55 protein-coding genes, 1 pseudogene and 1 riboswitch (1 of these 57 only partly in view) are annotated in these 54,843 nt (G+C 72.5%); of the genes and pseudogenes, 23 read left to right on the top strand and 33 right to left on the bottom strand.

All coding sequences use genetic code 11. The features are described from left to right. Positions 1-903, top strand: the end of a protein-coding gene (locus JOL79_RS29850) for an AfsR/SARP family transcriptional regulator (RefSeq protein ID WP_307848809.1). 2,238 nt of this gene lie to the left of the window's left edge; 903 of the gene's 3,141 nt are visible here — the last part of the coding sequence; its start codon lies off the left edge, out of view; the stop codon is at positions 901-903. On the opposite strand, the gene JOL79_RS29845 is transcribed toward JOL79_RS29850, so the two are convergent. The 3 genes from JOL79_RS29845 to JOL79_RS29835 all read right to left on the bottom strand — a co-directional run bounded on the left by JOL79_RS29845 (position 887) and on the right by JOL79_RS29835 (position 3,183). After that, positions 887-1,636, bottom strand: coding sequence for an ABC transporter permease (locus JOL79_RS29845; RefSeq protein WP_210159249.1), 750 nt, complete (start codon positions 1,634-1,636; stop codon positions 887-889). The two genes, JOL79_RS29850 and JOL79_RS29845, sit on opposite strands and share 17 nt — an antisense overlap. Beyond that, complete coding sequence (locus JOL79_RS29840; RefSeq protein WP_210159248.1) at positions 1,633-2,577, bottom strand: ATP-binding cassette domain-containing protein; 945 nt, start codon at positions 2,575-2,577, stop codon at positions 1,633-1,635. The genes JOL79_RS29845 and JOL79_RS29840 overlap by 4 nt, the downstream gene beginning before the upstream one ends. Positions 2,578-2,661: 84 nt before the next feature. After that, on the bottom strand, positions 2,662-3,183 hold the full coding sequence (locus JOL79_RS29835; RefSeq protein ID WP_210159247.1) for a TetR/AcrR family transcriptional regulator: 522 nt from the start codon (positions 3,181-3,183) through the stop codon (positions 2,662-2,664). A gap of 80 nt (positions 3,184-3,263) precedes the next feature. Between JOL79_RS29835 and JOL79_RS29830 the strand changes: the two genes are divergently transcribed. The 3 genes and pseudogenes from JOL79_RS29830 (at position 3,264) to JOL79_RS29820 (ending at position 5,326) form a co-directional block, all read left to right on the top strand. Then, complete coding sequence (locus JOL79_RS29830) at positions 3,264-4,061, top strand: NAD(P)H-binding protein (RefSeq protein ID WP_210159246.1); 798 nt, start codon at positions 3,264-3,266, stop codon at positions 4,059-4,061. Between the two features lie 98 nt (positions 4,062-4,159). Then, positions 4,160-4,498 (top strand): annotated as a pseudogene (locus tag JOL79_RS29825) (VOC family protein); the annotation flags it as partial. A gap of 288 nt (positions 4,499-4,786) precedes the next feature. Then, on the top strand, positions 4,787-5,326 hold the full coding sequence (locus tag JOL79_RS29820) for a DUF1062 domain-containing protein (protein WP_307848808.1): 540 nt from the start codon (positions 4,787-4,789) through the stop codon (positions 5,324-5,326). Positions 5,327-5,377: 51 nt separating this feature from the next. Here JOL79_RS29820 and JOL79_RS29815 read toward each other — a convergent pair whose 3' ends face one another. Genes JOL79_RS29815 through JOL79_RS29790 form a run of 6 tightly spaced genes read right to left on the bottom strand, consistent with a single transcriptional unit; the run spans position 5,378 to position 12,029 of the window. Beyond that, positions 5,378-5,992, bottom strand: a complete 615-nt coding sequence (locus tag JOL79_RS29815) for an HAD family hydrolase (RefSeq protein WP_210159244.1) — start codon at positions 5,990-5,992, stop codon at positions 5,378-5,380. Continuing rightward, positions 5,982-7,316, bottom strand: coding sequence for a sugar porter family MFS transporter (locus JOL79_RS29810; RefSeq protein ID WP_210159243.1), 1,335 nt, complete (start codon positions 7,314-7,316; stop codon positions 5,982-5,984). Before JOL79_RS29810 ends, JOL79_RS29815 begins: the two co-directional genes overlap by 11 nt. After that, on the bottom strand, positions 7,313-8,401 hold the full coding sequence (locus JOL79_RS29805) for a Gfo/Idh/MocA family protein (RefSeq protein ID WP_210159242.1): 1,089 nt from the start codon (positions 8,399-8,401) through the stop codon (positions 7,313-7,315). The genes JOL79_RS29810 and JOL79_RS29805 overlap by 4 nt, the downstream gene beginning before the upstream one ends. Then, complete coding sequence (locus tag JOL79_RS29800) at positions 8,398-9,927, bottom strand: GMC family oxidoreductase (RefSeq protein WP_307848807.1); 1,530 nt, start codon at positions 9,925-9,927, stop codon at positions 8,398-8,400. Before JOL79_RS29800 ends, JOL79_RS29805 begins: the two co-directional genes overlap by 4 nt. A 27-nt stretch (positions 9,928-9,954) precedes the next feature. Next, complete coding sequence (locus JOL79_RS29795; protein WP_210159241.1) at positions 9,955-10,719, bottom strand: SDR family NAD(P)-dependent oxidoreductase; 765 nt, start codon at positions 10,717-10,719, stop codon at positions 9,955-9,957. Next, complete coding sequence (locus JOL79_RS29790; protein WP_230985721.1) at positions 10,716-12,029, bottom strand: sedoheptulose 7-phosphate cyclase; 1,314 nt, start codon at positions 12,027-12,029, stop codon at positions 10,716-10,718. Before JOL79_RS29790 ends, JOL79_RS29795 begins: the two co-directional genes overlap by 4 nt. 644 nt (positions 12,030-12,673) lie before the next feature. On the opposite strand from JOL79_RS29790, the gene JOL79_RS29785 reads away from it, so the two are divergent. Further along, on the top strand, positions 12,674-13,933 hold the full coding sequence (locus tag JOL79_RS29785) for an APC family permease (RefSeq protein ID WP_210159240.1): 1,260 nt from the start codon (positions 12,674-12,676) through the stop codon (positions 13,931-13,933). Positions 13,934-13,986: 53 nt separating this feature from the next. Next, entirely contained in the window at positions 13,987-14,454 is a 468-nt protein-coding gene (locus tag JOL79_RS29780; protein WP_210159239.1) for an SRPBCC domain-containing protein, read from the top strand. Between the two features lie 22 nt (positions 14,455-14,476). On the opposite strand, the gene JOL79_RS34660 is transcribed toward JOL79_RS29780, so the two are convergent. From JOL79_RS34660 to ccmA, 4 genes are all read right to left on the bottom strand, one after another. Continuing rightward, positions 14,477-15,574: an SRPBCC domain-containing protein gene (locus tag JOL79_RS34660; RefSeq protein WP_230985720.1), complete on the bottom strand. Its 1,098-nt coding sequence runs from the start codon at positions 15,572-15,574 to the stop codon at positions 14,477-14,479. Then, the gene (locus tag JOL79_RS29765) at positions 15,571-15,915 is read right to left on the bottom strand and encodes an ArsR/SmtB family transcription factor (RefSeq protein ID WP_210159238.1); all 345 of its coding nucleotides are present in this window, start codon (positions 15,913-15,915) and stop codon (positions 15,571-15,573) included. Before JOL79_RS29765 ends, JOL79_RS34660 begins: the two co-directional genes overlap by 4 nt. 138 nt (positions 15,916-16,053) lie before the next feature. Further along, entirely contained in the window at positions 16,054-17,556 is a 1,503-nt protein-coding gene (locus JOL79_RS29760) for a DUF6297 family protein (RefSeq protein WP_210159237.1), read from the bottom strand. Next, positions 17,553-18,191, bottom strand: a complete 639-nt coding sequence (gene ccmA / locus JOL79_RS29755; protein ID WP_230985719.1) for a heme ABC exporter ATP-binding protein CcmA — start codon at positions 18,189-18,191, stop codon at positions 17,553-17,555. The genes JOL79_RS29760 and ccmA overlap by 4 nt, the downstream gene beginning before the upstream one ends. Before the next feature lie 132 nt (positions 18,192-18,323). On the opposite strand from ccmA, the gene JOL79_RS29750 reads away from it, so the two are divergent. After that, entirely contained in the window at positions 18,324-18,974 is a 651-nt protein-coding gene (locus JOL79_RS29750; RefSeq protein ID WP_210159236.1) for an SRPBCC family protein, read from the top strand. Positions 18,975-19,026: 52 nt separating this feature from the next. On the opposite strand, the gene JOL79_RS29745 is transcribed toward JOL79_RS29750, so the two are convergent. The 6 genes from JOL79_RS29745 to JOL79_RS29720 all read right to left on the bottom strand — a co-directional run bounded on the left by JOL79_RS29745 (position 19,027) and on the right by JOL79_RS29720 (position 24,141). Continuing rightward, positions 19,027-19,725: an alpha/beta fold hydrolase gene (locus tag JOL79_RS29745; protein WP_210159235.1), complete on the bottom strand. Its 699-nt coding sequence runs from the start codon at positions 19,723-19,725 to the stop codon at positions 19,027-19,029. 92 nt (positions 19,726-19,817) lie between these two features. Beyond that, positions 19,818-20,171 carry an ArsR/SmtB family transcription factor gene (locus tag JOL79_RS29740; protein WP_210159234.1) on the bottom strand — a complete coding sequence of 118 codons (354 nt, stop codon included), beginning with the start codon at positions 20,169-20,171 and terminating at the stop codon, positions 19,818-19,820. A gap of 47 nt (positions 20,172-20,218) precedes the next feature. After that, a complete protein-coding gene (locus JOL79_RS29735) occupies positions 20,219-21,478 on the bottom strand; it encodes an RNA polymerase sigma factor (RefSeq protein ID WP_210159233.1) in 1,260 nt (419 codons plus the stop codon). A gap of 42 nt (positions 21,479-21,520) precedes the next feature. Continuing rightward, the gene (locus JOL79_RS29730) at positions 21,521-22,279 is read right to left on the bottom strand and encodes a MerR family transcriptional regulator (RefSeq protein WP_210159232.1); all 759 of its coding nucleotides are present in this window, start codon (positions 22,277-22,279) and stop codon (positions 21,521-21,523) included. Positions 22,280-22,282: 3 nt separating this feature from the next. Continuing rightward, positions 22,283-23,173: a DUF2268 domain-containing putative Zn-dependent protease gene (locus JOL79_RS29725; protein WP_210159231.1), complete on the bottom strand. Its 891-nt coding sequence runs from the start codon at positions 23,171-23,173 to the stop codon at positions 22,283-22,285. A gap of 89 nt (positions 23,174-23,262) precedes the next feature. Further along, positions 23,263-24,141, bottom strand: coding sequence for an alpha/beta fold hydrolase (locus JOL79_RS29720; RefSeq protein ID WP_210159230.1), 879 nt, complete (start codon positions 24,139-24,141; stop codon positions 23,263-23,265). 115 nt (positions 24,142-24,256) lie between these two features. Here JOL79_RS29720 and JOL79_RS29715 point away from each other — a divergent pair, with 115 nt between their 5' ends. The 3 genes from JOL79_RS29715 to JOL79_RS29705 all read left to right on the top strand — a co-directional run bounded on the left by JOL79_RS29715 (position 24,257) and on the right by JOL79_RS29705 (position 29,012). After that, positions 24,257-26,227 carry an AfsR/SARP family transcriptional regulator gene (locus JOL79_RS29715; protein WP_210159229.1) on the top strand — a complete coding sequence of 657 codons (1,971 nt, stop codon included), beginning with the start codon at positions 24,257-24,259 and terminating at the stop codon, positions 26,225-26,227. A gap of 274 nt (positions 26,228-26,501) precedes the next feature. Next, a complete protein-coding gene (locus JOL79_RS29710; protein WP_210159228.1) occupies positions 26,502-27,251 on the top strand; it encodes an SRPBCC family protein in 750 nt (249 codons plus the stop codon). Between the two features lie 141 nt (positions 27,252-27,392). Further along, positions 27,393-29,012 (top strand): MFS transporter, encoded by a 1,620-nt coding sequence (locus JOL79_RS29705; protein WP_210159227.1) that lies wholly within the window; start codon positions 27,393-27,395, stop codon positions 29,010-29,012. A gap of 120 nt (positions 29,013-29,132) precedes the next feature. Here JOL79_RS29705 and JOL79_RS29700 read toward each other — a convergent pair whose 3' ends face one another. From JOL79_RS29700 to JOL79_RS29690, 3 genes are all read right to left on the bottom strand, one after another. Next, positions 29,133-29,801, bottom strand: coding sequence for a CHAP domain-containing protein (locus JOL79_RS29700; RefSeq protein WP_210159226.1), 669 nt, complete (start codon positions 29,799-29,801; stop codon positions 29,133-29,135). A 14-nt stretch (positions 29,802-29,815) separates the two neighbouring features. Then, positions 29,816-29,950: riboswitch (cyclic di-AMP (ydaO/yuaA leader) on the bottom strand. 194 nt (positions 29,951-30,144) lie between these two features. Continuing rightward, positions 30,145-31,350, bottom strand: coding sequence for a sensor histidine kinase (locus tag JOL79_RS29695; RefSeq protein WP_210159299.1), 1,206 nt, complete (start codon positions 31,348-31,350; stop codon positions 30,145-30,147). Next, positions 31,347-32,000 carry a response regulator transcription factor gene (locus JOL79_RS29690; RefSeq protein ID WP_210159225.1) on the bottom strand — a complete coding sequence of 218 codons (654 nt, stop codon included), beginning with the start codon at positions 31,998-32,000 and terminating at the stop codon, positions 31,347-31,349. The genes JOL79_RS29695 and JOL79_RS29690 overlap by 4 nt, the downstream gene beginning before the upstream one ends. 139 nt (positions 32,001-32,139) lie before the next feature. On the opposite strand from JOL79_RS29690, the gene JOL79_RS29685 reads away from it, so the two are divergent. Genes JOL79_RS29685 through JOL79_RS29670 form a run of 4 tightly spaced genes read left to right on the top strand, consistent with a single transcriptional unit; the run spans position 32,140 to position 35,805 of the window. Next, on the top strand, positions 32,140-32,679 hold the full coding sequence (locus tag JOL79_RS29685; protein WP_210159224.1) for a hypothetical protein: 540 nt from the start codon (positions 32,140-32,142) through the stop codon (positions 32,677-32,679). After that, positions 32,676-33,776, top strand: coding sequence for a peptidoglycan-binding protein (locus tag JOL79_RS29680; protein ID WP_307848806.1), 1,101 nt, complete (start codon positions 32,676-32,678; stop codon positions 33,774-33,776). Before JOL79_RS29685 ends, JOL79_RS29680 begins: the two co-directional genes overlap by 4 nt. Then, positions 33,773-34,582, top strand: a complete 810-nt coding sequence (locus JOL79_RS29675; RefSeq protein WP_210159223.1) for an ABC transporter ATP-binding protein — start codon at positions 33,773-33,775, stop codon at positions 34,580-34,582. The genes JOL79_RS29680 and JOL79_RS29675 overlap by 4 nt, the downstream gene beginning before the upstream one ends. Positions 34,583-34,596: 14 nt before the next feature. Then, the gene (locus JOL79_RS29670; RefSeq protein WP_210159290.1) at positions 34,597-35,805 is read left to right on the top strand and encodes an ABC transporter permease; all 1,209 of its coding nucleotides are present in this window, start codon (positions 34,597-34,599) and stop codon (positions 35,803-35,805) included. A gap of 46 nt (positions 35,806-35,851) precedes the next feature. Here JOL79_RS29670 and JOL79_RS29665 read toward each other — a convergent pair whose 3' ends face one another. Continuing rightward, positions 35,852-37,204 (bottom strand): serine hydrolase domain-containing protein, encoded by a 1,353-nt coding sequence (locus JOL79_RS29665; RefSeq protein WP_210159222.1) that lies wholly within the window; start codon positions 37,202-37,204, stop codon positions 35,852-35,854. A 136-nt stretch (positions 37,205-37,340) separates the two neighbouring features. Between JOL79_RS29665 and recD2 the strand changes: the two genes are divergently transcribed. After that, complete coding sequence (gene recD2, locus JOL79_RS29660) at positions 37,341-39,593, top strand: SF1B family DNA helicase RecD2 (protein ID WP_210159221.1); 2,253 nt, start codon at positions 37,341-37,343, stop codon at positions 39,591-39,593. 46 nt (positions 39,594-39,639) lie between these two features. Here the strand turns inward: recD2 and JOL79_RS29655 are convergent, their stop codons facing one another. Next, complete coding sequence (locus JOL79_RS29655) at positions 39,640-40,032, bottom strand: VOC family protein (protein WP_210159220.1); 393 nt, start codon at positions 40,030-40,032, stop codon at positions 39,640-39,642. Between the two features lie 275 nt (positions 40,033-40,307). Here JOL79_RS29655 and JOL79_RS29650 point away from each other — a divergent pair, with 275 nt between their 5' ends. Continuing rightward, complete coding sequence (locus JOL79_RS29650) at positions 40,308-41,486, top strand: L,D-transpeptidase (RefSeq protein WP_210159219.1); 1,179 nt, start codon at positions 40,308-40,310, stop codon at positions 41,484-41,486. A 103-nt stretch (positions 41,487-41,589) separates the two neighbouring features. Here the strand turns inward: JOL79_RS29650 and JOL79_RS29645 are convergent, their stop codons facing one another. Continuing rightward, on the bottom strand, positions 41,590-41,769 hold the full coding sequence (locus JOL79_RS29645; protein WP_210159289.1) for a hypothetical protein: 180 nt from the start codon (positions 41,767-41,769) through the stop codon (positions 41,590-41,592). Positions 41,770-41,931: 162 nt separating this feature from the next. On the opposite strand from JOL79_RS29645, the gene JOL79_RS29640 reads away from it, so the two are divergent. Continuing rightward, entirely contained in the window at positions 41,932-42,567 is a 636-nt protein-coding gene (locus JOL79_RS29640; RefSeq protein ID WP_210159218.1) for an ArsR/SmtB family transcription factor, read from the top strand. Positions 42,568-42,606: 39 nt separating this feature from the next. Here JOL79_RS29640 and JOL79_RS29635 read toward each other — a convergent pair whose 3' ends face one another. Beyond that, on the bottom strand, positions 42,607-43,347 hold the full coding sequence (locus tag JOL79_RS29635) for a phytanoyl-CoA dioxygenase family protein (RefSeq protein ID WP_210159217.1): 741 nt from the start codon (positions 43,345-43,347) through the stop codon (positions 42,607-42,609). An 86-nt stretch (positions 43,348-43,433) separates the two neighbouring features. Continuing rightward, positions 43,434-44,483 (bottom strand): radical SAM protein, encoded by a 1,050-nt coding sequence (locus tag JOL79_RS29630; protein ID WP_230985718.1) that lies wholly within the window; start codon positions 44,481-44,483, stop codon positions 43,434-43,436. Between the two features lie 89 nt (positions 44,484-44,572). On the opposite strand from JOL79_RS29630, the gene JOL79_RS29625 reads away from it, so the two are divergent. From JOL79_RS29625 to JOL79_RS29615, 3 genes are all read left to right on the top strand, one after another. Further along, positions 44,573-44,896 (top strand): DMT family transporter, encoded by a 324-nt coding sequence (locus JOL79_RS29625; RefSeq protein ID WP_210159216.1) that lies wholly within the window; start codon positions 44,573-44,575, stop codon positions 44,894-44,896. Positions 44,897-45,032: 136 nt separating this feature from the next. Continuing rightward, positions 45,033-45,656 (top strand): TetR/AcrR family transcriptional regulator, encoded by a 624-nt coding sequence (locus JOL79_RS29620; protein WP_210159215.1) that lies wholly within the window; start codon positions 45,033-45,035, stop codon positions 45,654-45,656. Continuing rightward, on the top strand, positions 45,653-45,979 hold the full coding sequence (locus JOL79_RS29615) for a DUF952 domain-containing protein (RefSeq protein WP_210159214.1): 327 nt from the start codon (positions 45,653-45,655) through the stop codon (positions 45,977-45,979). Before JOL79_RS29620 ends, JOL79_RS29615 begins: the two co-directional genes overlap by 4 nt. Before the next feature lie 14 nt (positions 45,980-45,993). Here JOL79_RS29615 and JOL79_RS29610 read toward each other — a convergent pair whose 3' ends face one another. Beyond that, positions 45,994-46,983: an SDR family NAD(P)-dependent oxidoreductase gene (locus JOL79_RS29610; RefSeq protein WP_210159213.1), complete on the bottom strand. Its 990-nt coding sequence runs from the start codon at positions 46,981-46,983 to the stop codon at positions 45,994-45,996. 25 nt (positions 46,984-47,008) lie between these two features. After that, positions 47,009-48,037, bottom strand: coding sequence for an aldo/keto reductase (locus JOL79_RS29605; protein WP_210159212.1), 1,029 nt, complete (start codon positions 48,035-48,037; stop codon positions 47,009-47,011). A gap of 335 nt (positions 48,038-48,372) precedes the next feature. Between JOL79_RS29605 and JOL79_RS29600 the strand changes: the two genes are divergently transcribed. Next, entirely contained in the window at positions 48,373-49,230 is an 858-nt protein-coding gene (locus JOL79_RS29600) for a putative protein N(5)-glutamine methyltransferase (protein WP_210159211.1), read from the top strand. Positions 49,231-49,245: 15 nt separating this feature from the next. Here JOL79_RS29600 and JOL79_RS29595 read toward each other — a convergent pair whose 3' ends face one another. After that, the gene (locus tag JOL79_RS29595) at positions 49,246-49,572 is read right to left on the bottom strand and encodes an ArsR/SmtB family transcription factor (RefSeq protein ID WP_210159210.1); all 327 of its coding nucleotides are present in this window, start codon (positions 49,570-49,572) and stop codon (positions 49,246-49,248) included. 88 nt (positions 49,573-49,660) lie between these two features. On the opposite strand from JOL79_RS29595, the gene JOL79_RS29590 reads away from it, so the two are divergent. Next, a complete protein-coding gene (locus JOL79_RS29590) occupies positions 49,661-50,662 on the top strand; it encodes a zinc-dependent alcohol dehydrogenase family protein (RefSeq protein ID WP_210159209.1) in 1,002 nt (333 codons plus the stop codon). Positions 50,663-50,785: 123 nt separating this feature from the next. Here the strand turns inward: JOL79_RS29590 and JOL79_RS29585 are convergent, their stop codons facing one another. Together JOL79_RS29585 and JOL79_RS29580 are read right to left on the bottom strand one after the other, a co-directional pair. Then, positions 50,786-51,901 carry a DUF4037 domain-containing protein gene (locus tag JOL79_RS29585; RefSeq protein WP_210159208.1) on the bottom strand — a complete coding sequence of 372 codons (1,116 nt, stop codon included), beginning with the start codon at positions 51,899-51,901 and terminating at the stop codon, positions 50,786-50,788. A gap of 60 nt (positions 51,902-51,961) precedes the next feature. Continuing rightward, the gene (locus JOL79_RS29580; protein WP_210159207.1) at positions 51,962-52,966 is read right to left on the bottom strand and encodes an SDR family NAD(P)-dependent oxidoreductase; all 1,005 of its coding nucleotides are present in this window, start codon (positions 52,964-52,966) and stop codon (positions 51,962-51,964) included. 86 nt (positions 52,967-53,052) lie between these two features. Here JOL79_RS29580 and JOL79_RS35680 point away from each other — a divergent pair, with 86 nt between their 5' ends. Continuing rightward, the gene (locus tag JOL79_RS35680; RefSeq protein ID WP_210159206.1) at positions 53,053-53,979 is read left to right on the top strand and encodes an AraC family transcriptional regulator; all 927 of its coding nucleotides are present in this window, start codon (positions 53,053-53,055) and stop codon (positions 53,977-53,979) included. Between the two features lie 23 nt (positions 53,980-54,002). Here JOL79_RS35680 and JOL79_RS29570 read toward each other — a convergent pair whose 3' ends face one another. Beyond that, a complete protein-coding gene (locus JOL79_RS29570; protein ID WP_210159205.1) occupies positions 54,003-54,809 on the bottom strand; it encodes a helix-turn-helix domain-containing protein in 807 nt (268 codons plus the stop codon). Positions 54,810-54,843 lie beyond the last annotated feature (34 nt).

The raw sequence follows: 54,843 nt of genomic DNA, 5'->3' as shown, positions 1-54,843 counted from the left end.
CGTATGCTGCGCGAGCCGGTGGATTTCCTGCCCGCGTTCGAGCCGCTCATCGCGGGCGACGATCCGTGGGTGCGCGCGCAGGCCAGGCTCACGCGGGGCCGGCTGCGGCTCACGCACGGCGGCGACGAGACCGACGTGGACGGCGACGCCGAGATCGCCCTCGCCGAGTTCCGCACGCTGGGTGACCGGTGGGGCACCTCGCTGGCGCTGACCTTCGTGGCCGATCGGCTCGCCATGCGCGGCGAGTTCGCACGCGCGTGTGAGCACTACGAAGAGGCGGTCGTGGCGCTGACAGAGGTGGGCGCGACCGAGGACGTGGTCGGTCTGCGCGCGCGGCAGGCTCAGCTCTACTGGCTGCTCGGCGATGAGCGGTCCAGCACGTCCGCCATGGCCGAGGCGCAGCGGTACGCGGGCGGAATCACCTGGCCCGGCACGCTCGCCGAGCTTGAGCTGTCGAAGGCGGAGCTGGCGCGCTGGCGCGGCGAGCCGGAAACGGCCCGCCGCCACCTGGCCACGCTGCTGGACAGCGCGGAACTGGCCGGCTTCACCCGCGCCAGGGCCATGGACCTCTACGGCTACCTCACCGAGGATCTCGACGAGGCCCGCGCGTATCGGAGCGAGGCGCTCCGCGCGGTGACGGAACACGGGTATCCACCGGCGATCGCCGGAGTGCTGATCGGAATCGCGGATCTCGCGCTACGCCAGGGGGAGTACGAGCAGGCGGCGCGACTGCTCGCAGCCGGCGACGGCGTGCGCGGCACACCGGACCGTTCGCAGCCGGACGCTTCCAGCATCGCGGCGGAAACGCGGAATCGCCTCGGTGAAACCCTGTTCACCGAGGCGACCCGTGACGGCCGGAAGCGCGACTGGCGCGAGCTGGCCGAGATCACGCTCGCTTCGTGAACGAGGCCCGCGCCCACAGATAACCGACCAGCGTGAGCCCGACACACCAGGCGATCGCCGTGATGGCCGAGCCCGCCGACGGCGCGCCGGTCAGCAGCCCGCGCAGGGTTTCGATGATCGAGGTGAACGGCTGGTACTCCGCGAACTGCCGCGCACCCGGCCCCATTGTGCCGGCCGGCACGAACGCGCTGCTCAGAAAGGGAAGGAGCATCAGCGGAACAGCGGCGAGGCCCGCGCTTTCCGGCGTCTTCGCCGCGAGACCGAACGCGACGGTCAGCCAGCCGATCGCCAGGACCGTCAGCACCACGATGCCGATCACGCCGAGCCACTCCAGGAAACTCGCCGCCGGCCGGAATCCCATGAGGAACGCGACCCCGGTGACGATCGCGATGGCCACCAGGCTCCGCAGCATCGTCGCGATCACATGCGCGTTCAGCACCGCGGCCCGGGACACGTCCATGACGCGGAGCCGATTGATGAATCCGGTCGTCATATCGGAGTTCACCGCGATCGCGGTGGCGCCGACGCCATAGCAGATCGTCGTGAGCATCAACCCCGGCGTCGCGTAGTCGGCGTAGTCGACGCCCACGCTGAACGCGCCGCCGAACACGTAGACCATCAGGAACATCAGGAAGACCGGCATGATGACGCCGTTGAACAGCGCCACCGGATTACGCATCGTGTGCCGGAAGTTGCGCCGCAGCATGGTCGCGGAATCTGCGATGACGTTCATCGTGCGTCGATCTCCTTGTTGCCGTGGCCGGTGAGGGCGAGGAAGACGTCATCCAGGTCCGGTGTGTGCACCGACAGTTCCTCGACGTCGACGGAATGCTCGTCGAGCCGGGCCAGCAGCGCACGCAACGACCTCACCCCGCCGTCGCCGGGCACCCGCAGCGTCAGGTTGTCGTCGTCCCTCGTGGCTTCGGGCAGGATCCGCCCCGCCACGTCGAGCTCGTACCGGTCGGCGAACCGCAGCCGGATGTGACTGCCGGGCACCCGGCGCTTGAGTTCCGCCGGGGTGCCCTCGGCGACCAGCCGGCCCTGATCGAGTACGGCGACACGGTCGGCGAGCTGGTCGGCCTCCTCCAGATACTGTGTGGTGAGGAAGATCGTCCTGCCGTCCGCGACCAGTTCGCGGATGATCTCCCACATGGTGCGGCGGCTGCGCGGATCAAGCCCCGTCGTGGGCTCGTCCAGAAAAATGATCTGCGGCTCGCCCGCCAGCGTCATGGCGAGGTCCAGCTTGCGGCGCATGCCGCCGGAGTAGGAGGCCGCCGGTTCGCGCGCGGCTTCGACCAGGTCGAACCGGTCGAGCAACCGGGCGGCGACTCGTCTGCCCTCCGCCTTGGGCAGATGGAGCAGATCCGCCATCATCAGCAGGTTCTCCTCGCCGGTGAGCAGGTCGTCCACCGAGGCGAACTGCCCGGTGACCCCGATCGCCGCGCGCACCGCCCTGGTCTCCGTGGCCACGTCGTGCCCGGCGACGACGGCTTTTCCGGCGTCAGGGGTCAGCAGCGTGGTCAGCACGTTCACCGTCGTGGTCTTTCCGGCGCCGTTGGGCCCGAGCAGGGCGAAGATCGTGCCGGTCCGGACATCCAGGTCGACGCCGTCGAGCACGACCTTGTCCTTGTATGCCTTCCGCAACCCCGAGGCCGCGATCGCTGAGCCGTTCATGACGTTCACGATCGCGGACCGCTCTGATACCGGGCCGTCGCCGTGCTGACGCGGCCGCTGACACGGGCACCGCGTCGCCTCTGATCACGGCAGAGGCCAGCGCCGGTCGAAGCCGTCGAGAATGAGGGGGAGGAACCGCTCCGGGACGACGCCCGGGTGGCAGGCGAACACGTTCAGCAGCTCCATGACGTCGCCGGTGCCGACGTCCGAGCGCATCGCACCGTCCGCCTGCGCCTGCCGTACCAGCTCGTCGAGGCGCCGCACCAGCGCCTGCCTGGCCTGCGGCGCGGAGGTCCCGGCGAGCGCGGTGGCGATCGCGCCGCGGCTCGTCTCCACGCTGTGGGCGACGAAGGCGCGAATGGCGGCCCACGCGTCAGGCTCGGCCGCGACGGCGCCGTCGAGGGCGTCCATGAGCTCGTGAACGTACTGCTCCGCCAGGGCGGCGAGCAGCGTGCCGCGGTCGGGGAAGCGGCGGTAGAGCGTGCCTACGCCGACGCCGGCCCGGCGGGCGATCAGCTCCATCGGCGCGTCCGTGCCGCGCTCGGCCACCGCGTCGCGTGCCGCCTCCAGGATCTTGTCCCGATTACGGCGGGCATCGGCTCGCATCGAACCCCCTCTCAACCGGAAGGTCAGTTTCCGCTTAGTATAACCGGAAGTCGACATTCCACTTCTGAGAGGACCTCGCGATGATTGTGGTGACAGGCGCGACCGGCACGATCGGGCGGGCGCTGATCAAGGAACTCGGCGGTGTGACGCGAGCCGTGGTGCGGCGCGCGGAACAGGGCGAGGAACTGGGATGCGAATATGTGGTCGGCGACCTGGAGCAGCCGGAGACCATCGCGCTCGCGCCTGGTGACAGGCTCTTTCTCAACAGCGCGCTGTGGCCGGGTTTCGTGCGGGCGCATCGGGCGGTCATCGATCGGGCGGCGGCCGCGGGTGTGGCGCAGGTGATGACCGTGTCCGTGCGCGGCGTGACATCGAGCAGCCTGCTCGGGTTCGGCATGCACGGGCAGGTCGACGAGCATCTCAAGGCGTCGGGAGTGCCGTGGTCGATCCTGGCGCCCGTCGGCTTCATGCAGAATCTCGCGGGCGACGTCGACGAGGAGGGGCGGATCTTCGGCTCGTACGGCACGGGCAGGGTCGGCTACATTGACGCGCGCGACATCGCGGCGGTCGCGGCCGCACTGCTCACGCGTCCCGTCGGAGCCGACGCCACGTACGAGCTCACCGGGCCGGTGGCGCCCACGCATGACGAGATCGCCGCCGAGCTCACCCGAGCGCTCGGCCGGACCGTGCGTTACGTGGACCTTTCGGTCGAGGAAGCCGCCGTTCATCTGGAGAAGCGCGGCATGCCCGGCGAAGCGGCCCGCGACCTGGCTCTGCTCATGTCGCAGATCGGAGATGGGCGCTGGGGGAGCACGACCACCACCGTGGCCGACATCCTGGGCCGCCAACCGCGTTCGCTGCGGGAGTTCCTCGGCTAGGGCGGCGGACATCCGCGGGCCCCGCCGCCTGCCTGCGGCTCCTTGATCCGCGCGGGCATAGGCTCGGCGGCATGGCGACGAGGCCGGTGCGGATACACATGAAAGCCGGGGACGACTCCGCAGTCGGCCGGTTCTGGGCGGGGGCGCTCGGCTGGGGAATCTCCAGCGAGGGACCCGATGTGACCAACCTCGAGCCCGAAGGCTTCGTCTATCCCGCCCCCGCCGCCGTCCGCATCGACGTCGTCCGCGACCCGCAGCCCAAAACGGTGAAGAACCGCGTGCACGTCGACCTCGCCATCACCTCCGTGGCCCACCAGGGCGATCTCGTCGCACGCCTCCAGGGCCTCGGCGCGACGCCCGCCGACCTGGGCCAGGGCGACGTCCCGTGGACCGTACTGGCTGACCCGGAGGGCAACGAGTTCTGCGTCTTCACCCCGCTCTGACGCGGAACCTCCGGCCGGAAAACCGGTTGAGCCTTCTTACGGCGTTCCCGTAGGTTGCCCGCAGCCCCGTCGCAGTGAAGACAGTCGCAGTGAAGACAGAGGACAGAACCGCGTGACCCCGCCTGCTCTTTAGACCTGACACCTTCTTCCGCTCACCTGTAGCCGACGCTCTCGTCGGTTCTGCCGGGCTGCCCTCGCGCTCCCGGTCATACAGCGTTTGAGGTCGCGCGCAATCGGCCTCGTGTCAGGTCTAGAGAGATCATGTCTTCACAACCTCATATCGTGCTGTCCTGGGTCGTTCGCCGGACCAGGCTGCCTCTGCTGTCGTTGCGGTGCGTGGACTGCGGGTCCGAGTCGGCCACCACCGGCGAGGGCAGGTTCCGCGTCAACGCCAACGGCAAGCTGCTGGACGTGTGGCTTCTCGTCCGCTGCGTGTCCTGCGATCGGACGAGCAAGCTCACCGTGCACGAGCGGGCGCCGGTCAGATCCTTGGATCCGGCCGAGCTCCACGGCTACCGCGTCAACGATCCGGAACTGGTGGCGTCCAGGCTGCTGGATCCGCTGCTCGCCCGGCGCAACCGCTTCGCCCTTGACTGGACGGGGGCCTGGCGGCTGGACACCCCGCCGGCGCGGCTCGACGAGGCGTGGCCGGTGCAGGTGGACGTCCTCTTCGAGGATCCGGTACCGGTGCGCCCGGATCGGCTCATCGCGCATGGGCTCGGCCTCAGCAGGAACGAGGTACTGCGCCGGATCAAGGGCGACATTCCGCTACGCCGTACGACGAACGCCGGATTCACCTTCACGGTGATGGCCGGGGACTAGCGGAGATGTGGCCACGGCCCGCGCGACTTCCTCAAGACGGCGAATGGGTCGTCAGGCGTGCGGGCCGCTCCGCCGGCGGGTGAAGGGCCGGACGTCGATGACCGCCATGCCCGCCGCGTGCGCCGCGGCGATGCCCTCGTCGCTGTCCTCGTACACGGTGCAGCGGTCCGGGGGGACGCCGAGCAGCGTCGCCGCGCGCAGGAAGATGTCGGGGGCGGGCTTGCCCCGCTCGACGTCGTCGCGCGTGACCAGAGTGCCGAACCGGTGGCGGATCGGCAGGTGGCGGAGCGTCGTCTCGATCACTTTCCGGGCGCCGCCGGAGGCCACAGCCATGGGCAGCCGCCCGTGGAAGGACGAGACCACGGCCCCGATCTCCGGATGGACCCGGATCTCGTGCGCCGTACGCAGAAACCGTTCGTCGCGATCCGCCACGATCTCCGCGATCGACCGCCGGAGCCCGATCCCGCGTTCGCGCGCCAGCACGCCGACCATCTCGGCCGAGGAGAGGCCGGTGCGCGCGTCGAACCACTCCTGGTCCAGCCGCACGCCCTCCTCGGCGAGCGCTCCCGCCATCGCGAGATAGTTCGCCGGTTGCGTGTCGACCAGCGTTCCGTCCCAGTCGAAGAGCAGGGCGCCGGCGTCTCCGGGATGGAGTTCAGGCAACACGGTCCTCACGGTCCTCCGCCTTCCCACGTGGGTGATCGCCCATCTCCGCCAGGGTACGGCCTCGTGTCTCCGGCATCGCCTTCCACAGCGCGGCCGCGGAGACGGCGGTGACGGCCGCGTAGACGACGAAGGCGCCGCCGAGGGACAGCCGCTGCACCAGGGGGAGGAACGTGGTCGCCACCAGAAAGTCGGCCGCCCAGTGCACGGCGGTCGCCAGACTCATCAGGGTCCCTCGCACGGATCGGGGATAGATCTCCGCCGTGTAGACCCAGAAGACCGGGGCGGGCCCGATCGACCCGGCGGTGATGAACACGCAGAGCAGGACGGCGGTCGCCGCCGGCCCGCCGCCGAGGGACTGGACGGCGGCGATCGCCGCGGCCGTGACCGCCATCAGCCCCAGGCCGCCGATCATGAGCGTACGGCGGCCGGATCTGTCGAGCAGCACGATGGTCACCGCGGTGGCGACCACGTTGCACGTCCCCACCAGGACGGCGCCGAGATAGCCGCCCGAGGGGGTCAGGCCGCCGGCGCCGAGAATCGTGGGCGCGTAGTAGATGGCGGTGTTGAGGCCGGTGAAGTGCACCAGCGCCGCGATCGCCAGGCCGAGGACCAGCGCGCGCAGCCCGCTTTCCGCGCGGGCCGCCCGCAGGCCCCGCCTGGCGGGCGACACCCGGGGGACGGTCTCGTGCGGGGGAAGGCCGAGACGCCGGGCCGCCCGCGCCGCCCTCTCTGCCCTGCCGGTCCCGTAGAGCCAGTCGGGCGACTCCGGCACCAGGAACGTGCCGGCCAGCAGCACCACGGCCGGCACGCAGCCCAGCGCGAACATCCATCGCCATGCGCCGGCCGGGCCCAGCAGGTACGCCGTGAGGTACGACACCAGCAGCCCGATGGCGATCATCAGCTGGTTGAGCGTCACCAGGGCGCCCCGGTTGGCCGGGGGCGAGATCTCCGCGATGTACAGCGGCACGGCGAACGACGTCGCGCCCAGCGCGAGCCCGACGAGGAGCCTCCCCGCGACCAGCGAGCCCGCCCCCGTGGCCAGGGCCGAGACGCCGCTGCCCGCGGCGTACAGGGCCGTGGCCGTCGCGATCACCGGGAGGCGGCCGAAGCGGTCGGCGAGGCGTCCGCTCATGGGCGCGGTGAGCGCCGCGCCGAGCAACGCCGCCGAGACCGCGATGCCCTGGACCCACGCGGACAGCCCGTACTCCGCCGCGGTCAGCGGCAGGGCCCCGGCGATCACCCCGGTGCCGTAGCCGAACAGCAGCCCGCCCACCGACGCGAGGAGCACCGCGAGGAGGAGGCTCCCCGAGCGGACCGCCGTCACGGCGCCTCCGCCGTGGTCGCGGGTGCCACCGCGCTGCGCGCGGTGCCCTGTTCCGGGTCGGCGGTGGACACGGCGGCCCCGTCCAGGGCGGCCGACGCGGCCAGGGACTCGCCCACCCGCGCCGTCCACCGCGAGTGGGCCGGCGGAACGGGGACCGGCCCGCCGGCGGCCACGGCACGGGCGAACCCGGCGACCTGCAGCTGGTAGTGATCGGCCGCCGCCACACGCTCCTCCGTGACTCCGCCGCCGGTCGTGACGGTGACGACGCCGTCCTCCGCGCCCATGGCCCAGGCGTTCCGCACGCCGATGGTGCCGTGGGTGCCCTGCAGTTCGTACCAGGCGCGGGGCCCGTAGTCGATGCTGTAGTCGATCACCGCGCCGCGGCCGTCCCCGAAGTCCATCAACCCCACCGCGCTCGTCTCCACATCCGCGCCGGGCCGGGACGTGAAGCGCCCCTGGACCCGTTCGGGCGCCCGTCCGAAGAACAGCGACGGGACGTCCATCGCGTAGCAGCCAACGTCCCAGGTCGCGCCGCCGCCCAGCGAGCGCTCCAGGCGGATGTTCCCGCTGCCGTCGGCGATGGCGAAGGCGAACGACGCCCGGACGACGCGCAGGTCGCCGATCGTGCCCGCGGCCAGCAGTTCGGCCGCGCGTCGCTGCTGGGTGTGGAAGCGGTACATGAACGCCTCCATCGCCAGGCGGCCGGCCTCGCGCGCGGCCTGCTCGATCCGGACGCAGTCCTTCTCGGTCATCGCCATCGGCTTTTCGACCAGCACGTGCTTGCCCGCGGCCAGCGCCCGCAGGGTCCACTCGACGTGGTCGGTGTTGGGCAGGGCGATGTAGACCACGTCGACGTCGCCGTCGGCGACCAGCGACGCGTAGTCGCGGTGGGCGGCGGCGCCGTACCGCCTGGCGGTCGCCGCCGCCACGTCGGCGCCGCCCGGACGGCTGGCCACCGCGGCCAGGGCGCAGCCCGGGGTGCGGGCGATGGCCGGCATCAGCAGGCCGCTGATGTACGCGGTCGCGCCGAGCACGCCCCAGCGCAGGGGGCCCGGGCGGCGTCCGGTTGCGCCGGTGTGGTTCATCCGTGGTCCTCCCGCATGAACTCCGCCGCGCGCAGGCCGATCGCGGCCACGGCGGCGTGGACGTTGCCGGTGATCATGCTGGGGATGACCGAGGCGTCCGCGATCCGCAGGCCGGTCACCCCGCGTACCCGCAGGCGGGGGTCCACCACCGCCTCCTCGTCGGTCTCCCGGCCCAGCCGGCAGGTGCCGACGGGGTGGAACTGGGTCTCGGCGTTGTCACGGACGTACTCCTCCAGTCGCCAGCGGCTGGTTCCGGCGACGGGCGGCGGCCCGCACGTGAGGTCGCCCAGCGGGTCGGTGCCCGCGATGTCGAGGGCGATCCGCACCCCCTCCACAAGGATCTCCAGGTCGTTCGGGTCCGACAGGTACGCCGGGTCGATCCGGGGGTGGGCGGCCGGGTCGGCGGTGTTCAGGGTGAGCCGTCCGCGGCTGCGCGGCCGGGTGATCGCCGGGCCGATCGTGAACCCGCGCCCCAGGTGGGAGGCGTTGTTCAGGTTCTTCATCGGGGCGAAGGAGAGCTGCACGTCCGGCGCCGGCGAGCCGGGCAGCAGGGTGATGAATCCCCCCGCCTCGCCGAGGTTCGACCGGTCGTCGACGGGATGCCCGGTCGTGGTGTCGTAGGCGAGGGAGACCTGCAGGTGGTCGTGGAGGTTGCGGCCGACGCCGGGCAGGTGGACGGCCACGGGCACCCCTACGCCGGCCAGCTCGGCGGCGGGTCCGACGCCGCTCAGCATGAGCAGATGCGGGGTCGAGACGGTGCCGGCGCACAGGAGGATCTCCGCGTCCGCGGTGATCGTGCGCGACTCGCCGCCGTGCCGTACCAGCACCCCCGTCGCCCGGCCGCGCTCGACGACGACGTTCAGCACGGTGGCGTCCGGCAGCACGGTCAGGTTCGCCCGGCCGAGAGCCGGGCGCAGGTGCGTGTACGCCGTGTTGGCGCGTCGCGCCGGAGCGCCGGGGCGGTCCCCGGTGCGCGTCGTGCGGTACAGGCCCACCCCCTCCTGAGTGCCCCTGTTGAAGTCGAGATTGGCGGGCAGCCCGTACTTCTGGGCCGCCGTGACGAACGCGTCCGCGAACGGATGCGGCCGCGGGTTGGCGGCGACCGGGATGCGGGCGGGCTCGTCCGGCCCGCCGGCGGCCTCCGTTTCGTCGAAGATCTCGTCGAACAGCGGCAGCATGCGGTCCGCCGTCCACAGGTCGCCGCCCCAGCGGGCCCAGGCGTCGAAGTCGGACGCCGCGCCCAGGATGTGGACCATCGCGTTGATCGCGCCGGAGCCGCCCACCACGCGGCCACGGGGCCACGCGAGCCTCCGCCCGTGGAGCTCCGCCTGGGGCGCGGTCCGGTAGCCCCAGTCGAGGTCGCCGCCGAGCAACTGCGGCCAGGCGACCGGCCGGGCGATCCGCGGATCGTCGTCGGCGGGACCGGCCTCGATGAGGAGAACGCTGCGGCCGGGGTCCGCGCTCAGCCGCGCGGCGGCGACGCATCCGGCGGCCCCCGCACCGACCACGATGTAGTCGTATTTCACCAGTCACTCCTTGGTAGCCGGCAGGGATCAGGTGGCGAGGAAACCTCCGTCCACGCCGATCACCTGCCCGTTGACGTACGACGACGTGTCGGACAGCAGCCACAGCGCCACCTCGGCCACCTCCGGCGGGGTGCCGATCCGTCCCGAGGGGATCAGCGCGCGCCAGGCGGTGGCTCCGCCGACGGCGGCCTCGGAGGCGGCCAGCATCTCCGTCTCGATCGGTCCGGGGGCGACGGCGTTGACGCGCACCCCGTCGCGCGCGTGTTCCATGGCCGCCACGCGGGTGAGCGCGACCGCCGCGTGCTTGGACGCGACGTACGCTCCGACGCCGGGGAAGACGGCCCGCAGCCCGTGCACGGAGATGGTGTTGACGACGCTGCCCGACCCCTGCGCGGACATCAGCCGCAGCTCCTCCCGCAGGCACAGCCACAGCCCGCGGGTGTTGACGGCGAAGGCCCGGTCGAACTCCTCGGCCGACAGGCCGGTGAGGGTTCCGTCCCCCGAGGAACCCGCGTTGTTGAACGCGCAGTCCACCCGCCCGTAGGCCGTCACGGCCCGCCGGAAGAGGTTCGCCACCTGGGCCGGGTCGGTGACGTCGCAGGGCACGAACAGTGCTTCGCCGCCGTCCGCCCGGATCTTCTCGGCGGCCTCGTGGCCCCGGTCCCGCCCGCGGGCGGCGAGGACCACGCGCATGCCGGCGGCGGCGAACACCTCCGCGGCGGCGCGGCCGATCCCGGCGCTGCCGCCGGTGACGACGACCGTCCTGCCTGCCTGCCCGGCGGGACGGCTCATCGGGCCGCGCTCACCGGGTCGGTGTCCAGCATCGTCTCCATGACGGCGGCCGCGGCGGCGATCTCGGCGTCGCCGACGTCGTTGAGGAAGCACACCCGGCCGATGCCGGTGAGGATCGGCAGGTTCTGCTGTCCGTCGCGATGCCGGACCGTGTCGGCCAGCGCCTCCCGGAGGAGATCCGCGTCGCAGAAGAGCGGATGCGACGGCCGGAGGGTGAGCCGGCGGGTGACGGCCACGATGCGGTCCAGGTCGGCCGGGTCGAGCAGCCCGCGCCGGACGGCGAGGACGGCGGAGAACACGCAGTCGAGCGTCACGGCCTCGCCGTGGAGAAGCTCGGGCAGGGCCCGCATCTCCACCAGCGGGGAGAACGAATGGCCGTAGTCGACCGAGCGCCTGAGGTTCTTCTCCCACAGGTTGGGTTCGAGCTCCTCCGCCATGCCCGCGATGGCCCGGCCGATCACCTCGCTCGCGACCGCGCCGAGCGTGCCGTCCGGATCCTGGAACCTGGTCTCGATCAGGTCGGCTCCGTGCCGCTCCAGCAGCGCGAACAGGCGCGGATCCTTGATGAGCGCCATCTTCAGGATCTCGCCCATGCCGTTGCGCAGCTGGTGGCGCGGCACGGTCGCCAGGAACATGCGATCGATGAGGGTGCGGGGCGGCGGGCTGTAGGTGCCCAGGCGGTTGCGGTAGCCCTCGTAGTTGATGCCGGTCTTGGCCGCCACGCTGACGTCCACCTGGGCCAGGAGGGTGGTGGTCACGCGGACGTAGGGGATGCCGCGCCGGTAGAGGCTCGCGGCGAGTCCCACCACATCGGTCAGCACGCCGCCGCCGATGGCGATGGGAGGGCTGCTCAGCCGGTTCGTCCCGACGTCGTTGAGCCTGCTCACGATCTTGAGGACGTTCTCGATGGACTTGCTCTCCTCCAGTCCCGGCAGCGTGAGGTACTCCACGGGGACGGAGTTGGCGTCGAAGTAGGCGCGGACGCGATCTCCGTACAGTTCGTCGATCGAGTGGTCCAGGACCACGAGACGGGTGGCCGTGCTCCTGCCGCCGCCCGGGAGGGTGAGCAGCTCGGGGTTGGCCGGGTCGAGCAGCCCCTGTGTCTCGACGATCTCGTAGGAGACCGGCAGCTGGGTGCGGATGGTCCAGCGGCTCGTGCCGGAGGCGTGCCCGGTCTTGGGCCTGACCCCGTTCTTCGCGCGGGCGACCCGCGGGGTGACGACCGCGCGGTGACGACGCGCCTCCGGCGCGGGAATCGGCCGGGTGATCGCCCTGCCGCCCGTCTCGGGCTCGTTCTGCTGTTGCGCCATGATGTTCTTCCTCCGGGTGAATTTCGATTCATTTGCCCTTACCGCGAGCATGAATCGCATATCTTCGAACCGTCAAGAAGATAAGATCGAATGGGTGTGTGACGATAATCACCGAGCCGCACAGAATTCATTGCCGGTCGCCACATAAGAATGCGAAAGATATTTCACACGGCCGTAATCGATGCGCCACGGATCCGGAACATCGGGCTACGGCAATGGCATACGACGTCAAATTAACTCCGATAACCGTGCGTCACCGAAGTGGCATATCCCCTGCGCGTGGCGGTGTCCTGTCATCGTGGTCGGGTCACCGCCGGTGCCGGAGCACCGTCCGGGCGCCACCCTTATGTGACTACTTCGACATGTTTTACCGCGGGACCGCCGGCCGGGCGGGCAGCGGGATAAGCATGGCCATCGGCGACGGCGGCATCACATCTCGCGCGCCAAGAACCGGAAAGCCCGGAACGCGGCGAGCCGTCTCGCCGGGAATAACCGCATTCCAGGCGCCGGGGTGCCCCTGGATCCGGCGGTCTGGAGAAAGGACAAATAACCTCGCGCTCGGGTGGACCGAACCCGGCACGCCACCGCATGCCGGCCCGAAGTATCGTGACCCCGACATCGGGTCCGTACCGCTGGGGGTCGTCATGGCGGGCACGTCTGCACGTGCCGGGGAGGGGCGGCTGGAGCGCCGCCTGGGCCTGGCCGACGCCGTGGTCATCGGGCTGGGATCGATGATCGGCGCGGGCGTCTTCGCCGCCCTGGCTCCCGCGGCGGCCGCGGCCGGTCCGGGGCTGCTGCTCGGGCTGGCGCTGGCGGCCGCGGTCGCGTACTGCAACGCGACCTCGTCGGCCCGGCTGGCCGCCCGCTACCCCGACTCGGGCGGCACGTACGTCTACGGCCGTGAGCGGCTGGGGCCGTTCTGGGGATACCTGGCGGGCTGGGGATTCGTGGTCGGCAAGACCGCCTCATGTGCCGCGATGGCGCTCACGGTCGGCTCCTACGTGTGGCCCGAGCACGCCCACGCGGTCGCGGTGGGCGCCGTGGTGGCGCTGACCGCGGTCGACTACGCGGGGATGCGCAAGACCATGTGGCTGACCCGCGTGATCGTGGCCGTGGTGCTGGCCGTGCTGGCGGCGGTGGTGGCCGCCTGCCTCACGGCCTCGGGCGGCGCAGCGGCCGCCCGGCTCGACGTCTCCTCCGGCGCCACCGCGGCCGGTGTGCTCCAGGCGGCGGGCCTGCTGTTCTTCGCCTTCGCCGGGTACGCCCGGGTGGCCACGCTGGGGGAGGAGGTGCGGGATCCGGCCCGGACGATTCCCCGGGCGATCCCGCTCGCGCTCGGCCTCGTCCTCGTCGTGTACGCGGTGGTCGCGGTGGCGGCGCTGAGCGTGCTCGGGGACGCGGGGCTGGCCGGGGCGACCGCGCCGCTGGCCGACGCCGTCCGCGCCGCCGGCCTGCCCGCCCTCGCGCCGCTGGTACGCGTGGGAGCCGCGGTGGCCGCGCTCGGCTCGCTGCTGGCGCTGATCCTCGGAGTGTCCCGCACCACGCTGGCCATGGCTCGCGACCGGCACCTGCCGGGTGTCCTGGCCACCGTCCATCCCCGGTTCGGGGTGCCGCACCGCGCCGAGCTGGCGGTCGGCGCGGTCGTGGCGGTCCTGGCGGGCTTCGCCGACCTGCGCGGCGCGATCGGCTTCTCCTCCTTCGGAGTGCTGGTCTACTACGCCATCGCCAACGCCAGCGCCTGGACCCTCACGCCCGCCGAGGGCCGCCCGCCCCGGCCCGTGCCCGTCGTCGGCCTGGCCGGATGCCTCGTCCTGGCGTTGGCTCTGCCGGGTGCCTCGGTGGTCTCCGGGGTGGCGGTGCTGGCCGTCGGCGCGGCCGTCTACGGGGTGCGACGTGCCCGGTGAATCCGCCGGCCCGATACTGTGATCGGTCGATCTCGCCAACCCGGGAGGCAGATATGACGCCGAGGGTCGAACAGGACATCCTGATCGACGCGCCCGTCGACGTGGTCTGGCGGGCGGTGACCGAGCCCGACCAGATCGTCAGATGGTTCAGCGACGACGCCGACCTGAAGCCCCTGCCCGGCTACGAGGGCGCGCTGACGTTCCGCAACCAGGATGCCGGGCAGACCCTCACCGTGCACGTCTCCGTCCAGTCGGTGGCCCCGGCGCGCTCCTTCTCCTACCGCTGGCTCCACCCCCAGGGCGTCGCGGCAGGCGAGGGAAACTCGGTGCTCGTCGAGTTCACCCTCACGCACGGGGAGGGCGGTACCCGGCTGCGGGTCGTCGAGACCGGGCTGGAGCACATGGGGTGGTCACCCGGCCAGGAAGAGGACTACGCCAGCGAGCACAACGAGGGCTGGGTCGTCTACCTGCGGTGTCTGCGCGACCATCTCGGCCGGCAGCCGCTACGCGGCGCGCGATGAGCGGGACGGAGCAGACCGTTCCTCACTTGATCACACGGTAGGTCAGGTGCTCGGCGGCCGGGGTGGACACGGAGCCGAGCGGCTCCAACCGCAGCGATTCCGGCATGCCCTGGGGGAACAGCGGCGTGCCGCCGCCGAGGATGATCGGGGCGAGGTGGATCCTGAGAATGTCCACCAGGCCGGCACGCAGGAACTCGTACGCGGTCGCGCCGCCTCCCATGATCACGACGTCTTTGCCGCCGGCGGCGGCGCGCGCCCTGTCCACGGCACTGCCGAGGCCGTCGGTGACGAAGTGGAACCGGTCGCCCAGCCGTACCTTCTCGGGCCGTGAGTGGGTGACGACGAAGACGGGCGGGGCGGCGATCTGGTCCTGGTCGTGTCCGTAGCCCACCTCGTCGCTCCATCCGTTCGGCCCGTCGACGATGTCGAAGGTGCGCCGGCCCATGATGACGGCCCCGGTGTCGGTGAAGGACCTGCGGAGGATCTCCGCGTCGCGCGGCGTGCGTTCGTCCGTCACCCAGGCGTGCAGCGGCTCGCCGCCCACTCCCAGGCCGTGTTCGAGGTCGGCGCCCGGTGCGGTGACGTAGCCGTCCAGCGACATCGAGATGTCGACGACGACCCGGCTCGCCTCCGGGCGGCTCCCGGCCGTTCCGTGGGCCAGCTCGTCGAGCCGGTCCATCGAGTCGATGACGCCGCGTTCCATCCCGCTGGCGATCATGGCGTCACGTGCCTCGACGGTCGGGAACACCGAACGCGTCCGCAGCCGGGTACGTCCGCCGAGGTCCTCGAACGTCGCGTGATCGAGGCTGACGACATCGGGCGTGCCCTCGTACTCGAAGGTCTGGATGATCCGCTCGCCGGGGGTGACGGCGTGGAAGACGCCGCGGAAGGCGTGCTCGTTGCCCTCGGTGTCCCGGTGCACGTAGCGGTACGCCCCGCCCGGGCGCGCGTCGTACTCGATGATGCGCATCTCCATTTCGCGCGGGCCGAGCCAGCGGGTGACCAGCTCGGGGTCGGTGTACGCGCGGAAGAGCAGAGCGGGGGTCGCGTCGAAGTCGCGGACGATCTCGATGAACGGGCTGCCGGGCTGGGCCGTGATGGTGGTCGGGTTCTCGATCATTTTTCCTGCTCCTTCATCTCGTCGAGCACGTCGTCGAGGCGCCGGAACTGTCCCTCGCGTGTCAGGCGATAGGTGTCGATCCAGCTCGTCAGCTCCTCGAGCGCCGCGGAGTTCAGATGACACGGGCGGCGCTGGCCGTCACGGCTCCGCGTGATCAGCCCGGCCGCCTCCAGCACCTGGATGTGCCGTGAGACGGCCTGCTTGGTGATCGGGAACGGCTCGGCGAGCTCGTTCACCGTCGCCTCACCCCGCGACAGCCGGGCGATCAGCGCACGCCGGATCGGGTCGCCGAGCGCGGCGAACGCCCGGTCCAGGCGCTCGTCCACGTCATCAATCGTCATCTTTATCAACCAAACTCTTTATCAACCGATACATTGATAATAGGGGCAGGGATGTCGCCGCGGCAAGGGGTGGAGCGCATGACCACGGCGACGGGTCCGCACCGCGCGAGCGGTCCGGGTGGTTCGCCCGCGCGAAGGTCAGCGGGCGGGCCGCCGGCGCACGAAGCCGATGAGCACCGCGAGACCGGCCACCGCCTGCGTGGCGACGTGAGAGGCCAGGGACGCGGGCGGGGCGCCCAGCGCCGCCAGCGCGGGGAGGCAGCCGACGAGCACCAGGTCGAGCCCGGTGAGGGCCCACAGCAGGAGCCCGATCGGGAGCGGCGGGCTGCCGGGTATCTCCACCATCGGCATGCTGTGGTCGATGGGCGCCCGCCGGGCCATCCGCAGCGCCCCCGCCGACAGGGCCGGCGCCGTCGCCACACCGAGCGCCCACCACAGCCCCGAGGGCAGCAGACCGGCCACCGCGAGCCCCGACAGAGCGAGCACCAGCCATGACGCGGCCAGCGCGGTCGGCAGCAGCGTCCGCGCGGCCATGACCGCCCTCGGACCGACCGCGAGCAGTCTGGCCAGGGAGGGGTCGTCGCCGTCGCGGCGCGCTCCCGTTGTGGCCGTCGCCGCCGCGCCCAGCGCGCCGCCGAACAGCGCGACGACCGGCAGCGCCGACAGCCCGCCGGTCGCCTGCGCGGCGAGGGCCGGCAACGCGGCGCAGCAGTACAGCAGGGCGAGCCTGCCGGGACGCCGGCTCAGGCGGCGCCACTCCTGCCAGGCCGGCGCCGCGGCCCGCCACCGCCCGGCCAGGCGGGGCCACGGCCGGGACCGCAGCGTCCGCCCGCGCCAGTGGTTGTCCTCGGCGATCCAGCTCAGCGCCCCCGGGTCCATGGCGACGGCCGCGCTCGCGACCCGTCCCGCCTTCTCCGAGGAGGCCAGGACCCCGCGTGCGGGGAGACGGTCCAGCGCCGCCCAGGCCTGCCGTACGAGCAGGGCGGCCGCCGCGGCGGCGAGCCCGGCCACGGCCGTGACCACGCTCGCGGGCGCGGCGGCGACTGCGACGAGGACCTGGCGGCCCGGGCCGCCGCCCAGCACCGTGGACAGCAACGCGGCCAGCACGGCCGCCAGCACACAACCCGCGACGAGCACCTGCAGCCGGGTGTCCCAGGTCTGCGACGCCTGCGCGAGCACGGCCGTGGCCGCACCCGCCACGCTCACGGTCACGCCGATCACCAGGGCCGGCATCAGGTGCGGGCCGAGGCTCCCGGTCGATCCGAGCACGGCGAGTCCCGCGACGCCGAGCACGCCCCCGGCCACTACGGCGGTCACGAGCAGGATCAGCGCGCTGCGCAGCACGACCGAACGGCGGGGGAGCGGCGAGAGCACGAGCCAGGCCGCGTCGGCCGCCGGAAGCGCGATCGGCCCGACGGCGCGGGCCAGGGCCAGGAGACCGGCGTACGCCGCCGCGATCAGGGCGAGCCCGGCCCCGATCCTGGCGGGGTCGGCGGTGCGGGCCAGGCCGCCCAGCACGGTGGCGACCGGCTGTCCGAGCAGCACGAGGCCGAGGACCAGGCTGAATCCGGTGACGTAGCGGTCAGACCAGCTCGCCGGTCGCCCGCGGTGGGAGCGCAGGTAGGCGCGCGCGGGATTCACCGCTCTCCCTCCAGCCTGATCACCGTGGCCCCGGTGGCCTCGGGCAGCCGAAGGTCGTGGGTGGCCATGACGATCGCGCCGCCTTCGGCGGTGTAGCCGTTGAGTATGTCCGCCAGCCGTTCCCGGAACGTCACGTCGAGCCCGCGCTCCGGCTCGTCGAGGAGCAGCAGCCGGCTCGGCCGCAGCAGCGTCATGGCGAGCGACAGCCGCTGCCGCTGCCCGGTCGACAGCGACAGGGGCGCAAGGTCGGCGCGCTCGGTGAGCTCGAACGCGGCGAGCGCCTCGTCCACCGTCATCCGCACCTCCCGGTGGACCGCCGTCATCAGCTCCAGATGCTCGCGCGTGCTGAGCCCCGGATACCAGACGGGCTCGTCGCCGGTGCGCGCGACGTCTTGCCAGAAGTCCGTCGTGTCGGCGGGCGGACCGTCCAGGACCTCGATCCGGCCGGCCCGCGCCGGCTGGAGGCCGGCCAGGCAGCGCAGCAGGGTGGACTTGCCGGTGCCGTTGTCTCCGACGACCGCGACGACCTCTCCCGGCGCGGCGGTGAGGCCGATCCCGGACAGGATGGTCCTGCCACCCAGCTCCACCTCGACATCGCGGGCGGCGACGATCGCGTTCGGCATCGCGTTCGACATGGCCCGAACCTAACGTACGGCGCCGGCAGCCGCACCGGCCGTTGATGGGGAAGCCGTCGTTTACATAAGTGACTAGTGATATTTTCCTTTGCGGCCGGGATGCCGGCCTGAACTCCCAGGAAGGAGCCACACGTGATCGAGATCGACGAGCAGATCAACGCGGTACGCCGGACGGTGGGCACGCGGGTCCTGGAGGCGGGGGAGGCCCGCGTGATCACCGTGAGCCAGGCCTACGACACCCCGCTGGCGGACCTCTGGGACGCGTGCACCAGCGCCGAGCGCATCTCCCGCTGGTTCCTGCCGGTCTCCGGCGACCTGCGGGTCGGCGGACACTACAGCCTGGAGGGCAACGCGAGCGGCACGGTCGAGCGCTGTGACCCGCCGCGGAGCTTCGCCGCGACATGGGAGATGGGCGACCAGGTCAGCTGGATCGAGGTCCGGCTGACCGAGGAGGGCGAGGGCAGGGCGCGTTTCGAGTTGGAGCACGTCGCGCACGTGGACGACAAGTTGTGGCCCGAGTTCGGCCCCGGAGCGGTCGGGATCGGCTGGGACATGGCCGTGCTCGGCCTGGCGCTGCACCTGTCGAGCGGTGTGAGCATGGACCCCGCGGAGGGCGCCGCCTGGGCGGCCTCCGACGAGGGAAGGCGGTTCATGACGCTCAGCAGTGACAAGTGGGCCGAGGCGAGCATCGCGGCGGGCACCGACCCCGCCGAGGCGCGGGCCGCCGCCCAACGTGTCCTCGCCGCCTACACCGCCTTCCCCGAGCCGCCTCCGGCGAGCTGATGGTGAGCCGACGGTGAGCCGACGGTGAGCTGACCTGGGCGGCCGGACGCGATCAGAGCCCGTGCTCCGCCCGGTACCGGTCCAGCCGGGCGGCCAGCTCGACGGGCCGGCTGAGGGCGAGCAGGTGACCGCCCGGCATCTCGTCCACGGGGATGCCCAGGCGTTCGCGGACGACCTCGCGCTGGAAAGCGAGCGGGAAGAACCGGTCGTCGCGGCCCTGCAGGAAGCGAGTCGGCACGTCGGGCCACTCGGGCAGCGGCCAGGGCTGCCCGAAGGGGGTCCCCGACTGGGCCGTCCCTCCCTGCGCCATCGCCTCGGCCGTGATCTCGGGCGGGACGTCGTGGAAGAAGTCGACGAGGAGGTCGACCTCCTCGGTCGGCGTGCGGCCCTCGCGCACGGCCTGCCCGGCCCTGGCCTCGGCGTGGCCGGTGGCCGCCCACCACTCGCCCGCCGTCTCGCCGGGGAGAGGCACCATCGCGTTGAGCATGACCAGCAGCCCGACCGGCACCCGCGCGCACGCGAGCGGCGCGCTGAATCCGCCCATCGACTGCGCGACCACGATCACCGCGCCTTCGACGCCCTCGGCCGCCGAGACCACGGCGTCGGCGTACTCCGTCAGCCCGGCGCGGTCGTCGCCCGTGGGCAGGTCCACCGCGATCGCGTCATGGCCGAGCGCGGCGAGCTCGGGGATGAGCCGATGCCACACCCACACGCCACCCCCCGCCCCGGGTACGAGCACATACGTCGCCATGTCGGGCCCCTGTCCTCAGGTGATTCCGGATGTTCTTCCGTCAGCCTGCCATCGCACACTGACATCGGCGCGCGTCCCGCCGGCGGTCGCGTTCAGGCCCCGTCGCCGGACCCCTCGGCGGCGCGGCGGGCGCGCCGGCCGCGGGCGAGCTCGGTGCCGAGCGCGTCGAGGCGCTGGGTCCAGAACCCGCGGAAGGCGTCGAGCCAGGTGTCGATCTCCTGCAGCGGCACCGGGTTGACCGCGTACAGGCGGCGGGTGCCCTCGGCCCGGACCGTGGCGAAGCCGCTCTCGCGCAGCACCCGCAGGTGCTGCGACACGCCGGGCTGGGAGATGCCGAACTCCTCCTGGACGACGGCGCCGATCTCTCCGGCCGAGCGCTCCTCGCCCGCGAGGAGTTCGAGGATCCGGCGGCGGACCGGATCTCCGAGGACGTCGAAGGCGTGCATGTCGGGCTCCAGGACGGGATGTACAACCGGATCCTAGTGCCGCGGATTCACCGGGGGCGGCCCTCGGGAGCGAGCCGGGCGGCACGGCTCTCCAGATATCGCCGTTCGGGCAGGCTGGTGGTCCGGCGCGCGGCCCTCAGGTAGCACTCCCGGGCCGCCTCGTGGTCGCCCGTCATCTCCAGCAGGTGACCTCGTACGGCGTCGAACCGGTGGTGCCGCGCGAGCCGGTCGTCGCCCTCCAGCGCCGCGAGCATCTCCAGACCGGCGGACGGCCCCCTGACCATGCCGGCCGCGACCGCGTGGTTCAGCGTCACCATCGGGTTGGGCGAGACGCGCCCGAGCAGCTCGTACAGGGCGGCGATCTGCGGCCAGTCGGTGTCCTCCGCCCGCGTCGCCTCGGCGTGGACGGCCGCGACGGCGGCCTGGAGCTGGTACGGCCCGAGCGGCGCGGCGGACAGGGTGCGGGTGAGCAGCTCGACGCCCTCCCGGATCTGCTCCCGGTCCCAGCGGTCGCGGTCCTGCTCCGCCAGCGGCACCAGCGCGCCGTCCGGGCCGGTTCTGGCGGCACGCCGGGCGTCGGTGAGCAGCATCAGCGCGAGCAGGCCGGCGACCTCGCCGTCCTCGGGAAGCAGCCGGTGGACGGCCCGGACCAGCCGGATCGCCTCCGCGGACAGCTCCGGTCGATGAAGGTCCGGGCCCGACGTCGTGGTGTATCCCTCGTTGAAGATCAGGTACAGCACGTGCAGCACCACCCGCAGCCGGTCGTCCCGTTCGGGCTCGGGCGGCGGGGCGAACGGGATGCCGGTGGTCTTGATCCGCTGCTTGGCGCGACTGATGCGCTGGGCCATCGTCGTCTCCGGCACGAGGAAGGCGGCCGCGATCTCGGCCGTGGTGAGCCCGCCGACGGCCCGCAGCGTCAGCGACACCTGGGACGGCGCGGTCAGCGCGGGGTGGCAGCACATGAACAGCAGGGTCAGGGTGTCGTCCCGCTCGGCGGTGCGCTCCTCGCCGGGCCCGGGCGCCACCAGCGCGTCGTACGGCGCGAGCGAGGCCATGGTCGCCTCGCGCCGCCTGCGGGCCTCGTCGCTGCGCCACTGGTCGATGAGGCGGCGGGCGGCGACCGTGGTGAGCCACCCGTGGGGGTTGGCCGGCACGCCCTCCTGCGGCCATTGGACGGAGGCGGCCAGCAGGGCCTCCTGCACGGCGTCCTCGCAGGCGTCGAAGTGCCCGTACCGGCGGATCAGCGCGCCGAGCGCGCGCGGCGCGAGCTCGCGCAGCAGGTCCTCTACGCGTGCGTCGTCCGCCATTGCGCCTCCTCCGTGCTCCGCCAACCTAGTCCGTGACACCGGCTACATCCGGGTCCGCGCGTACGCCTTCAGCGCGTCGCGCACGAATGTCGCCCCCGCGGCGTCGTCGTACATGCCGGCGAAGCGGGGGTCGTCGACGTACATGTCCCCCAGGCCCTTCACCATCTCGATCGAGCGCTCCCGGTCGCCCTCGGCCGTGGGGGTACCCGGGATCTGGCTCAGCCACCGGACGTGCCGGGCAGCCAGTGACTGAGCGTGTTCCGATGTCGGAGAGGTCCCGGCCTTCGCTGCGGCGACCCATGCGGCGACGAGGTCTTCGGTGGCCTGCTTCCAGGCCCGCTGCTGGTCAAGGGTCTTGCCGTGCCACCAGTCGTTGCTCACCCGGAACGCGCGCTCGCCCCAGCGTGAGATCACCTCGTCCTTGTAACGGTCGTTGAACCCCGCCAACATGACGTCCATCCGCGGCTCCGCCCCCGCCTCCAGGGCCTCCAGTGTGTGACGCACGGACCGGATCTGCCGTTCGACGCGGTCCCGCTCCTCTTCCAGTGCGGCGATGTGGGCGCGGAGCCCGTCGCACGTGTCCACCTCGTCGTCCAGGACCTCGGCGATGGCGGGCAGGCCCATGCCGAGCCGGCGCATGAGCAGAATCCGCTGGAGCCGGGCGACCGCGGTGGGGTTGTAGTAGCGGTACCCGTTCGCGCCGACCCGGGACGGGGCCAAGAGCCCGATGCGGTCGTAGTGACGCAGAGTGCGGCTGGTGACACCGGCCCTCGTCGCGAGTTCTTGGATCGTCCACTCCATCGTTCAGTGTCGCCCGCGGCGGAGCGTGGTCGCGATGATCTCCGAGCTTTGTGCGTGCAGGGCCTGCGCCGCCGTCTGCCCGGTCGCCGCCAGGTAGGTGTCGACCAGCCGGTTGCCCGCGGCGTACCCGGCGCCCATCGGCAGCCCCACCGGGGTGAGGCCGAAGCGCTCGGCGCTGGGGTCGCCGTGCACCCAGGCGGTGAAGTTCCGCATGCCTGTCACGTCGAGCCCGGTGAGCACCTTGCCGAAGATCTCGTCGTCGTGCAGGTGCGGCACGCCGATGCGGGTGGGGCCGAGCTCGTCGCCGTAGAGCTGGCGGGCGAAGGCGTCGGCCAGGCCCTCGGAGACGATGTGATCGCCGACCGTGACGGTCATGGGGTTCCACACGACCCCGCCCGGGCCGAACCGCAGGTTGTGATGGAGTTCGTGCACGGCGGTGGCCTCCAGGCGCTCCACGTTCTCGGGAAAGGGCCAGAACGTGATCACAATGTGGCCCGAGATGCCGCCGAATCCGGTCACTCCTTGGCAGGGACCCATGAAGTGCTCGTCACCCGGATCGCCGAGCACGAACAGCACGGTGATGTCCGGGGCCGCCAGCCCCGGCGTCGCCTCCAGAAGTACGGCGGAAGCGTCATCGAGGGCCCGTCGCATCCGGTCCCAGGCTCCGGCCGCCGCCAGGGTGTCGAGCGCGTCGAGGCAACGCTCCTCATCGCGGTCGACGGGGAATCCCGACGCCTGGAGGTGCATGGCCACCAGGTCCACCTCGCCGGGGTGGTGGCGGTACATGCCCCTGGTGGGCTCCAGCATCGAACGCAGCAGGTCGACGCGGTCCGCCACCGGAGCCAGCAGGATCGCCCGTATCGCCGAGCAGGTGTCAAGAACAGTGATCGACATGGCGCCGATGCTAGGAGTTGACGCAGCGTCAGGGTCAAACGAGCGGCGCTTCTCGCCGATGCACGGCCGCCTGCGGGAATGACCGGACGTCACCGCGCGAGCAGTGCCCGCAGTTCCGCCGCGACCCCGGCGGGCGCCTCCTCCGCCATGAAGTGACCCCAGCCGACGGTGCGGTGACTCAGGTCGGGAGCCCAGGCACGCCACAGGGCCGCGGCGTCGAAGCCGAGCGCGGCGCCCCAGTCCTGCTGGAGCACGGTGACCGGCATGCGCAGCCGGTTGCCCGCGTCCCGGTCGGCGCGGTCGTGGTCGACGTCCACGCCGGCCGACGCCCGGTAGTCGGCGACGATCGAGGGCACGGCCGCCCGGCAGGCGTCCAGGTAGGCTCGCCGGACGTCGGCGGGGATCACCCCCGGGCCGGTGGCCCAGACGTCCAGGAAGTGGCCGAAGAACGCGTCGGCGGCCGCGCTGATCATCCGTTCGGGCAGGCCGGGCGGCTGCGCCATCAGGTAGAGGTGGAAGCCGACGGCGGCGGAGGTGCCGTGCATCGCCTCCCACATGTCCAGGGTGGGCAGCACGTCGAGGGAGGCCAGGTGCGTGACCACCCCGGGGTGGTCGAGCGCGGCGCGGAAGGCGACCAGGGCGCCCCTGTCGTGCCCGGCCAGGGCGAACCGGTCGTGCCCCAGTCGCCTGGCCAGGCCCACGACGTCCGCCGCCATGGTGCGCTTGGCGTAGGCGGTGCCGTCGGGGTCCGCGGGCTTGTCGCTGCCCCCGTACCCTCGCAGGTCGGGGCAGATGACGGTGTGGTCCCGGGCGAGGTCCGCGGCGACGTGCCGCCACATGAGATGGGTCTGCGGGAAGCCGTGCAGCAGCACGATCGGACTGCCCGATCCCGCGACGGCGGTGTTCAGGGACACGCCGTCCGCGACGGCGACGCGCCGGTAGTCGAATCCCGTGATGACAGGGGACATGGCCCCGCCCCTTCCAGTCGGCTGATGAGACGTCCCAAGCCTTCCGCGGCCGGATGAGCATCCGGTCAGCGCGCTACCGTGACCAGGGACGACGTCGCGGGAAGGGGGAGCGGGGGTGGACTTCGGCGTGCTGGGGCCGGTGACGGCCTGGAACGGCCGAGGCGACGAGGTCGCCCTGAAGGGCCCCCGGCACCGGGCCGTGCTGGCCCGGCTGATCATCGCCCGCCGCCGCGTCGTCCCGGTCGGGCGCCTGGTGGAGGACCTCTGGACCGATCCCCCGGCCGGAGCCGTGGGCGCGGTGCGCACCTTCGTGGCCGCGCTTCGCCGGGCCCTGGAGCCGGAGCGCCCACCCCGGACGCCGCCCCGGTTGCTGGTGACTGTGGGCCCCGGGTACGCCCTGCGTGCCGAGCCCGGTTCGGTCGACGCCTGGCGGTTCGAGCAGGCGATGGCCGCCGCGGCGGCGCTGCCGCCCCGCGACGCGCTCGCCCGGCTGACCGGCGCCCTGAGCTGGTGGCGCGGACCGGCGTACGCCGGGTTCGCCGGTGAGGACTGGGCCACGGCCGACCGCTCCCGGCTCACCGAGCTGCGGCTGCACGCCGTCGAGCGCGTCGCGGAGGCCCGCCTCGCCCTGGGCGCGGCCGCCGAGGCGGTGCCCGATCTGGACGCGCACGTGACCGAGCATCCCTGGCGGGAGGACGCCTGGCGTCTGCTGGCACTCGCGCTGTACCGCACCGGTCGCCAGGGCGACGCCCTCGAGGTGCTCCGCCGGGCGCGCCGGCTCCTGGCCGAGCACCTGGGGTTGGATCCCGGTCCCGGGCTCCGCCGGCTGGAGGACGACATCCTCCACCACGCCGACCGGCTGGTCCCCGAACCCGGTCCTGCCGGGGCGGCGGACCTGGTCTGGGCGCAGGCGGCCGCCGCCTACGACCGTACGGTGCCGCCCGGTGCCAGAGCCCGGCTGGAGTCGACCGTCGACCTGCTGAGGAACCTCGCGGTAACCGGAGGCGCCGGGCTGGAGACGACCCGGCGTCACCGCGTGGCGGCCATCGCGGCGGCCGAGGAACTGGGCGATCCTGACCTGACCGCCCGTGTGATCGGCGCCTTCGACGTTCCGGCGATCTGGACCCGTTCCGACGACCCGGACCAGGCCGCCCTGATCGTGGCCGCCGCCGAACGCGCTCTGGCGGCGCTTCCGGCCTCCGGGCACGGCGCGGCCCGGGCCCGCCTGCTGGCGACCGTCGCCCTGGAGTCGCGGGGCACCGGGACGCCGCGCGGTCGCGAGGCCGCCCGCCAGGCCGAGGAACTCGCCCGGGGCCTGGACGACCCGGCCCTGCTGGCGTTCGCGCTCAACGGTCGCTTCATGCAGACATTCCAGCGGGCGGGGCTGGCGGTTCGGCGCGACGCCATCGGCGCGGAACTGGTCGACGTGGCCGCCCGGCACGGCCTGACCACCTTCGAAGTGCTCGGGCACCTCGTCCGCGTCCAGGCGCGCGGCGCGCTCGCGGACTTCTCCGTGGCCGACGTCCACGCCGAGGCGGCCGACCGTCTCGCCGCCCGGCACGAGCTGCCCCTGGTGGGGGTGTTCACCGGCTGGTATCGGGCGTTGCGGCTCGACGTGTCAGGGCGGGCGCCGGTCGGCGAGGTGGAGGCGGCCTACCGCGAGGCGGCCGGCCGGCTGGAGGGCGCGGGCATGCCAGGGCTGGAGCGGGGGCTGCTGCCGCTCGCGCTGCTGTGCCTCCGCCTCCGCCACGGAACGCCTGCCCCCGGCGGCGACATCGACTGGGGACCGTACGAGCCCTGGGCACGGCCGGTCGTCCTGCTCGCCGAGGGCCGCCGCGGCGAGGCGGCGGCAGCGGTGCGCGCCGTTCCCGGCCCGCCCCGCGACCTGCTGTTCGAGGCCCTGTGGTGCCTGACCGCGCGCGCCGCCGTGGAAGTGGGCGACCGGGCGGTGATGGAACGCGCCCGCGCCGAGCTGGCCCCCGCGTCGGGAGAGCTCGCCGGGGCGGGCAGCGGCCTGCTCACCCTCGGCCCGGTCTCCGATCACCTGACCATGCTCACCCGCAGCCTCGGCACCCCGCCCCGGTGACCCGGTGCCCCGGTGACCCGGTGAGACCGCGGACCCGGCCTCCGCACTCCTGACAACCGCCCCGGCCCGTCATGCCCGCACCCACGCGGCGGGAGCCCGCCCGTACCGACAATTTTTTTCTTCTTGACAACTCATATCGTCGGCTGGCACGGTGGAGCCACCCCGAAGGGCGACGCGCCGAGCGGAACCCGGGGCGGAACCGACAGCGACACACCCGCTGACCGGCACGCGTAGACCGGCAGCTTCAACCGATAGACCGACGAGGAGCACTCCGATGCCGCATCCGTTCGAGATCCGCGAAGAGATCGAAGTGACCGCCACGCCCGAGCAGGTGTGGGAGGCCGTCGCCACGGGCCCGGGCATCGACTCGTGGTTCATGGGGCGCACCGAGGTCGAGCCGGGCGTCGGGGGCTCCGCCCGCATGACGCTGATGGGATTCACCAGCGAGGCGACCGTCACCGCCTGGGAGCCCGGCCGCCACTTCGCGTACAACAGCGAGGGCCCCGACGGCACGTCGATGGCGTTCGACTACCGCATCGAGAGCCGCGACTCCGGCCGCACCGTCGTCCGCCTGGTGCACAGCGGTTTCCTCGGCGACGACTGGGAGGCCGAGTACGACGCGCTCCGCAAGGGCGACCCGGTCTACCTGCTGAAGCTCGCCGCCTACCTGGCCGGCTTCCCCAACCGCGTGGCCGAGTGCAGCGTGTTCACCCCGGGCCCGCAGGTGGCCGACGCGGGCCTGCTGTGGGCGGCACTCGGCGTCGGCGACCCCGCCGGGCCCGACCCGGTCACGGCCGGCACGCGCGTGCGGCTGGCCGTCGACGGTCTCGACGCCGAGGAGGGCGAGGTCGTGTTCGCCCACGCGCCCAACGCCGTGGGCGTACGGGTGGGCGACGCGCTGTGCACCTTCTCCCACGGGCACCAGGGCATGGTCGTGATCGAGCACCACGACTTCGCCAAGGACGCCGAGGAGGAGCGGATCGCGCGGGCCTGGCAGTCGTGGCTCGACCGCTCGTTCGCCTGACAGGTGACCGGTAGCGCCGATCTCCATACCACCGGCGACACCGCCGAGGGCACCGGCGGCGACACCGATCCGGCGGCCCGGCGGCCCCCACGCGGGCCGCCCCTCATCCGACACACGTTCCGACCTCGAAGGGTCTTTCCCATGGACACCACGACCGCACCCGGACCGGCCCGCGCCGGCCGCCGCGAGTGGATCGGGCTGGCGGTGCTCGCCCTGCCCACCCTGCTGCTCTCACTCGACCTCAGCGTGCTCTATCTCGCCCTCCCGAATCTCAGCGCGGATCTCGGGGCGAGCTCCACCGAGCAGCTATGGATCCTGGACATCTACTCGTTCGTGCTGGCCGGGTTCCTCGTGACGATGGGCACGCTGGGCGACAGGATCGGCCGACGCAGGCTGCTGCTGATCGGCGCCGCCGGGTTCGGGGTGGCGTCCGTGCTGGCGGCCTACTCCTCCACCCCGCTCATGCTGATCGCGAGCCGGGCCCTGCTGGGAGTGGCCGGCGCCACGTTGATGCCGTCCACCATGGCCCTGATCAGGAACATGTTCCACGATCCCAAGCAGATGGGCCAGGCGATCGGCCTGTGGTTCAGCTGCTTCATGGGTGGGGTGACCCTCGGCCCGCTCGTCGGCGGGGTCCTTCTCGAGCACTTCTGGTGGGGCTCGGCCTTCCTGCTCGGCGTGCCGTTCATGGTGCTGCTCCTCGTGGCGGGCCCGCTGCTGCTGCCGGAGAACCGCGACCCGCAGGGCGGCCGGCTCGACCTGGTCAGCGTCGGCCTGTCGATGGCCGCGATCCTGCCCGTCATCTACGGCCTCAAGGAGCTGGCCCGGGGCGGCGCGGCCCCGGTGCCCGTGCTCGCCCTGGCGGCCGGCGTCGTCGTGGCCGTGCTGTTCGTCCGCCGTCAGCGCGGCCTCGCCCACCCGCTGCTCGACCTCAGCCTGTTCTCCAACCGAATGCTCAGCACGCCGCTGGCGATCGGCCTGGTCGCGGGTGTCGTGATGGCCGGCAGCACCCTGATGTCGACGCTCTACCTGCAGACGGTCGCCGCGCTCACGCCGTTGAACGCCGGGCTGTGGCTGCTGCCGCAGAACATCGCGATGGTGGTCGGCACCATGGTCGCGCCCATCCTCGCCCGCCGCGTCCCCACCGCCAACGTCATCGGTCTCGGGCTGGCGATCGCCGCCACCGGTCTGCTGGTGCACACCCAGGTCGGCGTGAACGGCGGGATCCCGTTGCTGGTGACCGGGCTCACGCTCATCTCCCTCGGCATCGCCCTCCCGATGGCCCTGACCATGACCCTCATGATGGGCTCGGCCCCCATGGAGAAGGCGGGCTCGGTGGCGTCGCTGTCGGAGACCAGCGGGGAGTTCGGCGTGGCCCTCGGCGTGGCGGCCATGGGCAGCCTCGGCGCGTTCGTCTACCGCGTCAACCTGGCCGACTCGGCCCCCGCCGGACTGCCCGCCGACGTGGCGGGAGCCGCCCGCGGCGGCATCACCGGCGCCATGTCCTCCGCCGGGCGGCTCCCGGGCGACCTCGGCGCGCAGCTGCTCGACGCCGCCCGGCACGCCTTCACCTCGGGGCTGAACACCGTCGCCGCCGTCGGCGCCGTCGCCTTCGCCGCGACCGCGGTCGCGGCCGTGGTGCTCCTGCGGAACCGGGGCGGCGCGGGGCAGTCCCCGGCCGGCAGCGTCGTCCAGGACAGCGTGCCGGAGGAGACGGCGCGGCCGGCAGGACACCCTGAGGCGGCCCCCGCCGCCGGATGAGCCCCGCTCAGGGCCGTGAACGAACGCGAGAGCGCGCACCGCGAAGGTGCGCGCTCTCGCCGTGTGCGAGGCAGGGCGGCCCCGGGGGAGATCCGGCCGCGTCCCTCGCGGATGGGGGCGTCAGGGAGCGGTGTAGTACGGGTAGCCGTACCCAGCGACGTAGGCCGTCGACCTGGTCCGGGTCTGGACGGCGCCGTCGCTGTTGCCCTCGATGGTCTGGATCGTGCCGTTGCCGTTGTCCTTGACAACGAAGCCGACGTGCTCGATGTCGTCGATCGACTTACCGCCGTCCCAGGCGAAGAACACCACAGCGCCGGGCTTGGGCACGGTGCCGAAACGGTTGTTCTGCTCGAACCAGCGGGCGTGCTCGACGGTGTAGGAGTCCCAGCCCATGACGGGCTGGATGCCGAGCTTGTTGCCCACCCAGGAGACGAACATGTCGCACCAGGCGGCGTTGGCGTACTCGGAGATGGAACCCCCGTCACGCGCGACGGTCTCCCGCGCCCGCGGCGTGGACATGTACCACGCCTGGAACTTCGTGCCGCCCCCCTGGGCGTTCTCGGTGATGCCCTTCTGGCTGGCGGCCAGGCGGAGCACGTCGGCCGGGCTGACCCTGGGCAGGGTGGCCGCGACCTCGGCGAGGGGTTGTTCGGCGACGGCGGCGGCGCGCGCGACGGGGGCCGCCGGAACGGCGTCCGCGTGTGCCGCCATGGGCGAGGCCGCCATCCCGCCGGCGGTCAGGACGGCCGCGAGCGCGAGAGCGCGGGTAAAGGTGTTCAGGGCGTGCATGCTGGGGTCTACTCCCTTACTTCCATGCCGCCTACCGGGTTAGCTGACGGGTTCGGGCTGGAAGTGGCCCTACGGCACAAGTGCCGATTCACCCCAAGGAGAGGTGGATCCCCGGCTCCGCGCGGACGCGGACTCGGCGGCCGGGCGGGCCTCCCGGAGGAGGCGCCGCATCGGTCCCAAGGCGGGCACCCTTGACCAAGAAATGGTCAGGTATGCCCTGAGTTGGATAAAACGTAATCTGCATGCACAAACCGGTCAAGTATCGCCAAGTCAAGTTTTACCCGACAAAGATCGCATATAGGGCTATATAGCCTATCGGATCCGCGCGGGCCGGGGCCGCCGATCATTTGGGCAGGCGGAGGGTGACGATCAGACCGCCCTTGGGCCGGGCCACGGCCGTGACGGTGCCGCGATGAGCGTCGGCGATGGCGCGGACGATCGACAGACCCAGCCCGGCGCCGCGGGCGGAGCGCACCCGGTCGCCCTGCTGCCGGCGGAACGGCTCGAACAGGTCGTCCACGTCGTACGGGGGCACGGGCGGACCGGTGTTCTCCACCACGACGACGCCGTGCTCGCCCTCCTCCCGCAGGCTCACCCACACCTCGCCGTCGCGGACGTTGTAGGTGGCCGCGTTCTCCAGGAGGTTGAACAGGCAGCGCTCCAGGAACAGCGGATCACCCGTCACGATCACGGGCCGCAGGTCCCGGTGGACGGTCACCGTCCGCCGGCGCGGCTGGAGATCGAGCTGTTCGGCCGCGGTGCGCACCACGTGCTCCAGGTCGACCGCCTTGCGGACGGTCAGTTCCTGCTCCGACTGGGCCAGCAGCAGCAGTCCCTCGATCAGCCGCTCGTACCGGGAGTTCGTGCCGAGCAGCGCGCGGGCCAGCGCCTTGAGGTCCTCCGACGCCGCGGGCTCCTCCAGCGACACCTCCAGGACCGTACGGTTGATCGCCAAAGGCGTCCGCAACTCGTGTGAGGCGTTGGCGATGAACCGGCGCTGCGCGTCGAACACCCGGTGCAGCCGGTCCAGCATCGCGTCGAAGGTGTCGGCCAGTCGCTTGACCTCGTCGTCGGGGCCGCTCAGCGCGATCCGCTCGTGCAGGGTGCTCTCCGACAGGCGCTGGGCCGTCTCGGTCACCCGGTCCAGGGGCCGCAGCGCCCGATCCGCCACGAGATAGCCGAGCACCACGGCCACCAGCCCGACCAGGATCATCACCAGCAGCGACGACCGGAGCATCTCGCTCAGCACGTCGCTCGCCCCCTGACGCATGTCGGACTTGAGCCGCTGCGCCAGCACGTTGTCGGGCACCGGCATCGGCACCTTGGCGGGCGGGGGATCCACCGTCGTCACCTTCCCGTACGCCAGCACGAAACGCTGGTTGAGCCCCCGGGCGGTCAGCAGGTAGGTGAACCACAGCAGCACCGACCCGGCGACGAAGAACAATCCGCCGTAGAGCAGGGTCAGGCGCATGCGCAGGCCGAGCCGGTGCCACGGCAGGCGCCGCCCGACGCGCGTCCTCCCCTTCGGGGAAACAGCCGGCGGCGTCACAGCCGGTATCCCAGGCCGGGCACGTTGTCGACGACGGGCGGATCGCCGAGCTTGCGGCGCAGCGCGGCGATGGTGACGCGCAGCAGGCCGGTCCCCGTGGCGGCGTGCTCGTCCCACACCTTCGCGCGCAGCTCGGCGGAGGTGACCAGGCCGCCGTCCGCGTCGAGCAGCGTACGCAGCACGTCGAACTCCCTGCGGCCGAGGGCGACCGCCCGCCCGTCCCGGGTGACGGTGCGGCGGGCGGGGTCGAGCGTGATCCCGGCACGACGCAGAACAGGCGGCGCAGTGCGGGGCGAGCGGCGTGCCAGCGCGCGGACGCGGGCGACCAACTCGGGAAAGGCGAAGGGCTTGACCAGGTAGTCGTCCGCCCCCAGGGACAGGCCGCCGACCCGGTCGCGGACCCGCCCAGCCGCGGTGAGCATGAGGATCCGGCCGTCCCCGCCGCCCGACCGCAGCTCACGGCAGACGTCGTCGCCGTGCACCTCCGGCAGGTCGCGATCGAGCACGATCACGTCGTAGGCCACGTAGGAGACCAGCTCCAGCGCCTCACTCCCGTCGTAGGCGACGTCGACCGCCATCGAATGCAGCCGCAACCCCCGCGCGAGGGCGTCGGCCAGTTGATCCTCGTCCTCGACGATCAGCACACGCATCCCGACCTCCCGCACCGAGGGTGGCGTACCGGGTGTTAGCAGCGGATAAGCCGCTCGCGCTTATCCGCCGTTAGCACCCTCTCCGCTGAAGTTGGGGCTCACCGCGGGCGGACGGCCCGCGGCAAGGAGGAAACCAACCATGAGTCTTCGACCACGGCGGATACCGCTGGGGACGCCCCTGGGGGCGCTGGCGCTCGCGTTCGCCCTGGCCGGCTGCGCGGGAGGCGCCCCGGCCGACGACGGCATCGCCCACGCCGGGGGCGCCGCCGCGAGCGCGGCCCCCTCGGGCACGGCCTCGGCACCGGTGGACCGGCACGAGGCGCAGCTGAAGTTCGCCCAGTGCATGCGCGAGCACGGCGTGGACATGCCGGACCCGGGGCCCGACGGAAACGTCCGCATCATGGGCCGCAAGGGCGAGACCGGCAAGATCGACGACGCGATGAAGGTGTGCGAGCACTTCATGCGGGACGCCGTCGGCGACAAGCTCGGCAAGCTCGACCCCCAGGCGTACGACCAGGCCGTCAAGTTCGCCCAGTGCATGCGCGAGCACGGCGTCGACGTGGCCGACCCCAAACCCGGCGAGGGCGTCCGGATCAAGCTCAAGGGCCCGGACGGCGAGCAGAAGATGAAAGAGGCGCAGGGGGCGTGCAAGGAGTACGCGCCCGGGAGGAAACCGTGAGGAAGGGCGTGATATTCACCGGCGCGGGGGTCCTCGCGCTGGCCGCGGCCGGGACGGCCGTCGCCTTCTCCGGGCCCGGCACGCAGGCCGCGACGCCCGAGCGGCCCACGGTGCCCGCGACCGCCGCGATCAAGCGGCAGGACCTCGTGGACACCAAGACCGTCTCGGGGGCGCTCACCTACGCCGGAGAACGAGAGGTGATCAGCGGCGCCGCCGGCACGGTCACCGCGGTGCCGGCCGAGGGAGCCGTCGTCCGGCGCGGCCACCCGCTGCTCAAGGTGGACCGCGAGCCGGTCGTGCTCATGTACGGGTCGCTGCCCATGTATCGGGCCCTGGGAGAGGGCGTGACCGACGGACCCGACGTCGAGCAGCTCGAACGCAACCTGAAGGTGCTCGGCTACGGCGACTCGGTGACGGTGGACGACCACTTCAGCTACGCCACCGCCCAGGCCGTACGGGAATGGCAGGACGACGTGGGGCTGCCGGAGACCGGGCGGGTGGACGCCGCGCAGGTGGTGTTCCTGCCCGCGGCGGCCCGGGTGACCGACGTGAAGGTCACGCTCGGCGGCCGGACGGCCCCCGGGCAGCCCGCCCTGACGGTCACCGGCGTCCGCCGCCTGGTGCACGTCGACCTCGACACCGAAGACCAGCAACTCGCCAGGAAGGGCGCCAAGGTCACGGTGGAGCTCCCCGGCGGGGAACGGGTGCCCGGCAAGATCAGCGCCGTGGGCACGGTGGCCCAGGCGCAGCAGTCCGAGCAGGGCGGGGACGACGGCGACACCACGGTCGACGTGGACATCACCCTCGCCAAGGCTCCGAAGACCCGGCTGGACCGGGCACCGGTCGACGTGGAACTGGTGAGCGAACGGCGCAAGAACGTGCTGGCCGTCCCGGTGGAGGCGCTGCTCGCGCTGCGCGAGGGCGGCTTCGGCGTCGAGGTGGTCGAGGGTGCCGGGGGTGCCGGGGGTGCCGGGGGCGCCGGGGGCGCGGCCACGCGGGTGGTCCCGGTCGAGACCGGGGCCTTCGGGGGCGGCATGGTCGAGATCAGCGGCGCGGGTCTCGCGGAGGGCATGAAGGTCGGGGTGCCGAAGTCATGACCGAGCCGAACGGCCGTCCCGGCCCGCCCCACGTGGTGGCGTTGCGGGAGGTGACCAAGGTCTACGGCGGCGTGCGCGCGCTGCGCGGCGTCGACCTGGAGATCGAGCCGGGTGAGCTGGTCGCGATCGCCGGCCCGTCCGGGTCGGGCAAGTCGACGATGCTCCACCTCATCGGGACGCTCGACCGCCCGACGACCGGAAGGGTGCTCATCGCCGGGCACGACCTGGCGGAGCTGTCGGACCGCGAGCTGTCCGCGCTGCGGGCCCGCCGCCTGGGGTTCGTCTTCCAGCAGTTTCATCTCGCTCCCGGGGTGAGCGCGCTGGACAACGTGGCCGACGGCCTGCTGTACGCGGGGCGTCCGCTGCGGGCCCGCCGGGAGTGGGCCGCCGCCGCGCTGGAACGGGTGGGGCTCGGGCACCGCCTGAAGCACCGGCCCCACGAGATGTCGGGCGGCGAGCAGCAGCGGGTGGCGGTGGCCCGCGCCGTGGTGGGCGACCCGCCGCTGCTGCTCGCCGACGAGCCGACCGGCAACCTCGACTCCGCGGCGGGCACCGAGGTCCTGGCCGTCCTGCGCGACCTGCACGCCGCCGGCACGACCGTGGTGGTCATCACACACGACGAGGCGATCGCCACCTGGTGCCCCCGCAGGGTGCGGGTCCGCGACGGCCTGATCGTGGCCGACGAGGGGCCGGGCAGCGGGCGGCGTCCCCCCGAGCCGGGGTTGCCCACCCAGGCGCCGCGCGACCAGCGCGCCGCGCCGGCGGACGCGGCGCACGGGCCCAGCGTGCCGGGGCGTGCGCGGTGACGGGCACAGGCACGATGACGGCGACCGCCGTGGGCGAGCGGCTCAGACCCGCGCGGCTGGGCACCGGCGACGTCCTGCGGGTGGGCGCGGCGGGGCTGCGGACCCGCCCGGCCCGGGTGGTCCTGTCTGCGCTCGGCATCGCCATCGGCATCGCCACCATGATCGCGGTGATCGGCATCTCGACCTCATCCAGGGAGCAACTGCTGCGTCAGCTCGACCGGCTGGGCACCAACCTGCTGACGGTCGCGCCCGGCCAGACGATCTTCGGTGAGGGCGCGCAGCTGCCCGAGGAGTCGCTGGCGATGGTCCAGCGGATCGGCCCGGTGCGCACGGCCGCCGCGACGGGTTCCGTCGACACGACCGTGCGGCGCACCGACCGCATCCCGGAGGCCGTCACCGGCGGCATCGCCGTCCAGGCCGCGACGTCCGGCCTGATCACCACGCTGGAGGGTGACGTCCGGCTGGGCACCTGGCTCAACGCGGCGATCGAACGGCAGCCCGCGGTCGTCCTCGGCGCGGTGGCCGCCGAGCGGCTCGGCATCGACAGGACGGGAGTGCGGGTGTGGCTGGGTAACCGGTGGTTCACGGTCGTGGGCCTCCTGGGATCCATGCCGCTCGCGCCGGAGATCGAACGCTCGGCGCTCGTGGGATTCCCGGCCGCCGAGAAATACCTCGGTTTCGACGGTCACCCCACGACCATCTACGAGCGGTCCTCCGACGAGTCGGTCGAGGGGGTGCGGGCGGTGCTGCCGCGCACGGTCAACCCGGAGAACCCCGAGCAGGTCACCGTGAGCAGGCCGTCCGACGCGCTGGCCGCCCGTGCCGCCGCGGCGGGCGCGTTCACCAACCTGCTGCTCGGCCTCGGCGCGGTCGCGCTGCTCGTCGGCGGCGTCGGAGTGGCCAACACCATGGTGATCTCGGTCCTGGAACGGCGTAAGGAGATCGGCCTGCGCCGCTCGCTGGGGGCCACCCGGGGACAGGTGCGCCTGCAGTTCCTGGCCGAGTCGCTGCTGCTTTCCGCGCTGGGCGGCGTCGCCGGCGCCGTGCTCGGCGGTCTGGCCACCGCGGGCTACGCCACCTCACGCGGCTGGCCCCCGGTCGTGCCCGCCTGGGCCTTCGCCGGCGCGGTCGGGGCGACCCTGGTGATCGGCACGCTGGCCGGGCTCTATCCGGCCATGCGGGCCGCCCGGCTTTCGCCGACCGTCGCCCTGTCCACCATGTGAGCGGCGTGACAGGCCGTACGGCCCCCTGCCGGGGTCGTACGGCCTGTCAGCGCCAGCCCTGCGGGTCCACCCCGCCGGGCACAGGCACATCGGCGTCGTACGGCTCGCGGGTGAACACGAAGGTGTTCACGTCGAGATGCACCCCGCCGGGGGTGCGGACCACCTGGAGGGTCTCGCCCGCGTAGTAGCCGTCCAGGCCCAGCCAGGTGCCGTCGGCCTGGGCGGCGAAGCGGGAGGTCCGCCCCTGCCCGTTCACCGGGGTCAGCGACAGGCCCCGCCGGGGCAGGGCGCGCAGCATGTACGGCGCGGGCCCCCAGTACCAGGGACCGGTCAGGGCGAGGACGTCCTCGTCGACGGGCCGGGGCGACCACTCGGCCGGCAGCGGCGGCTCGTGCTCGGCGAGGATGTCCAGCAGATCGGTGTCGAGGCCGCCCCGCACCCCGGAGGTGGTGTTCGCCATCCAGAGCACGGCCACGCCGTCAGCGGGGTCGGTCCACACGGTGGCGAGGAATCCCGGCATCGAACCGGTGTGACCGGCGAGCCTGCGCGGGCCGCCGGGCCCGTGATGGCGGGCGAGTTGCAGCCCGAGGCCGTACCCGCGACTCCACGTGTCCCCGTCCTCCACCGCGGCCGGCTCGCGCATCTCCGCGACCGTCTCCGGTCTCAGGACGTCTCCGGTGTCTCCGCCGAGGAAGGCCGCCCAGCGGGCGAGATCGGCGGCGGTCGACCACAGCTGCCCGGCGGGGGCCATGCCCCCGTGGTCGTTCTCCGGCTCGGGCAGCAGGATGTCGGCCCAGGGATGAACGGCGTACCCGTCGGCGTGCGGCGGCCGGGGCCGGGGGGTCGTGTCGCCCATGCCCAGGGGTTCGAGGATCTCCTCGCGCACCGCCCGGTCCCACGGGGCCGCGCGCCTGCGCGCCACCAGCTCGCCGAGCAGGGCGAAGCCGACGTTGGAGTAGTGGTAGCGGCGGCCCGGGCGGTGCCGGGCCGACTCGGCCCCGAGCGTGGCGATCAGCTCGGCCGCCGGGGCGCCGGGGGTCCGCTCCCACCACGGGCCGGGGGCCTCGGCGGTCAGGCCGCCGGTGTGGGACAGCACCTGCGCGATCGTCACGTCCGGCACCGGCACGTCCGGCAGGTGCTTGCCCAGCGGGTCGAGCAGGTCCAGCAGGCCCTCGTCGCGCAGGCGCATCACCATGACCGCGACGAACGTCTTGGTGATGGAGCCGATGCGGTACTGCGTCCGCTCGGTGGGCGGCTCGCCGTCCACCCGGCCCCGCCCGCCGAACCAGACCGTCCGCCCGTCCCGGACGAGCGCCGCGACCAGCGACGGCACGCGTGAATACGCCTGCTCGACGGCCACCCTGCGCAGCAGCGCCCGCGCCGTAGTCTCCAGAACCATCCGCAGCTCCTCCGATCACGGTCCGGTCCAGGCTAGCGCCCGGGACCACGCCGTTCACGCGGACGGCCACGGTTCACATGCTCGCCGGGGTCCGTGCGGGCCCGTGTGCTTCCGCCGCTGCGGCACAATGCCGTGCATGACCACTCCTCCCGGCGCTCCCGGCACTTCCGGCGGTCCCGGCGGCAGGCCCCCGGGCGTTCAGCTCGACTGCGTCCTGGAGCGGATCACCTACGCCAGCGAGGAGACCGGTTACACGATCGCGCGGGTCGCCACCGAGCGCTCGGGCACCGACCTGCTCACGGTCGTCGGGCCGCTACTCGGGGCGCAGGTGGGCGAGTCGCTGCGGCTGACCGGCCGGTGGGGCTCCCATCCCCGGTACGGCAGGCAGTTCGAGGTGTGGTCCTACACCACGGTCCTGCCGGCCACGGTTCAGGGCATCCAGCGCTACCTGGGGTCGGGGCTCATCAAGGGCATCGGGCCCAAGATGGCCGAGCGCATCGTCGGCCACTTCGGCACCGACACGCTCCGGGTCATCGAGGAGGAACCGAAACGGCTGGTCGAGGTGCCCGGCCTCGGTCCCAAGCGGACCCGGATGATCGGCGAGGCCTGGGAGGAACAGAAGATCATCAAAGAGGTGATGATCTTCCTGCAGGGGATGGGCGTGTCCACGTCCATCGCCGTGCGGATCTTCAAGGAGTACGGGGACACCTCGATCGACGTGGTCAAGACCGAGCCGTACCGGCTGGCCGACGACGTGTGGGGCATCGGGTTCAAGACGGCCGACACCATCGCGCAGGCCGTCGGCATCCCGCACGACAGCCCGCAGCGGGTCAAGGCCGGCCTGCGCTACACCCTGTCGCAGGCCGCCGACGACGGCCACTGCTTCCTGCCCGCGCCCAACCTCGTCACCGACGCCGTCAAGATCCTCGACGTGCCGCCCGACCTGACCGCCGCCTGCCTGGACGAGCTGATCGCCGAGGAGGGCGTGGTCCGCGAGGAGATCCCGGCGGGGGAGAACGGCGAGAACACGGTGCCCGCGATCTATCTGGTGCCGTTCCACCGGGCCGAGCTGTCCCTCGCGGGAACGCTGCGCGGGCTGCTCGCGGCCGGCCACGACCGGCTCGGCGCCTTCACCTCCGTCGACTGGCCCGCCGCTCTCGACTGGCTGCACGGGCGGACCGGCGCGGAACTGGCCCCCGAGCAGGCCGAGGCCGTACGGCTCGCGCTCACCGAGAAGGTCGCCGTGCTGACCGGCGGCCCCGGCTGTGGCAAGAGCTTCACCGTCCGCTCGGTCGTGACGCTGGCGCGGGCGAAGAAGGCCAAGGTCATCCTCGCCGCCCCCACCGGCCGGGCGGCCAAGCGGCTGTCGGAGCTGACCGGCCACGAGGCGACGACCGTTCACCGGCTGCTGCAGCTGCGGCCCGGCGGCGACGCCACGTTCGACCGCGACAACCCGCTCGACGCCGACCTCGTCGTGGTCGACGAGGCGTCCATGCTCGATCTGCTGCTGGCCAACAAGCTCGCCAAGGCGGTCGCGCCCGGCGCGCACCTGCTCTTCGTGGGAGATGTCGACCAGCTCCCGTCCGTCGGCGCGGGGGAGGTGCTGCGCGATCTGCTGGCCGCGCCGTCGATCCCCCGGGTGCGGCTGACCCAGATCTTCCGCCAGGCACAGGAGTCCGGCGTCGTCGTCAACGCTCACCGCGTCAACACCGGGCAGCCGCCGCTGGTGCGCGACTTCCCGGACTTCTTCCTCTTCCCGTGCGAGGAGCCGGAGGAGATCGCCGCGCTGACGGTCGACGTGGTCGCCCGGCGCATCCCGGCCAAATTCGGCCTCAACCCCCGGCGTGACGTGCAGGTCCTCGCCCCGATGCATCGCGGGGCGGCGGGTGCGGGGGCGCTGAACACGGCGCTGCAGGAGGCCCTGACCCCGGCCCGGGAGGGCATGCCCGAGCGCCGGTACGGCGGCCGGGTGTTCCGCGTCGGCGACAAGGTGACCCAGCTGCGCAACAACTACGACAAGGGCGCGGCCGGGGTCTTCAACGGCACGGTGGGGGTGGTCACCGGCATCACCCCGGAGGACAGCAAGCTCACCGTGCTGACCGACGAGGACGAGAACGTCGACTACTCCTTCGACGAGCTCGACGAGCTGGCCCACGCCTACGCCGTCAGCATCCACCGCTCCCAGGGCAGCGAGTATCCCGCCGTGGTGATCCCCCTGGCGACCAGCGCCTGGATGATGCTGCAGCGCAACCTGCTCTACACCGCGATCACCCGGGCCAAGAAGCTCGTCGTCATCGTCGGGTCGCGGCGGGCGCTCGCCCAGGCCGTGCGGACGCGGGGAGCCGGCCGGCGGCACACCGGCCTGACCCACCGGCTGCGCACCGCGTGAACAGGCCCGGCATATCCTCCCGTGACGCGTCCCCGGGCGGATGGGGTCACGCCGGGCCGAGCAGGTCCCAGCGGTTGCCGGCCACGTCGAGGAACACGGCCACCCGTCCGTACGGCTCGGTGCGCGGCTCGGACAGGAACGTGACGCCCGCCGTCCGCATGCGCTCGTAGGCCGCGTCGAAGTCGCCGGTCTCCAGGAAGAACCCGACCCGGCCGGCCACCTGCTCGCCGATGACGGCGCGCTGGCGCTCGCCGTCCGCGCGGGCGAGCAGGAGGCCGGTCTCGGCGCCCGGCGGGCGTACGACGACCCACCGTTTGGGGCGGCCGTCGTGGGTCACGGCCGGGGAGTCCTCCACCAGCTCGAAGCCGAGGGCGCGGACGAAGAAGTCGATGGCCGTGTCGTAGTCGTCGACCACGATCGCCGCCAGGCTGAGTCGCATGCCGCGATCATATGCACTTCGTCACGATCCGAACCGAATGATCTCGCTTGTCGCGGTGCGGCATCGCGCGCCCGCCGGCGTTCCGACCAGTCGACTTGATCGAATTTGACGAGCACTTTACCGTGAACCTAGGTGGATCACAGCGCGGGGCAACCGAAACGTGATGGAACTCCTGGTGAAATGGCACAAACAAGAGACAAGCCCGAATAAAGTCATACGGTGCCCTTTGCGCCCATGGGGGAGAGGCTGTGCTGAGGACTGACACTCGTTCGAGAATGCCGATCGCTGGACTCGCCGTGGTCATGGCCGCGGCGCTGTCGGCATGCTCCGGCGGGTCCGGCCCATCGGGGACCACGGGGAACGGCGGCGCCGGGGAGGGGAAACCCGCGACACCCGCGCCGGTCATCAAGATCAGCCCCGCCAAGGACAGCGCCAAGGTGCGGCCGGACAAGACCGTTGTCGTGACCGCCGCGGGCGGCTCCCTGAGCCAGGTCACGGTCGAGGCGGACGGCGAGCAGCTCGAGGGCGAGTTCAACTCCGAGCACACCAAGTGGACCTCGAAGAACCCGCTGAAGCCCTCCAGCAAATACACCGTGTCGGCCGAGGCCAGCGGCCCGGGCGGTCCCGCGACGGTCTCCAGTGCCTTCAGCACGCTGACTCCGAAGATCCCGCTCAAGGTCGCGGACGTGACGCCCGGCGTCAAGGGGGAGACCGTCGGGGTCGGGATGCCGATCATGGTGACGTTCAACCAGCCGGTCTCCGACAAGGCCGCCGTGGAGCAGGCGCTGGAGATCAAGGCCGAGAAGCCGGTGTCCGGCGCCTGGCGCTGGATCAACGACAAGCTGGTCATCTACCGCACCTCCAAGTACTGGCCGGCGCACCAGAAGGTGCAGTTCCTCGCCCACCTGGAGGGCGTCCACGGCGGGCGCGACATGTACGGCACCGAAGACCACTCGACCACGATCAACGTCGGCGCCGCCTGGCTGAGCACGGTCAACACCAAGACCCACATGATGGTCGTGAAGCGCGACGGCAAGACCGTGCAGACGATGAGGATCAGCGCGGGAATGGCGACCACCCGCGAGTACACCACCACCACCGGCATTCACCTGACCATGGAACGCGGTAATCCCGTCACGATGATCTCGCCCGGGAAGAAGGAGGGCGATCCCGGCTACTACAAGGAGATCGTCAACCACGCCGTGCGCATCTCCAACAGCGGCGAGTACGTCCACAGCGCGCCGTGGTCGGTCGGCTCGCAGGGACGCGCCAACGTCAGTCACGGCTGCGTGAACGCGCGTCCCGACCAGGCGAAGTGGTTCTACGACCACTTCCACCGGGGCGACGTCGTGAAGATCGTCGGGACCACCCGCATCCTGGAGTGGAACAACGGCTGGGGTTTTTGGCAGCTGCCGTTCAAGCAGTGGAAGAAGGGCAGCGCGCTGGAGAGCTGAGCGCGCGTGGCCGGGCCGCGGACGGATCCGCCGCCCGGCCACGAAGCGAGCCCTGCTGCGGCCGTTGCGCGGTGTCGTGCCTGGGCGGCGTCACGGCCCCCCGCTATTTGAGGCCCCACTTCATGAGCGCGAACGCGCCGACGATCTTCAACACCACCACCGCGAGGACCACGCAGAACACGATGAGCGCGGGCCGGTGCTCGAAGTGCTTGCCCTCTTTGAGGGGCGGGCGCTTGGCCACCCGCTCGGCGATGCGCTCCTCGATCGGCTTGCGGTGAAACATGGCGCCCACGTTATCGCCACCTCCTGGAGCCCGGCCAACCGGGCGCTCACCGTCCCTGACAGAATGAGATCCTCCCTGAACGCCTCCTCCGGCATCGGACGCCTCGATTCCGACAAGTGAATTGGCATTGACAATATTAATTGTCGGAGGCATGCTGGGCACATGGTAGACGTGGCGGTGATCGAGGATCCGGCGGCGGCCGAGGTGTCGCTTGACCCGGTTCGGGCGCGGTTGCTCGCGGAGCTGGCGGAGCCTGGGTCCGCGACGATGCTCGCGGCCAAGGTGGGCCTGCCGCGGCAGAAGGTGAACTACCACCTGCGGGCGCTGGAGCGCCACGGCCTGGTGGAACTGGTGGAGGAACGCCGGAAGGGCAACGTCACCGAGCGGGTGATGCGGGCGGCGGCCTCATCGTTCGTGATCTCCCCGGTGGCGCTGGCGGCCGTCGCGCCGAATCCGGCGAACTCGCCCGACCGGCTGTCGGCGCGCTGGCTGCTGGCCGTGGCGGCGCAGCTGGTCAGGGACGTGGGCGCGCTCATCACGGGAGCCGAACGGGCCCGCAAGAAGGTGGCCACGTTCGCGATCGACGGCCAGGTGTGCTTCGCCTCGGCGGCCACCCGGGCCGCGTTCGCCGAGGAGCTCACCGCGGCGATCACCGCGCTCGTGTCCAAATATCACGACGAGACGGCCGAGGGCGGGCGTGAGCACCGCCTGGTGGTGGCCGTCCACCCCAGCGTCCCCCGTGACGACGCCGTCGCAGGGAACGGCCCCGGAACCCTTCCGGGGCCCGCCGGGGCCTGACGGTCTCGCCGCCCGCGCGCCCCGCGCCGGGCGGCCGGGTCACCCCGCGGGTGCGGCCCGCAGCGCGCGGCCCAGCGGCGCCGGGTTGTCCGGCCGGAGCGGCCGGGACAGGAAGACCGGCATTTGCGACATGAAACGCGGCCGGGAACCCCGATGCCGCTGCGCGGCGTGGATCAGGAACGGGTGGCACAGGTAGGCGTCGCCCGGGAGCCCGGTCGCGTAGGCGACGGGACGGTGGGCGCTCGCCTCGTCCAGCAGCGGTCCCGACGCGAAGAACTCCACCCCCGCCTCACCATAGGGTTCGAGCACGCGGGCGGCGTCCAGATGCGACCCGACCCGGATGCGGGTCGGAGCGTCGCCCGGCCCGACCTCGGAGTAGAGGAGCAGCAGGAGCATCGTGCGGGGGTGGGCCGTGACGACACCCCAGGCGCCGCCCGGCCCGGGGTCGTTCTGGTCGATGTGCCACCCGGTGTCGCCCGAGTCGTCCTCACTGGGAAACCGGATCGGCGCCATGCCGACGGTGCCGCGCGGCACCCAGCCTCCCGCCCCCGCGAGCTGGTCGAACGCCTCGGCCAGGCGCGGGCTGCCGATGGCCTCGCCGAACGGCCCCTGCCCGGTGTGGTCGGCCGCCCAGACGACGGGCCGGTCGGGGGACAGGCCGATCTGCTCCCAGAGCAGGTCTCTGATCCGGTCGCCGGTCTCGCGGGGGAACGCCTCCTCCAGCTTGAGGAACCCGTCTCGGACGAACCTGTCGATATCGATGTCGCTGAACACGGGCACAAACGCACGCTAGCGGTGCGATGCCGCCGTCATCGACTGATTTTCCCGCCGGCCGGTCCGGCTCGCACCGGGGGACGGCGAAGGGGTCACACCAGGGCGAGCTGCCGGTCCGGGGAGCGCCTGCGGCGCCACCGCCGGGCGGAACGGCCGATCCCGTACGTCTCACAGAGGGTGGCCACCTGGGCGGCGATCCGCCCCCGGTATCCCTCCTCGGCCAGCTGCCCGTTGCCGTACAGCGTCTGGTAGCGCGGCACCAGACCGGGGTGCTCGCGCTCGAGCCACGCGAGGTAGGACTCCCGGGCCCCGGCGGGCAGGCGAAGCACGGCGGGCGTGACGCTCACCGCCCCCGCCTCGGCGGCCCGCCGCACGGTCGCCCGCAGGTGGTCGCCCGAGTCGGTGATCAGCGGCAGTATCGGCGCCATCAGCACGCCACAGGAGATGCCGGCGTCGTTGAGCGCGGCGCAGATCTCCAGCCGCCGCTGCGGGGACGCCGCGGCGGGCTCGACGGCCCGGCGGATCCGATCGTCGACGAACCCCACCGGTACCAGGGCGCCTACCTGCGTCACCTTCGCGGCCTCGCGCAACAGGTCGAGGTCGCGCAGCACGAGCGGGCTCCTGGTGAGCACGGTGAAGGGGTTGCCGGCGTCCGCGAACGCCCGCACGATCGCCGGCATCAGCCGGTAGGTCTCCTCGGCCGGCTGGTAGCAGTCCCCGGTCAGCCCCAGGACGACGGGGTCGCCGGCCCAGCGCGGCGAGGCGAGCTCCCGGCGCAGCCGGTCGGCGAGCGTGGTCTTCACGACGATCCGGGTCGCGAAGTCGCTGACGGGATCGAGACCGAGATAACGGTGGCCACGCCGGGCGGCGCAGTGGCGGCAGCCGGCCGCGCAGCCGCGGTAGGGACTCGCCGCCCACCGGTAGGGCAGCCCGGCCGCCGCGGGCACCGCCTCGACCGCGGTCCGAGCCGGCACCTCGTAGCAGGTCACGCCGTCGAACGTCCGGGTGACCGCCTGCCGTTCGATCCGCGGGCGGCTGGGGCTCTGGTCGAGCAGCGACTGCTGCACCGGATGCCGTGCCGGAGTGCCGGCTCCCGAGGCGGAGGAGGCGTCGCGACGCATGAAGTTCAGTAGAACACGCATTCGACCCCCACGCCAAGCATTCCAAGGGAACGCCCAGGTCACCGGCGTGGGATAAAGTGGTACGCGCGTTCAGCTTCAGGGGGTTTTCCATGGCATGGGTCCTGCTCGTCGCCGCGATCGCCTCGGAGGTCCTGGCCACGTCCGCCCTCAAGCTGAGCGACGGGCTCAGCCGCCCCGGCTGGTCGGTCGTCGTCGCGGTGGGATACCTCGCCTCCTTCGTCCTGCTGGCCTGGGCGCTCAAGCTGAAGATGCCCGTGGGCGTGGCCTACGCGGTGTGGGCGGGCACCGGGACGGCGGCGATCGCGGTGATCGGGACGATGTATCTCGGGGAGGCCATGAACCTTACAAAGGCCGCCGGGATCGCACTGATCATCTGTGGCGTGGTCGTCCTCAACATCGCGGGCGCGCACTGACGACGGCCGCGATGTGATCGTTTGACGCCGGGCCGGTACGGCTCCAAGGTGGTCCGCACGACGCCCTCCGCGTGCGGGCGGCGGGCGTCCCAACGGCGACGGCTGACGGATCGACGGATGAGCAGGGGAACGAGGCGTGCAGGCTGACGGCAGAACCGCGGTGCGGGAGCGGGGCGTCTCGGGCCGGCGGCCCCAGCAGCGGGCCGTACGCCGCCGGGAGGCGCTGCTCGACGCCGCGGTGGAACTGATGGGCGAGGGCGGCTTCGCCGCGGTCACCCATCGCGCCGTCGCCCAGCGGGCCGCCCTCCCCCTGGCCGCCACCTCGTACTACTTCTCCTGCCGCGACGACCTGCTGGCCCAGGCGTTCGCGCTGCTGGTGAGCCGGGAGCTGGCCCAGATGCGCGCCTGCCTTGCGGAGGCGGCCCCCGGCCGGCTCGCCGACACCCTGGCCGAGGCGTACGCCTTCGACCGGCCCCGGCAGCTCGGCCTGTGGGAGCTGTATCTGCAGGCGGGACGCGACCAGGCGCTGCAGAGCATCGCCCGCGCCTGGACCGACGGGTGCGCCACCATCGTCGCCGGCGTCCTGCGCCGCGCCGGCTATCCCGACGGCGACCCGCAGGTGCGGTTCGTCACCACGCTGCTGTCGGGTCTGTGGCTGGAGGACGTCGTGGAGGCCCGGCCGCAGGCCCGGGAACGGGCGCGCGAGGTCGTGGCCCGGGCGCTGGCCGCGATCGGCCCACCCCGTAAGGTCGCGCCATGATCTATCACCTCACACTGGCCCGCGACTGGGCCGAGGCCCGCGCGGCGGGCGAATACCGCGTGTCGACGCTGGGCCGGAGCCTGGAGGAGGAGGGGTTCATTCACGCCTCCGCCGATCTGGAGCAGGCCCGCGGCGTGGCCGGCCGCTTCTACCGCGACGTCGCCGATCCCCTGGTGCTGCTGGAGATCGACGAGACGCGGCTGGGCTGCCCGGTCAGGTTCGAGGTGCCCGAGGGGATGACCGAGGCGTTCCCGCACGTCTACGGCCCCGTCCCGGTCGCGGCCGTGGTCTCCGCCACGCCGTTCACGATCCCCGCGGACTGACGCCTGACGCGAGATCAGACCTTGACGAGTTCCTCGCTCAGCTCCCATAGCCGCCGGGCGGACCCCGGGTCGATGGCGTGCGGGGCGATTTCAGCGGGGATGTCCAGATCGGGGCCGAGGACGGCGGGAGCCGGGTCGTCGTTCAGCGGAGAGATGTCGTTGTCCTTGAGGTAGACGCCGCCGATCTCGGCGAGCAGCGGGCTGGTCGCCGCGAACACGATGGTGGCGGCCCCCTGCTGCGGGGTCTTCCTGCCGCTGCCGGGATCGATGATCGGGCGGCCGGACTCGTCGATCAGCCCCATGGCCCGCAACCCCTCCTCGCCCGCCGAGCCGTTCAGCGTCGTGCCGACGACGACTCCCGGGTGTACGGCGTAGCCGCGGATGCCGTCCTCGGCCCATCGGCGGTCCAGCTCGACGGCGAAAAGCACGTTGGCGGTCTTCGACTGGGCGTAGGCGAGCTGACCGTCGTAGCCGGTGGTGAAGTGAAGGTCGTCCCAGCGAATGCCGGAGATCCGCTGCGCTCCGGACGACACGTTCACGACCCGGGCGCCGTGGGCGGCGCGCAGCGCGGGCAGCAGACCCACAGTCAGCTGGAAGTGACCGAGATGGTTGGTCGCGAACTGCGCCTCGTAGCCGCGTGCGTCGAGCACCCGCGTCTCGGGGGCCGGCAGGGCGGCGTTGTTGATCAGGATGTGAAGCGGACGGCCCGAGCCGGCGTAGCGGTCCGCGAAGGCGTCGATCGACGCCGGGTCGAGCAGGTCCAGCCGATCGGCCTCGGCACGTTCGATCCCGGCCAGCGCGGCCGCGGCGCGGTCCGGGTCACGCGAGCCCACGGTGACCGAGGCGCCGGCGACGGCGAGCGCCCGGGTGGCCTCCAGGCCGAGCCCGGAGTGTCCGCCGGTGACGACGACGTTCACACCGGTCAGGTCGACGCCCGCGAGGACGTCGGCGGCGGTCGAGGCCGCGGTGAACCCGGTCCCGATGGGGTGCTGCCTGTGCGTCATGAGAGGTCCTTTCGTGGTGTGGGGGTCAGGCGGCGGCGCGGTCGCCGGCGGGCCGGCGGCGAAGGTCCAGCTCGTGGAGGGCGGGGGGCACGTAGGCGGACTGGTCGGGCGCGCCGACGTCGGTGCCGGGCGGGACGATCGCGTCGATCCGGTCGAGGATCTCGTCGGTGAGGGTGACGCCGGCGCCGGCGAGCAGGTCGTCGAGCTGCTCCATCGTGCGCGGCCCGATGATCGCGCAGGTCACGCCGGGATGGGCGACCGCGAACGCCATCGCGAGGTGCGTCATCGGCAGGCCCGCCTCTTCGGCCAGCGGAACGAGCCGCTCGACGGCGTCGAGCCGGTGCTCGTCGGAGAAGTTCCTGAACAGGGCCGCGCGGCGCAGGTCGGTCTTGCGGTCCCTGCGGATGCGGCCGGTGAGCATTCCCTTCGCGAGGGGGCTCCACACCAGCGTGCCCATCCCGTGGCGCAGGGCGACGGGCAGCACCTCGGCCTCGACACCGCGGTTGAGGATCGAGTACTGCGGCTGCTCGGCGCGGAAGCGTTCCAGGCCGCGCCGCTCGGCCGCCCACTGGGCTTCGACGATGCCGGACGCGGGCATCGCCGACGACCCGATCGCGCGGACCTTGCCGCTGTGGACCAGGTCGGACAGCGCGGAGAGCGTCTCCTCGACGTCGGTCGCGGGATCGGGCCGGTGGACCTGGTAGAGGTCGATGTGGTCGGTGCGCAGGCGGCGCAGCGAGTCCTCGACCGCCGTCATGATCCAGCGCCGGGAGGCGCCCCGCCGGTTGGGATCGTCCCCCATCGGCAGACTCAGCTTGGTCGCGAGGACGACGTCGTCCCGCCGGCCCTCCAGGGCCTTGCCGACGATCTCCTCCGACTCGCCGTGGGAGTAGACGTCGGCGGTGTCGACGACGTTGATGCCCGCGTCCAGCGCCTTGTGGATGATGCGGGCGCAGTCGTCGTGGTCGGGGTTGCCGATGCCCCCGAACATCATCGCGCCGAGCGCGTAGGGGCTGACCTTGATGCCGGTCCGGCCGAGGGTGCGGTACCGCATGTGGTTTCTCCCGAAGTCGTGGTGGAGGAAGGGCGCTCATGGGATGCCGTAGCCTGAAGCTAAGCGGAACGCCTTTCCGGAACTATACGGAACTGCGTTCCGGTTAGGCAAACCCCGACGGCGTGACAGCCGGGACCGGGCTCCCTCCCGAAGCGCCGCGATCGGCTCTGATAGCGTTACGGACTCCAGGACCGGCAGCGACCGAAGGAGGTGGGACCCATCACCGCATCGGCAGGACGGGTGCTCCCACCTCGCGACCGAACGGTCCGCCCGGCGCGTCACACGCGTTAGACACGGGCAGGGGAGCGCCCACGGGCATCGTGAAAGGCTCTCCCATGACGGCTGTCTCCCCTTCGTCCTCCCCTTCCTCCGCGCCCCGCACCGCGATCGATTCCGCCGTCCACGCCGACGTCGCCGCCCGGCTCCGCGCCGCCGGGTGCGTCTTCGCCGAAGACGAGGCGCGGCTGCTGATCTCCGCCGCGCCCACCCCCGGCGACCTCGCCGCGATGGCCGCCCGGCGGGCGGGCGGCTCGCCCCTCGAACACGTCCTCGGCTGGGCCGACTTCTGTGGCCTGCGCATTTCGGTCGAACCCGGGGTTTTCGTACCTCGCCCCCGCACCGAGTTCCTCATCCGTCAGGCCGTACGATTCGCCGGCGGGACGCCCGCCGGGCGGCGGCTCGCCGTCGCGGACATCTGCTGCGGGTCGGGCGCCCTCGGCGCGGCGTTTCTCGGCGCGCTCGCGGAGGAATGGGAGGGCACCGCCGACCTGCACGCCGTCGACGTCGACCCGGTGGCGGTGCGCTGCGCCCGCCGCAACCTCGCCGCCCTGGGCGGGCGGGTCCACGAGGGCGACCTGTTCGCCGCGCTGCCGGACGACCTGCGCGGCCGCGTCGACATCGCGATCGCCAGCCCGCCGTACGTCCCCACGGACGCGATCAGGCTGCTGCCGCCGGAGGCGCGCGTCCACGAGCCCCGGGTGGCGCTCGACGGCGGCGCGGACGGTCTCGACGTGGTGCGACGCCTGGCGGCACAGGCACCGCAGTGGCTGGCGCTGGGTGGCCGGCTGTTCGTGGAGACCAGCGAGGGTCAGGCCGCGCCGGCCGCCGAGGCGATGGCCGGCGGAGGGCTCATCCCGCGGGTGGCCGCCTCACGGGAACTGGACGCCACGGTGGTGATCGGCGTCCGCCGCTGACCAGTCCAGCGGAGATCACCCCTGGGGGACGCGCCCGGCGATGACCACGGCGTCGAACAGGCCGGGGAAGACCGCCTCGAACTCGTCGCGCCGCAGGGCGTTCATCCGCGACGTGCCCGCGTAGTACTGCCGGATCAGGCCGGCCTCGCGCAGGACGCGGAAGTGGTGCGTGGCCGTGGACTTGCTCACGGGCAGGTCGAACCCCCCGCAGGCGATGTCCGCGGGAGCGTCGCTCAACTGGGCGAGGATGCTCCGCCGCACCGGGTCGACCAGGGCTTCCAGGACGCGCTGCAGGTCGATCGCGCGCACATCCGGATGGTGGGGGTTGCGGCCGGCGTCCATGCCCCCATCGTACGACAACCATCAAAGTTTGACCGTCGTCGTACTTTCGTGTTTGGGTGAACCACCACCTGTCGTAGGGGAGGACGAGATGACGGCCAAGACGGTGTTGTTCCACGAACTCGGCGGGCCCGAGGTGATGCGGCTGGAGGATGCGGAGGTGGGCGAACCGGGGCCCGGCGAGGTCCGGCTCCGCGTCGACGCGATCGGCCTGAACCGGGCCGAGGTGCTGTTCCGGACCGGGCGCTACATCGAACCGGTGAAGAGGTTCCCGGCCCGGCTCGGCAACGAGGCGGCCGGAGTCGTCGAAGCGGCCGGCGACGACGTGACCGGCTTCCGGCCGGGAGACGCGGTGGGCGTCGTGCCGATGTTCTCGCAGAACGATTACGGCGTGTACGCGGAGCGGGCGATCGTACCGGCCGCCGCCCTGGTCCCCGCGCCGGAAGGGCTCGGCGCGGTCGAGGGCGCCGCGGTGTGGATGGCGTACATCACGGCCTACGGCGGACTGGCCGAGGTCGGCGGGATACGCCCGGGGGACACGGTCGTGCTCAACGCGGCGTCCAGCAGCGTGGGCCTGGCCGCCATCGCCGTCGCCGGGCGGATCGGCGCCCGGCCGATCGCCGTCACCCGCACCGCCGCCAAGAAGCAGGCGCTACTGGCCGCGGGCGCCGCGGAGGTGATCGTCAGCGACTCGGAGGACGTGACCGGCCGGATCCTCGCGGCCACCGGCGGCCGGGGCGCGGAGCTCGTCTTCGACGCCGTCGCCGGCCCCGGCGTTCGCGAACTCGCCTCCGTGGTCGCCCCAGGCGGCACGCTGATGCTGTACGGCGCCCTCAGCGGAAAGGAGACACCCTATCCGGGCTTCGAACTCGGCATGCCCCCGCTGAACATGCGCACCTACACGATCCGGGAGACGGCCAGGCAGCCCGAGCGGCTGCGCCGCGCGGTCGCGTTCGTGACCTCCGGCCTGCGCTCGGGCGCCTTCCGCCCCGTCGTCGACCGCACCTTCGACCTGGGCGACATCGTCGAGGCCCACCACCATCTGGAGTCGAACGCCCAGATCGGCAAGATCGTGGTCACCGTCGCCCACTGACTGCCCGCCACCCGGTTTTCCTGGCGGGGATTCGCCCACGCTCGCCGCCTGGGCCGGGCTGCTGCTGCGCCGCAGGCTCCGGCTCCGCTGACGCCGGGCCGAAAAACGAGCCGGAAGACCGGATCAGACGATCGCGTCCACGGCCGCGCGGACGACCTCCTGCCGGCCCAGCAGGTCGGTGCTGTCGGCCCACTGGTCCACGCCTCCGGTCAGGGGCAGCGCACGCAACCGCGCATCGGTGACCGTCTCCAGCAGGGCCCGGGCGAACCGTTCGGCGTGCACGACCAGGAACGGCCGGCCGTGGTAGGGCCGCCGGCCCGGGTCCACCGGCTCGGTGAGCCCGAGAGCGTTGTGCGCCCGGCCCACGATCTCGTACGCGTCGCACAGGTGCCGTTCCCGCTCGGGGTAGCCGGTCGCGGCAAGGGCGCCGCGCAGCGACGGCGCCAGCCGTCCGGCCGTCCCCAGCCGCGCGAAGGCGCTGCCGAGCCACTTGCCGTACGGCGCGAAGCGCCGCTCCATCAGCAGGCACAACCGCATCAGGTCGCGGACCAGACGCGCGGCCACCACGGCCGAGCCCAGGTCGTCCCCGGTCTCCGCGCAGCGGCCGACGAACGCCTCCTCCTGGGAGATCCGCTGCCACTGGCAGACCATCAGGTAGCGCCAGACCTGCTCGGGATACCACGCGAGCCGCCGCCTGACCGCGGAAAGATCGCCCCGATCGTCGCGGAACACCGCCCCGCCGGTCACCTCGGCCAGCTTCTGCTGCGGCAGCGCCAGCCAGTCGCCGATCGCCGGTCCGGCATCGCCCCAGGCCGCCGCACGGGGGCCCAGGTGCGCGACGAGCCACGACTCCACGTCCCACACCCGGACCCGGTGGTCGACCGGGCCGTCGGTCGGCTCCATGTGGCCGACCGGATCGCGCGGATCGCCGCTGCGGCGGCGGAAGTTGGTCGGCCACCCGCGCACCCGCTTCGGCAACCGGTGCGCGAGGAGCTCGCGGATCGGCCCGCCGTGGCGTGCCACATCCCCGGCGGTGAGGAACAGCTCCAGGCGAGGCCCCCAGTCGTGGTCGGCCGAGCGCGCGGTGTCGAACCCGAGGACCTCCGACCCCGCGCCGACCCGGGCGGCCGCGTACCGGAGCCCCGGGTAGGCGGCGCCGAGGATCGGCATCACCGCCTCCTCGTACAGGATCCCCGCGAGCTCAAGGCCGGGAACGAAAGGGGCGGCGGGTGCGACCATGGCGCTTACTGTGCCAACGACGCGGCACGCGGATCCACCGAATATCGATCCCCGCGACGCTCAGGCGGTGCGGAACGCCTCGGTGCCGTAGTCCCAGAGCCGGTCCGCCGCCTGCGGGTCGAGCGCGTGGGCGGCCACGCACGCCATGCCGGCAAGCCGGTCCTCGTCGCCCCGGATGGTCCGCGCCTCCTGGTTGTCCTCGAAGTAGCGGCCGGTGACGCCCTTCAGAAGAGGCGAGGCGGCCAGCAGGACCGAGGTGGCGGCCCCCTGCTCGGGAGTCTTGTAGTACGGCAGCGGCTTCACGTTTCCCTCGCTGTCCATCACGCCGAACGCCCGCATGGCGTCGTCGTCGAGGTACCGCTGCAGGCGGGTGAGGATGTAGCCCGGGTTGACCGCGTTGGCCGTGATCCCGTCTGCCGCCCAGCGTCGGGCGCCCACCGCGAACAGGACGTCGGCCGACTTGGACTGCCCGTACGCCACCCAGGGATCGTACGGCCGCCGCTCGAAGTGAGGATCCTCGAAGTCGAACGGCGCGCCCAGGTGGGCCCCGGAGCTGACGACCACGATGCGGGCCGAACCGGCGTCCCGTAGGGCGGCGTGCAGGCCGGACGCCAGAGCGAAGTGGCCGAGGTAGTTGGTGGCGAGCTGCATCTCCCAGCCACCCGGCGTGAGGGTCCGCGTGGGAAGGGCCATGATCCCGGCGTTCGCGACGAGGATGTCGAGGGGCCCGCGCCATGCCCCCGCGAAGGCGCGGACCGAGGCCGGAACGGACAGGTCGAGGGCCTCAACCCGCACCCGGCCCGCGCCGCCGGCGGCGGCCAGCTCCCGGACGAGCGCCGCGGCCGACCGCGGGCTGCGCGTGGCGATCGTGACCTCCGCGCCGGCGGCGGCCAGGGCCCGGACGGTCTCGGTGCCGATGCCCGAGGCGCCGCCGGTGACCACGGCACGCCGGCCGGTGAGATCGACACCGTCGATCACCTCGCCCGCGCGGGCGTGGGAGTGAAAGGGAGTGGTCAGGAGGGGGCAGTCGGCTCGCGCGTGCCCGCCCTGGGGGTTCGTTGTCATACGGTCACGCTACGACCGACGGACTGGACGCACTATGATTCAGACTCCAAGCTTCTTTCGCAATCGTCCAAGCCGGTGGGGTGGTCGTGGACCCGCTTGAGGATGTGCTGACCCTGCTGGAGACGCGCAGCTATCTGTCCGTGGGTGTGGTGGCGGGAGGACGCTGGGCCCTGCGGTTCGACGCACCCAACGTGGTGAAGTTCAACGCCGTGCGGCGCGGCGCCTGCCTGCTGCAGGTCGACGGCGTCGACGAGCCGATCGAACTCGCCGAGGGCGACTGCTACCTGCTCACACGCCGGCGCGCCTTCACGCTCCGCAGCGACCTGGACGCCGTCCCCGTCGACGCCGGCCCCGTCTTCGCTAACGCGGAGGGCGGCCTCGCCAGGGTGGGCGAGGGCGACGACGTGTTCTTCATCGGCGGCGGCTTCTCGTTCGGGACCCGCGCCCAGGAGCTGCTGCTCGACCGGCTGCCCCCGGTCGTCCACGTGCCGGCGGCCACCCGGCACGCGGAGACGGTCCGATGGGCGCTGACCTCGATCGACCGGGAGCTGGCCCATCGGCCGATGGCCTCCACCCTGGTGGCGGAGCACCTCGCCGTCGTCATGCTCATCCATGTGCTGCGTCTGCACCTCACGCGCGAGCCGCACGCGGTGTCGGGGTGGCTCGCCGGCCTCGCAGATCCCGTGATCGCCGCGGCGCTGACCTCCCTGCACCGCGATCCGGCGCACTCGTGGACCGTGGCCGAACTGGCGAACGCCGCCGCGGTCTCCAGGTCCACCCTGGCCGCCCGCTTCAAGGCCACGGTCGGCCAGGGACCACTGGAATACCTCACGCGGTGGCGCATCGAGCTCGCGGCCCGCCAGCTTCGGGAAGGCCGCGAAACCCTCGCCTCCATCGCCCACTCCGTGGGATACGGATCAGAAAGCGCCCTCAGCGTCGCCTTCAAGAGAGTCATCGGAATGCCTCCCGGCGACTACCGCAGGCATCCCATCCCCGACAGCCGGCACAACTGACCCGCCGCGCCGATACCCGGATATCACCGGCCGTGCCGCGACGACGCCCGCCGGCCGAGGATCTCCGCCGTGGCGGCATCCGCGGGCAGGAACGCCTCCAGCCGCAACTCCGACAAGGTGACGTCGACGGCGGTCGCGAACGACGTCAGCGTGGTGATCAGCCGGAGCTCGCCCTCCGGCAGCCGCAACCGCAGCGGCACGGCGAAACCGAGATGCCCGGCCGGCGGCCCCGGCTCCGGCAGATACGAGTCCAGCTCGGCGATGAGCTCCACCAGCCGCGGATCAGGACTCCGCCGTGTCTCCTCGCGCAGGCTGCCGGTGATGTGACGGCCCCACTCGGCCAGGTTCTCCACCCGGCGGGCCGTCCCCTCCGGATGCAGGGCCACCCGCAGCACGTTGACCGGAGGCTCAAGCAGCGCCGGCGCGGCCCCCTCGGTGATCATGCTGAACGCCGGGTTGGCGGCCACCAGCTCACCGTACGGTCGGACCACGACCGCCGGGTACGGCATGTGCCCGTCCAGAATCCGCTCAAGCGCCTCACGCACCGGGCCGAGCCCGGGGGAGTCGAAACCCGACTCGGCGTAGACGGGCGCGTAACCCGCCGCGACCAGCAGTTCGTTGCGTTCACGCAGCGACAGGCCGAGCGACTCGGCGAGCCGCACCACCATGGCGCGCCCGGGGCGTGAGCGTCCCCGCTCCAGGAAACTCAGATGGCGCTGCGTCGTGTCGGCCCTGATCGCCAGATCGAGCTGGCTGAAACGACGGCGCGTCCGCCAGCGCCGCAACTCCTGGGCGAACAGGTCGCCTTCCGCCTCCGCCATCACCGTCATGCCCCCATTCATACCGAACGACCGTCGTGGCGCG

Source organism: Microbispora oryzae (assembly GCF_017896165.1).
Lineage (GTDB): Bacteria > Actinomycetota > Actinomycetes > Streptosporangiales > Streptosporangiaceae > Microbispora > Microbispora oryzae.
This window is presented reverse-complemented; position numbering and strand designations above follow the sequence as displayed.

Excerpts from the sequence above, each read along its gene's own strand:
- JOL79_RS29725 (WP_210159231.1), bottom strand. The coding sequence starts at position 23,173 with ATGTCGATCACTGTTCTTGACACCTGCTCGGCGATACGGGCGATCCTG.
- JOL79_RS29765 (WP_210159238.1), bottom strand. The coding sequence starts at position 15,915 with ATGACGATTGATGACGTGGACGAGCGCCTGGACCGGGCGTTCGCCGCG.
- JOL79_RS29585 (WP_210159208.1), bottom strand. The coding sequence starts at position 51,901 with ATGGTCGCACCCGCCGCCCCTTTCGTTCCCGGCCTTGAGCTCGCGGGG.
- JOL79_RS34660 (WP_230985720.1), bottom strand. The coding sequence starts at position 15,574 with ATGATCGAGAACCCGACCACCATCACGGCCCAGCCCGGCAGCCCGTTC.
- JOL79_RS29795 (WP_210159241.1), bottom strand. The coding sequence starts at position 10,719 with ATGAGCCGTCCCGCCGGGCAGGCAGGCAGGACGGTCGTCGTCACCGGC.
- JOL79_RS29785 (WP_210159240.1), top strand. The coding sequence starts at position 12,674 with ATGGCGGGCACGTCTGCACGTGCCGGGGAGGGGCGGCTGGAGCGCCGC.
- JOL79_RS29590 (WP_210159209.1), top strand. The coding sequence starts at position 49,661 with ATGACGGCCAAGACGGTGTTGTTCCACGAACTCGGCGGGCCCGAGGTG.
- JOL79_RS29630 (WP_230985718.1), bottom strand. The coding sequence starts at position 44,483 with ATGCGTGTTCTACTGAACTTCATGCGTCGCGACGCCTCCTCCGCCTCG.
- ccmA (WP_230985719.1), bottom strand. The coding sequence starts at position 18,191 with ATGTCGAACGCGATGCCGAACGCGATCGTCGCCGCCCGCGATGTCGAG.
- JOL79_RS29605 (WP_210159212.1), bottom strand. The coding sequence starts at position 48,037 with ATGCGGTACCGCACCCTCGGCCGGACCGGCATCAAGGTCAGCCCCTAC.
- JOL79_RS29720 (WP_210159230.1), bottom strand. The coding sequence starts at position 24,141 with ATGTCCCCTGTCATCACGGGATTCGACTACCGGCGCGTCGCCGTCGCG.
- JOL79_RS29730 (WP_210159232.1), bottom strand. The coding sequence starts at position 22,279 with ATGGAGTGGACGATCCAAGAACTCGCGACGAGGGCCGGTGTCACCAGC.
- JOL79_RS29600 (WP_210159211.1), top strand. The coding sequence starts at position 48,373 with ATGACGGCTGTCTCCCCTTCGTCCTCCCCTTCCTCCGCGCCCCGCACC.
- JOL79_RS29700 (WP_210159226.1), bottom strand. The coding sequence starts at position 29,801 with ATGCACGCCCTGAACACCTTTACCCGCGCTCTCGCGCTCGCGGCCGTC.
- JOL79_RS29805 (WP_210159242.1), bottom strand. The coding sequence starts at position 8,401 with ATGAACCACACCGGCGCAACCGGACGCCGCCCGGGCCCCCTGCGCTGG.
- JOL79_RS29745 (WP_210159235.1), bottom strand. The coding sequence starts at position 19,725 with ATGGCGACGTATGTGCTCGTACCCGGGGCGGGGGGTGGCGTGTGGGTG.
- JOL79_RS29835 (WP_210159247.1), bottom strand. The coding sequence starts at position 3,183 with ATGCGAGCCGATGCCCGCCGTAATCGGGACAAGATCCTGGAGGCGGCA.
- JOL79_RS29670 (WP_210159290.1), top strand. The coding sequence starts at position 34,597 with ATGACGGCGACCGCCGTGGGCGAGCGGCTCAGACCCGCGCGGCTGGGC.
- JOL79_RS29580 (WP_210159207.1), bottom strand. The coding sequence starts at position 52,966 with ATGACAACGAACCCCCAGGGCGGGCACGCGCGAGCCGACTGCCCCCTC.
- JOL79_RS29675 (WP_210159223.1), top strand. The coding sequence starts at position 33,773 with ATGACCGAGCCGAACGGCCGTCCCGGCCCGCCCCACGTGGTGGCGTTG.
- JOL79_RS29570 (WP_210159205.1), bottom strand. The coding sequence starts at position 54,809 with ATGACGGTGATGGCGGAGGCGGAAGGCGACCTGTTCGCCCAGGAGTTG.
- JOL79_RS29705 (WP_210159227.1), top strand. The coding sequence starts at position 27,393 with ATGGACACCACGACCGCACCCGGACCGGCCCGCGCCGGCCGCCGCGAG.
- JOL79_RS29780 (WP_210159239.1), top strand. The coding sequence starts at position 13,987 with ATGACGCCGAGGGTCGAACAGGACATCCTGATCGACGCGCCCGTCGAC.
- JOL79_RS29685 (WP_210159224.1), top strand. The coding sequence starts at position 32,140 with ATGAGTCTTCGACCACGGCGGATACCGCTGGGGACGCCCCTGGGGGCG.
- JOL79_RS29615 (WP_210159214.1), top strand. The coding sequence starts at position 45,653 with ATGATCTATCACCTCACACTGGCCCGCGACTGGGCCGAGGCCCGCGCG.
- JOL79_RS29790 (WP_230985721.1), bottom strand. The coding sequence starts at position 12,029 with ATGGCGCAACAGCAGAACGAGCCCGAGACGGGCGGCAGGGCGATCACC.
- JOL79_RS29655 (WP_210159220.1), bottom strand. The coding sequence starts at position 40,032 with ATGCGACTCAGCCTGGCGGCGATCGTGGTCGACGACTACGACACGGCC.
- JOL79_RS29595 (WP_210159210.1), bottom strand. The coding sequence starts at position 49,572 with ATGGACGCCGGCCGCAACCCCCACCATCCGGATGTGCGCGCGATCGAC.
- JOL79_RS29650 (WP_210159219.1), top strand. The coding sequence starts at position 40,308 with ATGCCGATCGCTGGACTCGCCGTGGTCATGGCCGCGGCGCTGTCGGCA.
- JOL79_RS29625 (WP_210159216.1), top strand. The coding sequence starts at position 44,573 with ATGGCATGGGTCCTGCTCGTCGCCGCGATCGCCTCGGAGGTCCTGGCC.
- JOL79_RS29640 (WP_210159218.1), top strand. The coding sequence starts at position 41,932 with ATGGTAGACGTGGCGGTGATCGAGGATCCGGCGGCGGCCGAGGTGTCG.
- JOL79_RS29830 (WP_210159246.1), top strand. The coding sequence starts at position 3,264 with ATGATTGTGGTGACAGGCGCGACCGGCACGATCGGGCGGGCGCTGATC.
- JOL79_RS29610 (WP_210159213.1), bottom strand. The coding sequence starts at position 46,983 with ATGACGCACAGGCAGCACCCCATCGGGACCGGGTTCACCGCGGCCTCG.
- JOL79_RS29845 (WP_210159249.1), bottom strand. The coding sequence starts at position 1,636 with ATGAACGTCATCGCAGATTCCGCGACCATGCTGCGGCGCAACTTCCGG.
- JOL79_RS29690 (WP_210159225.1), bottom strand. The coding sequence starts at position 32,000 with ATGCGTGTGCTGATCGTCGAGGACGAGGATCAACTGGCCGACGCCCTC.
- JOL79_RS29740 (WP_210159234.1), bottom strand. The coding sequence starts at position 20,171 with ATGCACGCCTTCGACGTCCTCGGAGATCCGGTCCGCCGCCGGATCCTC.
- JOL79_RS29645 (WP_210159289.1), bottom strand. The coding sequence starts at position 41,769 with ATGTTTCACCGCAAGCCGATCGAGGAGCGCATCGCCGAGCGGGTGGCC.
- JOL79_RS29665 (WP_210159222.1), bottom strand. The coding sequence starts at position 37,204 with ATGGTTCTGGAGACTACGGCGCGGGCGCTGCTGCGCAGGGTGGCCGTC.
- JOL79_RS29710 (WP_210159228.1), top strand. The coding sequence starts at position 26,502 with ATGCCGCATCCGTTCGAGATCCGCGAAGAGATCGAAGTGACCGCCACG.
- JOL79_RS29735 (WP_210159233.1), bottom strand. The coding sequence starts at position 21,478 with ATGGCGGACGACGCACGCGTAGAGGACCTGCTGCGCGAGCTCGCGCCG.
- JOL79_RS29840 (WP_210159248.1), bottom strand. The coding sequence starts at position 2,577 with ATGAACGGCTCAGCGATCGCGGCCTCGGGGTTGCGGAAGGCATACAAG.
- recD2 (WP_210159221.1), top strand. The coding sequence starts at position 37,341 with ATGACCACTCCTCCCGGCGCTCCCGGCACTTCCGGCGGTCCCGGCGGC.